This window comes from Paenibacillus sp. FSL L8-0435, assembly GCF_037965655.1.
Lineage (GTDB): Bacteria > Bacillota > Bacilli > Paenibacillales > Paenibacillaceae > Paenibacillus.
Window position 1 is genome coordinate 3,806,313 of the sequence record NZ_CP150185.1, and the last position, 57,671, is coordinate 3,863,983.

50 protein-coding genes (2 of these 50 cut by a window edge) are annotated in these 57,671 nt (G+C 46.0%); 16 read left to right on the top strand and 34 right to left on the bottom strand.

Annotated features, from left to right (window positions below; genetic code table 11):
- From ilvD to NST33_RS16465, 3 genes are all read left to right on the top strand, one after another.
- A protein-coding gene (gene ilvD / locus NST33_RS16455) for a dihydroxy-acid dehydratase (RefSeq protein ID WP_221821476.1) crosses the window boundary here: on the top strand, window positions 1–1,457 show its 3' portion. Its footprint begins 235 nt before the window's first position; the window shows 1,457 of its 1,692 coding nt (coding positions 236–1,692); the start codon falls outside the window, past its left edge; its stop codon occupies window positions 1,455–1,457.
- A gap of 501 nt (window positions 1,458–1,958) precedes the next feature.
- Window positions 1,959–2,549 (top strand): hypothetical protein, encoded by a 591-nt coding sequence (locus NST33_RS16460; protein ID WP_339308713.1) that lies wholly within the window; start codon window positions 1,959–1,961, stop codon window positions 2,547–2,549.
- A gap of 42 nt (window positions 2,550–2,591) precedes the next feature.
- Window positions 2,592–2,936: a hypothetical protein gene (locus tag NST33_RS16465; RefSeq protein ID WP_339304024.1), complete on the top strand. Its 345-nt coding sequence runs from the start codon at window positions 2,592–2,594 to the stop codon at window positions 2,934–2,936.
- A 147-nt stretch (window positions 2,937–3,083) separates the two neighbouring features.
- Here the strand turns inward: NST33_RS16465 and NST33_RS16470 are convergent, their stop codons facing one another.
- The 13 genes from NST33_RS16470 to NST33_RS16530 all read right to left on the bottom strand — a co-directional run bounded on the left by NST33_RS16470 (window position 3,084) and on the right by NST33_RS16530 (window position 24,046).
- Window positions 3,084–3,482 carry an RDD family protein gene (locus tag NST33_RS16470; protein WP_339176930.1) on the bottom strand — a complete coding sequence of 133 codons (399 nt, stop codon included), beginning with the start codon at window positions 3,480–3,482 and terminating at the stop codon, window positions 3,084–3,086.
- A gap of 299 nt (window positions 3,483–3,781) precedes the next feature.
- The gene (locus NST33_RS16475) at window positions 3,782–4,246 is read right to left on the bottom strand and encodes a hypothetical protein (protein WP_339304026.1); all 465 of its coding nucleotides are present in this window, start codon (window positions 4,244–4,246) and stop codon (window positions 3,782–3,784) included.
- Between the two features lie 147 nt (window positions 4,247–4,393).
- Window positions 4,394–5,356 (bottom strand): ABC transporter substrate-binding protein, encoded by a 963-nt coding sequence (locus NST33_RS16480; RefSeq protein ID WP_339304028.1) that lies wholly within the window; start codon window positions 5,354–5,356, stop codon window positions 4,394–4,396.
- A gap of 83 nt (window positions 5,357–5,439) precedes the next feature.
- Complete coding sequence (locus NST33_RS16485) at window positions 5,440–7,188, bottom strand: ABC transporter ATP-binding protein (protein WP_339304030.1); 1,749 nt, start codon at window positions 7,186–7,188, stop codon at window positions 5,440–5,442.
- Window positions 7,185–8,984 (bottom strand): ABC transporter ATP-binding protein, encoded by a 1,800-nt coding sequence (locus tag NST33_RS16490; protein WP_339304032.1) that lies wholly within the window; start codon window positions 8,982–8,984, stop codon window positions 7,185–7,187. The genes NST33_RS16485 and NST33_RS16490 overlap by 4 nt, the downstream gene beginning before the upstream one ends.
- 426 nt (window positions 8,985–9,410) lie before the next feature.
- A complete protein-coding gene (locus NST33_RS16495; RefSeq protein WP_339304034.1) occupies window positions 9,411–11,918 on the bottom strand; it encodes a WG repeat-containing protein in 2,508 nt (835 codons plus the stop codon).
- Window positions 11,919–12,203: 285 nt separating this feature from the next.
- Window positions 12,204–12,482: a hypothetical protein gene (locus tag NST33_RS16500; RefSeq protein ID WP_339304036.1), complete on the bottom strand. Its 279-nt coding sequence runs from the start codon at window positions 12,480–12,482 to the stop codon at window positions 12,204–12,206.
- On the bottom strand, window positions 12,469–14,301 hold the full coding sequence (locus NST33_RS16505; protein WP_221821487.1) for a hypothetical protein: 1,833 nt from the start codon (window positions 14,299–14,301) through the stop codon (window positions 12,469–12,471). The genes NST33_RS16500 and NST33_RS16505 overlap by 14 nt, the downstream gene beginning before the upstream one ends.
- Window positions 14,302–14,305: 4 nt before the next feature.
- Window positions 14,306–17,863, bottom strand: coding sequence for a DUF4132 domain-containing protein (locus NST33_RS16510; RefSeq protein ID WP_339304038.1), 3,558 nt, complete (start codon window positions 17,861–17,863; stop codon window positions 14,306–14,308).
- 19 nt (window positions 17,864–17,882) lie between these two features.
- Window positions 17,883–19,106 carry a VWA domain-containing protein gene (locus NST33_RS16515; RefSeq protein WP_339304040.1) on the bottom strand — a complete coding sequence of 408 codons (1,224 nt, stop codon included), beginning with the start codon at window positions 19,104–19,106 and terminating at the stop codon, window positions 17,883–17,885.
- Window positions 19,091–21,559, bottom strand: a complete 2,469-nt coding sequence (locus NST33_RS16520) for a DUF5682 family protein (protein WP_339304042.1) — start codon at window positions 21,557–21,559, stop codon at window positions 19,091–19,093. Before NST33_RS16520 ends, NST33_RS16515 begins: the two co-directional genes overlap by 16 nt.
- Window positions 21,547–22,647: an AAA family ATPase gene (locus tag NST33_RS16525; RefSeq protein WP_339304044.1), complete on the bottom strand. Its 1,101-nt coding sequence runs from the start codon at window positions 22,645–22,647 to the stop codon at window positions 21,547–21,549. The genes NST33_RS16520 and NST33_RS16525 overlap by 13 nt, the downstream gene beginning before the upstream one ends.
- Before the next feature lie 421 nt (window positions 22,648–23,068).
- On the bottom strand, window positions 23,069–24,046 hold the full coding sequence (locus tag NST33_RS16530) for an aldo/keto reductase (RefSeq protein ID WP_339304045.1): 978 nt from the start codon (window positions 24,044–24,046) through the stop codon (window positions 23,069–23,071).
- A 189-nt stretch (window positions 24,047–24,235) separates the two neighbouring features.
- Here NST33_RS16530 and NST33_RS16535 point away from each other — a divergent pair, with 189 nt between their 5' ends.
- The 4 genes from NST33_RS16535 to NST33_RS16550 all read left to right on the top strand — a co-directional run bounded on the left by NST33_RS16535 (window position 24,236) and on the right by NST33_RS16550 (window position 27,689).
- Window positions 24,236–25,435 carry a cytochrome P450 gene (locus NST33_RS16535; protein WP_339304047.1) on the top strand — a complete coding sequence of 400 codons (1,200 nt, stop codon included), beginning with the start codon at window positions 24,236–24,238 and terminating at the stop codon, window positions 25,433–25,435.
- Between the two features lie 46 nt (window positions 25,436–25,481).
- Window positions 25,482–25,817: a ribosomal protein L7/L12 gene (locus NST33_RS16540; RefSeq protein ID WP_339304049.1), complete on the top strand. Its 336-nt coding sequence runs from the start codon at window positions 25,482–25,484 to the stop codon at window positions 25,815–25,817.
- A gap of 170 nt (window positions 25,818–25,987) precedes the next feature.
- Window positions 25,988–26,272 (top strand): metalloregulator ArsR/SmtB family transcription factor, encoded by a 285-nt coding sequence (locus tag NST33_RS16545; RefSeq protein WP_036613842.1) that lies wholly within the window; start codon window positions 25,988–25,990, stop codon window positions 26,270–26,272.
- 232 nt (window positions 26,273–26,504) lie between these two features.
- Window positions 26,505–27,689, top strand: coding sequence for an MFS transporter (locus tag NST33_RS16550; protein WP_339304051.1), 1,185 nt, complete (start codon window positions 26,505–26,507; stop codon window positions 27,687–27,689).
- A gap of 108 nt (window positions 27,690–27,797) precedes the next feature.
- Here the strand turns inward: NST33_RS16550 and NST33_RS16555 are convergent, their stop codons facing one another.
- The 9 genes from NST33_RS16555 to NST33_RS16595 form a co-directional block, all read right to left on the bottom strand.
- Window positions 27,798–28,553 carry an SDR family NAD(P)-dependent oxidoreductase gene (locus NST33_RS16555; protein ID WP_221821494.1) on the bottom strand — a complete coding sequence of 252 codons (756 nt, stop codon included), beginning with the start codon at window positions 28,551–28,553 and terminating at the stop codon, window positions 27,798–27,800.
- 322 nt (window positions 28,554–28,875) lie between these two features.
- Entirely contained in the window at window positions 28,876–30,603 is a 1,728-nt protein-coding gene (poxB, locus tag NST33_RS16560; RefSeq protein ID WP_339304054.1) for a ubiquinone-dependent pyruvate dehydrogenase, read from the bottom strand.
- A 252-nt stretch (window positions 30,604–30,855) separates the two neighbouring features.
- Complete coding sequence (locus tag NST33_RS16565; RefSeq protein WP_339304056.1) at window positions 30,856–31,617, bottom strand: SDR family oxidoreductase; 762 nt, start codon at window positions 31,615–31,617, stop codon at window positions 30,856–30,858.
- Between the two features lie 149 nt (window positions 31,618–31,766).
- The gene (locus NST33_RS16570; protein ID WP_339304058.1) at window positions 31,767–32,072 is read right to left on the bottom strand and encodes a Dabb family protein; all 306 of its coding nucleotides are present in this window, start codon (window positions 32,070–32,072) and stop codon (window positions 31,767–31,769) included.
- Window positions 32,073–32,222: 150 nt separating this feature from the next.
- Window positions 32,223–32,474 carry a type B 50S ribosomal protein L31 gene (locus NST33_RS16575; protein WP_036613829.1) on the bottom strand — a complete coding sequence of 84 codons (252 nt, stop codon included), beginning with the start codon at window positions 32,472–32,474 and terminating at the stop codon, window positions 32,223–32,225.
- Window positions 32,475–32,618: 144 nt separating this feature from the next.
- Complete coding sequence (locus tag NST33_RS16580) at window positions 32,619–32,885, bottom strand: HPr family phosphocarrier protein (RefSeq protein ID WP_339304060.1); 267 nt, start codon at window positions 32,883–32,885, stop codon at window positions 32,619–32,621.
- A gap of 164 nt (window positions 32,886–33,049) precedes the next feature.
- On the bottom strand, window positions 33,050–34,117 hold the full coding sequence (locus NST33_RS16585) for an NAD(P)-dependent alcohol dehydrogenase (protein WP_339304062.1): 1,068 nt from the start codon (window positions 34,115–34,117) through the stop codon (window positions 33,050–33,052).
- An 81-nt stretch (window positions 34,118–34,198) separates the two neighbouring features.
- Window positions 34,199–36,346, bottom strand: a complete 2,148-nt coding sequence (locus NST33_RS16590) for an alpha-glucuronidase family glycosyl hydrolase (RefSeq protein WP_339304064.1) — start codon at window positions 36,344–36,346, stop codon at window positions 34,199–34,201.
- Entirely contained in the window at window positions 36,343–38,532 is a 2,190-nt protein-coding gene (locus tag NST33_RS16595) for a glycoside hydrolase family 52 protein (protein ID WP_221821500.1), read from the bottom strand. Before NST33_RS16595 ends, NST33_RS16590 begins: the two co-directional genes overlap by 4 nt.
- Window positions 38,533–38,751: 219 nt before the next feature.
- Here NST33_RS16595 and NST33_RS16600 point away from each other — a divergent pair, with 219 nt between their 5' ends.
- Complete coding sequence (locus NST33_RS16600) at window positions 38,752–39,663, top strand: AraC family transcriptional regulator (RefSeq protein WP_339304066.1); 912 nt, start codon at window positions 38,752–38,754, stop codon at window positions 39,661–39,663.
- 80 nt (window positions 39,664–39,743) lie between these two features.
- Here the strand turns inward: NST33_RS16600 and NST33_RS16605 are convergent, their stop codons facing one another.
- Both NST33_RS16605 and NST33_RS16610 read right to left on the bottom strand, forming a co-directional pair.
- A complete protein-coding gene (locus NST33_RS16605; protein WP_339304068.1) occupies window positions 39,744–41,147 on the bottom strand; it encodes an aldehyde dehydrogenase in 1,404 nt (467 codons plus the stop codon).
- A 90-nt stretch (window positions 41,148–41,237) separates the two neighbouring features.
- Complete coding sequence (locus NST33_RS16610) at window positions 41,238–41,540, bottom strand: metalloregulator ArsR/SmtB family transcription factor (RefSeq protein ID WP_017688208.1); 303 nt, start codon at window positions 41,538–41,540, stop codon at window positions 41,238–41,240.
- A gap of 274 nt (window positions 41,541–41,814) precedes the next feature.
- Here NST33_RS16610 and NST33_RS16615 point away from each other — a divergent pair, with 274 nt between their 5' ends.
- The 5 genes from NST33_RS16615 (at window position 41,815) to NST33_RS16635 (ending at window position 45,758) form a co-directional block, all read left to right on the top strand.
- Window positions 41,815–42,492, top strand: a complete 678-nt coding sequence (locus NST33_RS16615) for a GntR family transcriptional regulator (protein ID WP_339308715.1) — start codon at window positions 41,815–41,817, stop codon at window positions 42,490–42,492.
- Window positions 42,493–42,532: 40 nt separating this feature from the next.
- Complete coding sequence (gene uxuA, locus NST33_RS16620) at window positions 42,533–43,600, top strand: mannonate dehydratase (protein WP_339304070.1); 1,068 nt, start codon at window positions 42,533–42,535, stop codon at window positions 43,598–43,600.
- Window positions 43,597–44,460 carry an SDR family oxidoreductase gene (locus tag NST33_RS16625; protein ID WP_124115137.1) on the top strand — a complete coding sequence of 288 codons (864 nt, stop codon included), beginning with the start codon at window positions 43,597–43,599 and terminating at the stop codon, window positions 44,458–44,460. The genes uxuA and NST33_RS16625 overlap by 4 nt, the downstream gene beginning before the upstream one ends.
- A 171-nt stretch (window positions 44,461–44,631) precedes the next feature.
- On the top strand, window positions 44,632–45,360 hold the full coding sequence (locus tag NST33_RS16630) for a DUF421 domain-containing protein (protein WP_221821505.1): 729 nt from the start codon (window positions 44,632–44,634) through the stop codon (window positions 45,358–45,360).
- Between the two features lie 26 nt (window positions 45,361–45,386).
- On the top strand, window positions 45,387–45,758 hold the full coding sequence (locus tag NST33_RS16635) for a DUF4363 family protein (protein ID WP_221821506.1): 372 nt from the start codon (window positions 45,387–45,389) through the stop codon (window positions 45,756–45,758).
- Window positions 45,759–45,820: 62 nt separating this feature from the next.
- Here the strand turns inward: NST33_RS16635 and NST33_RS16640 are convergent, their stop codons facing one another.
- The 6 genes from NST33_RS16640 to rpmG all read right to left on the bottom strand — a co-directional run bounded on the left by NST33_RS16640 (window position 45,821) and on the right by rpmG (window position 50,072).
- Window positions 45,821–46,522, bottom strand: coding sequence for a M50 family metallopeptidase (locus NST33_RS16640; protein ID WP_221821507.1), 702 nt, complete (start codon window positions 46,520–46,522; stop codon window positions 45,821–45,823).
- Window positions 46,523–46,565: 43 nt separating this feature from the next.
- Window positions 46,566–47,048: a hypothetical protein gene (locus tag NST33_RS16645; RefSeq protein WP_339304073.1), complete on the bottom strand. Its 483-nt coding sequence runs from the start codon at window positions 47,046–47,048 to the stop codon at window positions 46,566–46,568.
- 164 nt (window positions 47,049–47,212) lie between these two features.
- Window positions 47,213–48,334 (bottom strand): metal ABC transporter substrate-binding protein, encoded by a 1,122-nt coding sequence (locus tag NST33_RS16650; RefSeq protein WP_339304075.1) that lies wholly within the window; start codon window positions 48,332–48,334, stop codon window positions 47,213–47,215.
- Complete coding sequence (locus NST33_RS16655; RefSeq protein WP_339304077.1) at window positions 48,321–49,220, bottom strand: metal ABC transporter permease; 900 nt, start codon at window positions 49,218–49,220, stop codon at window positions 48,321–48,323. Before NST33_RS16655 ends, NST33_RS16650 begins: the two co-directional genes overlap by 14 nt.
- A complete protein-coding gene (locus NST33_RS16660; protein ID WP_339304079.1) occupies window positions 49,166–49,873 on the bottom strand; it encodes a metal ABC transporter ATP-binding protein in 708 nt (235 codons plus the stop codon). Before NST33_RS16660 ends, NST33_RS16655 begins: the two co-directional genes overlap by 55 nt.
- A gap of 49 nt (window positions 49,874–49,922) precedes the next feature.
- On the bottom strand, window positions 49,923–50,072 hold the full coding sequence (rpmG, locus tag NST33_RS16665; RefSeq protein ID WP_036613813.1) for a 50S ribosomal protein L33: 150 nt from the start codon (window positions 50,070–50,072) through the stop codon (window positions 49,923–49,925).
- Between the two features lie 170 nt (window positions 50,073–50,242).
- On the opposite strand from rpmG, the gene NST33_RS16670 reads away from it, so the two are divergent.
- On the top strand, window positions 50,243–51,097 hold the full coding sequence (locus NST33_RS16670; protein ID WP_076250410.1) for a stalk domain-containing protein: 855 nt from the start codon (window positions 50,243–50,245) through the stop codon (window positions 51,095–51,097).
- A gap of 69 nt (window positions 51,098–51,166) precedes the next feature.
- Here NST33_RS16670 and NST33_RS16675 read toward each other — a convergent pair whose 3' ends face one another.
- Window positions 51,167–52,366, bottom strand: a complete 1,200-nt coding sequence (locus NST33_RS16675) for a GTP-binding protein (RefSeq protein ID WP_339304081.1) — start codon at window positions 52,364–52,366, stop codon at window positions 51,167–51,169.
- Window positions 52,367–52,639: 273 nt separating this feature from the next.
- Here NST33_RS16675 and NST33_RS16680 point away from each other — a divergent pair, with 273 nt between their 5' ends.
- Together NST33_RS16680 and NST33_RS16685 are read left to right on the top strand one after the other, a co-directional pair.
- Entirely contained in the window at window positions 52,640–53,674 is a 1,035-nt protein-coding gene (locus tag NST33_RS16680; RefSeq protein ID WP_339304082.1) for a permease, read from the top strand.
- Window positions 53,675–53,756: 82 nt separating this feature from the next.
- On the top strand, window positions 53,757–54,740 hold the full coding sequence (locus NST33_RS16685; protein WP_339304084.1) for a TIGR03943 family protein: 984 nt from the start codon (window positions 53,757–53,759) through the stop codon (window positions 54,738–54,740).
- 120 nt (window positions 54,741–54,860) lie between these two features.
- Here NST33_RS16685 and NST33_RS16690 read toward each other — a convergent pair whose 3' ends face one another.
- The 3 genes from NST33_RS16690 to deoB all read right to left on the bottom strand — a co-directional run.
- Complete coding sequence (locus NST33_RS16690; protein ID WP_036613808.1) at window positions 54,861–56,162, bottom strand: pyrimidine-nucleoside phosphorylase; 1,302 nt, start codon at window positions 56,160–56,162, stop codon at window positions 54,861–54,863.
- Window positions 56,163–56,406: 244 nt separating this feature from the next.
- Window positions 56,407–57,114, bottom strand: a complete 708-nt coding sequence (gene deoD / locus NST33_RS16695; RefSeq protein ID WP_221821516.1) for a purine-nucleoside phosphorylase — start codon at window positions 57,112–57,114, stop codon at window positions 56,407–56,409.
- Between the two features lie 97 nt (window positions 57,115–57,211).
- Window positions 57,212–57,671 carry the 3' portion of a phosphopentomutase gene (deoB, locus tag NST33_RS16700; protein ID WP_339304086.1) on the bottom strand. It continues 719 nt past the right edge of the window, so 460 of the gene's 1,179 nt are visible here — the last part of the coding sequence; its start codon lies beyond the right edge, outside the window — the gene reads right to left on this strand; its stop codon occupies window positions 57,212–57,214.

Sequence of the window (57,671 nt, forward strand, 5' to 3'; positions counted from 1 at the left end):
TTAATACGATTACCGTTTCTGATGGGATCTCGATGGGGCATGGCGGGATGTTGTTCTCGCTACCAAGTCGGGAAGCTATAGCTGATTCGATTGAAATTGTGACCGGAGCCGAGCGTTTTGACGGCGTTGTTGCAATCGGTGGGTGTGACAAGAATACGCCTGCATGTTTGATGGCTATTGGACGGATGAATATTCCTTCTGTTTATGTATATGGAGGAACCATTCAACCTGGTACTCTCGACGGTAAAAAAGTGGATATCGTTTCAGCTTTTGAAGCCGTTGGGCAATATCAAGATGGAAAAATAACAGACGAACAATTGCATAAGGTCGAATGCAGTGTTTGTCCAGGTCCAGGGGCTTGTGGGGGGATGTATACCGCTAATACGATGGCCGCAGCTGCAGAAGCAATGGGTATGTGTTTGCCTGGTTCTTCTTCAACATCAGCTATCTCAGCGGATAAAGCATTGGAATGCGAAGCAGCCGGTAAGCAGGTCATCTCACTTCTTGAACAGGAAATCTACCCAAGAGACATTATGACGAAGAAAGCATTTGAGAATGCGATCACCGTTGTTATGGCTCTAGGGGGATCAACCAACGCATTTCTCCATCTGCTAGCTATTGCGCACTCCGTAGAAGTGGATTTAACCTTGGATGATTTTGAACGAATTCGCTTGCGTGTTCCTCATTTGGCAGATCTGAAGCCAAGTGGTCAGTATGTCATGCAGGATTTGAATGATATTGGTGGTGTTTCCGGGGTAATGAAGCTATTGCTCGCTGAGGGATTACTTCATGGGGATTGCCTCACCGTAACTGGTAAAACGTTGGCGGAGAATTTAGCGGAAGCTGCTCCACTTCAGAATGATCAAGAGATTATACGTCCACTCAATAATCCGCTTAAACCAAATGGACCACTGGTTGTGCTTCGAGGAAACCTAGCTCCTGAAGGCGCTGTTGCCAAAATGTCAGGCATGAAGATACAACAGTTTTCCGGACCGACAAAGGTGTACGATAGCGAAGATGAAGCGACAGAAGCGATCATGAATGATGAAATTCAAGAAGGGGACGTATTGGTCATACGCTATTGTGGACCGAAGGGTGGACCAGGTATGCCTGAGATGCTTTCCGTTACAGCACTCATTGTAGGAAAAGGTCTCGGGGGAAAAGTTGCTCTCATAACAGATGGTAGGTTCTCGGGTGGCTCGCATGGATTTGTAGTCGGCCATGTATCCCCTGAGGCACAAGTAGGTGGACCGATCTCTTTGCTCCAAAATGGAGATATTATCACCATTGATAGCGACATTCAGGAAATTAAGGTTGAAGTGCCAGAAGAAGAGTTGGCCGCTCGAGCGCAAGCTTGGGTACAACCGCCACTGAAAGTGAAATCCGGTGTACTTGCCAAATATGCTAAATTAGTTTCCTCTGCTTCAAGAGGTGCAGTAACAGATTTGATGGAATAGACAATTAAACATTGTTGCTACATATAAAATGGGAGGGGAGAAGCTACTACAACGAATGCATGAAGCGCGCTAAACAACAAAACGCCAGCTTTAGAGATCAAGAATGTCGCAAGAAAAAGATGAAGAATTTAGTTTCATCATTTGAAAATGAAGTACACCCCCTAGAATAGACATTGGAAAAACCCCTGAGTTTAGCCAGATGAAATTCTAGGGGGTGTATTTTTGCTTGTACCGTTTCTCGACTTTCATTAATTGGGGGTTCGCTACGAATAGCAGGCAGGTTCCGGCTAGTGCAGGAATGTTTGTCGAGGGACAAGAACATGGTCCCATTAAAGTCGCTATTTTAGCGGCTTTTTTAATTTATCGGTACAAGTTCGTGTCCCAAGCCAAGGACAAGAACTTGTACTGATTACCGACAGGATAGTTTAGTGAAGGTGGAGAATAACCTCTGGGAGAAGTCGATAACAAAGCAAGGTAAAGGGGAGATCAAAGTTGAAACGAATGCCTTTTGAACGACCAACGGAGCATTATGACGAACGGATTTCTAAAATTGACGAGCAAATTTGTGAGATGTTGAAACTTCGGAAGCAGCTTTCACACAACAATCCTGGTTTCCCGCCATTTGAATATATCTCTGAATGGGCTGAAACTTTTGAACTTTACGAGGATTTTCTGAAAGTCGTTTTTGGAACATTGAGAAGTGAAGAGCATTATAAACCAATGGTTGATCCATCGGATTTCAGAAAACATATACCCGTATTAAAATCAGTCGAAAAAGGGAATTTCTTTTATACTTTAAATTCAATAAAGCAATATAATAATGCAAGTGTAGTGACTTTTAATATTGATTGGGATGAGACTGAGGTACCCTCATTTACTAATAATCACCACCATTTTGAATTGCAAATTGGAGATGAATATGATTGCCGAATGCTAAAAGGTGGTGGTCATTCAGGTCATGCTTTTACTAATTATGTAGTATCACCGCCATTTCCTGATAAAACTCCAGGACTTGAGTTAACGTTTATAGAATATTTTAAGCCATTCAGTGAAAAAGAGACGGGAACAAAGATTGTCTTTAGTCTTGAATAGCTTCAACAAGCACGGATTAAACTATCGGGAAACGATAGCGATATGAAACAAAGAGCAGCTGACCAATGTGATCGGTTGCTTTTAAATTTCAGCCAACGGGTTAAAGAACAACGTTCAGTAGTATTTAAAGTTAATAATCAAGATGAATTTTTCCGTGGTGTTTCTAAAGAATTAAATGAGGGCTGTCTATTTGTTGAAACAGAAGAAGGCATAAACATAAAAATTGAAATGGATGACATCATTGAGATTTATGCTATCAAGTCTTCATCTCCAGGACATATTTCTATACAATCCCCCTGTTTGATGAGAAGTAGCAAGGAGGACCTTGAAAACCTTGTACTCCTGTTATTCAAAGAAAAAGCAAGAAAGGGGATTAGGATACAATAGCGGCGGCTTTTTGTTTTAAGGAAAGGCCTATATACATATGTACAAAATACGAGTTTTGTGAAACAGTACTAATGTTTTTAAAGGCTGCACATGATTTTTAACTCTCTGTGCAGCCTTTTTTTTTACTTCTACCTGACTTTAATCCGATTAATCCCAAACTACTTCTGTTCCTGCTACGAAGTCATGAATCGCACGTCGATCCTCACGCATACCGACCATAAAAGCACTCACAATAACTCCGATACCCAAAGTTAATACGTACACAAGTCCAGCTACAACAACTCGCATCAGCATTGTACCAATTTTTGGCGGTTCGTGTGTGTCGTATTGGCGTATACGAATTCCACATATACGTTTCCCTATGGTTCGACCATACCAGTAAACTGGTAATAAGATTGAGTATAACGCACTAAGCAGTTTGGCAATCGGCTCATCCGCATCAAAGTTCCCCGTAAGCACACCTGCAATAATTACTAATGGAATTGAAATAATCAGACTATCCAACACACTTGCTGCTAATCTAATCCAAAAACCTGCTTTATACAAAATGCTTTCCTCCAAACTACAATTTTAAACTAAACGGCTAATTTCTTTCATGAACTCCCTTCATTAAAATATCTAACTTTATGTACACAACTCAAATAGTATAACAGAAAATTTTACCTATTTACGATAAAACTCCTATTCCATTTCACTCGCATCCCTTGTGAATTTTATAACAAACTATCGAATTAACTCAACCGCTGTTCATGTTCACTACTTACTCTTACATAATCCTTTCTAACTGATTCCCCAATGAAAACACCATAATAATTATGTAAACCGAGAAAGCTACTCAACATTTGTTAAGTAGCCTTCTGTTCGTTCTGCATCTGCCCTCTTCGCCAAATCTTATTCTCCACAATGGCGTAGACTAAACCGGCGATGGCAAATATCCATATCGATGTCATTTGGTTCAGATGGTATCCACTCACGAAATATGGATTGTACATGAGATCAAAAACCCATAGCCCGCCCCATCCAAACCCAATCATATATATGAAAGTTCTCACCATAGGAAAGCGTACATATTTCCGCAGCAGCCATGAGATCGGGCTAAAAATAACAACATAAAAAGCGAGTAAATATTGACCGAATCCCAGGATGAGCGACAATATATATATCAAGCCCCCTAGATTACGTAAGCCGTAATACTCTGTCGTTGTAATATGGTATCCTTCAAGCCTCTCAAGCACGATGAGTGCTGTAAAGAAGATCCCGATAAATATCAGTCCTAATACCATGTACCGTTGAACCGCGTTCACCAACATCAGATCACCCCAATGTCTAAACGCAGCCAGAACCGCTCAAGTTACATGATTTCGAACAAATTACACAATTACACAATTACACATAGGCGTTATTAAGTTTTGTTAAAAGTTAAAGTTAATCCATCATGAATTGCTATAATTCAACAACTACTTCTGGCCTTCCAGAATCATCGTACCCAAACGGTCCATAAGCTCCATTCTCCCCATCGCTGTGTATGAATAATTATAATTATCGACATTGGAGATTTTATAGATCTTGCCATTCTTCACTGCGTTCATGTTATTCCACACCTTGCTATCGACCATCTTGTTCTCACTATTCTCCATCAACAGCAGACGATCCGGATTAACGGTAACTAGAGCCTCTAGAGCGATCTCTTTGCCTCCCCAGCCCTCTGGATCAGGGATACCCTCTGTGCGCTTCAGGCCCCATTCACTGTATAACATCTCAGCTGCCCCTTTATTGGAATAAATGACCAGGTTGTTTGGATATGTCTCAATTACGGCAAAGGATTCACCATGTACAGCCGCCTCCAGCTTTTGTTTCCACTCTGCAGATTTCGCATCATACTTGGCCAGATATTCATCTTTCTTGCTTTCTTCTCCAAACGTATCTGCCAGGAATGTCAGGCGTTCTCTCCAATCATAGTAGGAGTATGGCAATGCAATTGTTGGTGCAATTTTAGATAAAGTTTCATATTGATCCGTGTTAAAATCCTTTCCCAGAATAATCAGGTCCGGATTGGCTCCTGCTATTGCTTCAATACTGAACGGTGAACCATACCAGCCCAGATTAACAGTATCTGCACTCAGCTGATCCTTAATGGTTGGTGTGATTTCCTCCGGATTACCATAATCAGCGCTCATCGTCGCTACAGGCGTTTTGCCAAGGATTAATAGCTCTTCTGTCGAGCCGGATAGATCGACAATGCGCTCCGGGCTCAAGGGAATTGTAATCTCTTCTCGATTTGGATTGGTAATCACTTTGGTCGTTGCTTTTACCGTTCCCTCGGAGGGGCTGTTCACTTCGCTGGTCGTCTGGGTTGTTCCACAGGCCGCCAAGGTGAGCATACAGCATAGTGCAATCCATACAGGAATTCGCTTAAACATCGTTGTCATTCTCCTTTTATGTCAGTTCATTAGCCACATGAGGCTTACTCGCTTCAGTTACTTTATCTATCTCATCGAACTCATTATCCGTTTACTTTTACCTGCCAGCCTTCAGCATCCTGTTGTAATTGCCACAGACGAGCGTAGATGCCCGAGTAACCTAGCAATTGCGCATGCGTTCCCTGTTCTACAAGCTGACCTTGGTCCAATACAATAATCTGATCGGCATTCTGAATGGTCTTTAATCGGTGTGCAATCAAAATGACCGTCTTGTCGGCCACAAGCTCATTAATCGCTTGCTGCACCGCGGCTTCGTTCTCCGGATCAAGTGAAGCGGTGGCTTCGTCAAGCAAGACGATCGATGCATTTTTCAACAAGGCACGTGCAATGGAAATCCGCTGTTTCTCCCCACCAGATAACGTCGATCCACCCTCACCAACGAGCGTATCGTATCCCTGAGGCAGACTGGAGATAAATGCATGACAACAAGCTCTCCGTGCCGCCTCCTCAATCTCGAATTGCGTAGCGCCTTTCTTTCCTACACGAATGTTGTTGCCGATTGTATCCTGGAACAGATACACGTCCTGGAAGACCACAGAGATATCCTGCAACAGCTTCTCGGGGTCCATCTGATCAACGGGTCTGCCGCCAATGCGAATCGTTCCTTGCTGTACATCCCAGAAGCGGGCAATGAGACGTGTGACTGTACTCTTACCACTACCGGATGGGCCAACCAGCGCAGCAATGGTATGCGGCTCAATCGTAAACGACAAGTCTTTCAACACCGGTTGCTGATCATCATATCCAAAGGTCACCTGGTCAAATGAAATCGCCTGATTGGGCTGTACATCTCCCTTTCCTGCCATCGGAGCTTCCTGCTGCACATCCATAATGCACCTTGCACTATATGCGGAGTACCGCATCTCCCCATAACTCATCAGTACAACCGTTAACGGTTCAAATACCTTCGTACCTACCAGCAAAAATAACAGAAATACCGGTAAGGACAACTCACCGCCTGCAAGCAAATAACTGCCCACCAGAATCATCCATGTCATTCCTGATCGTGCAAGCAACATCGCGCCCATGATCATCGGTCCCATGATGCCTTCCAACCGAATGGAAGCCGATTTCAATTCGTCAAAAGAACGACGTAGCCGCTCAAAACGTTTGCCCCCCATATTGTGGGCCTTAATCTCACGAATACCGCTCAGGTACTCCTGCAGCCGACTGGCGGCTTCGTTTTTGGCTCGAACATGGTTCTCACTCAGTCGTGCCTGAATCGAATCCGTAAGCCATAACAGCGCCACACCTAAGGGAACGGCAATAAACATAGCTACGGCCATTCTCCAATCCACCAACAGAAGTCCGCCAAAAGCAAGCACCGGAAGCACAATCGCGCTGATCAGCTGCGACAGATTGTGAGAGATCGTATGCTCGACCTGACCATAATCACTCAGGATTAGATTCGTCAGATCCCCAGGATCACGTTTTCCGAAAAAACCTAGCGACAGATGGCGAATATGTTCGGCCAACTTCAACCTTCCTGAGGCCGCAAGGCTGTATGCTGCCCGATAGGTCTTGTCATAGAGTGAGGCGTAAGCCGCATACTCCACCAGAATCCAGACAAACAAGATGCAGCATACAATCCACATTCGGTTGATATCCAGTCCTTTGTCCGGTTCAGCAAAAGACGTATAGATCGTATTAAATATGTCCACAAGCAGCGCCGCAGGAACAATCTTTGCAATCCCGTCCAGAATCGCTGCAATTACCGAAGGAAGCAGACTACGAGGGTTACCCCCAGATATATTGTATAAATAATTCCTCATTGCACTGCACCTCCAAGCTTCCAGGAAGCTGCACTGATATGGGTCTGCCACATGTGCTCATATACTCCGCCTAATGCACGCAATTGATCATGTGTCCCACGCTCGGCAATTGCCCCTTGTCGGATCACGAGAATTTGCTCTGCTGCACGAATCGTTGTTAGACGATGAGCAATAATCAATACCGTTTTGCCTTGAACCAATTGGGCCAGACCTTGCTGGATCTTGTGCTCATTCTCTGCATCCGCGTAGGCCGTCGCTTCATCCAGGACCAGAATGGGAGCATTTTTAAGCAGTGCTCGTGCAATTGCAATTCGCTGTGCTTCACCGCCAGATAGATACGTACCGCCTTCTCCGATTTTGGTGTCATATCCGGCATCCAGTTTCTCAATAAATTCATGACTGCAAGCAGTTTGAGCCGCAGCTATAACGTCCAGCCGTGAAGCTGATGTATTGCCCATCCGAATATTCTCTTCAATCGTATCGTAGAACAGATGTACATCCTGGAATACAAAGGACACGGTATCCATCAGTTTCTCCGTACCCATCTCCTGAATCGGAATCCCACCAATCGTAATCTCACCTTCCTGAACATCCCAGAAACGAAGTAATAGATTCGCAATGGTTGACTTCCCCCCACCAGAAGGTCCGACAAGTGCGGTCATTTCTCCTGCTTTGGCTACAAAATCAATCTGTTCAAGTACAGGTTTATATGCTTCGCTCTCCTTACGTTCATAAGCAAAAGATACCTGCCGAAAGGCAACCTCATATGTATCCGGAACTTTAGGCAACTCAGGTTCTTGTACAACCGGCTCGGCAAACACCGATTCTATCCGTTTCTGTCCTTCCACAATCTCTCGCATCCCACTACCCAGATACATTAACTTCAATAACGGAGCAGATAGACTCGGGGTAATGATCAGAAACAGAATAAACGTGATCGCAAACGACTGATTCCCCGCATTTCCACTCGACAGCAGAATACCCACCGGAACGATGAAGGTAAATAACGAGATCATGATTACAAAAAACAGCCCGTAGGATGTTTTACACAAATCTGTTATTCTCAACGAAATATCCCGGTACCGCGTCACCGCCTGTTTGAACGTCAGAAACGAATCGGCTGTAATGCCAAATACTTTCACCGCAGGCATACCTCTCACGTATTCAACACCCGTCGCATTCATATCTTCGATGGCAAGTTGAAAATCACGATAAGCCTGACGGCCTCGTTCACTGCGGAACAGACGACTTTGCAGCCAGAACCCGATTCCAATCGGAACCAAAAGCGTCAGCGCCATGCGATAATCGAGCCAGAACAGATATCCCAAGAGCATCAGTGGAATAACGATCGCACTCACCAGATCCGGCAACTGATGGGCGATAAACTTCTCAATTTTCTCCACACTGACTTCGATGATCTTCTTAAGCTCACCAGTTGCCGTCCGGGTGTGATAGCCCATCGGTACTTTGGCAACATGTTCAGCAAGTCTCACTCTGAGCTGGTACAAAATGTTGAACGCAGCGATGTGTGAGCACATCCCCCCGATATAGAGCGCAACAAGCCCTGCAATCAGGGCTACGAACGCGATGATCCCCCAATAGATCAACAGATCTTTGTCCATGGCAGAGGGTTGCCCCGCATGTGTAAGCAGTTCCTCAACGATCTTATACACTCCGACAAAAGGAACCATCTGCAACAGACTCGACAGGGTCGAGAAGATACTTGCTATAATCAGCAGACCTTTGCGTTCCTTCGTTACTTGTATTAGTTCGGACACTTCAGACGTGTTGTTCATCTCACCCCTCCTGATATTAATAATCATTCTCAATGTAACACAGTGTTATATACGCACATTAATATCTCATAGAGCCCTGAATGAACACTACCTCTTCGCGGAGCAATAATACCTCTTCACGGATTATTGTTGTCTCACAGCTTCTTATAAACCCTATTGGACATATGACCTCGTCGCTTAACTTGAGAATGACTGGTGAAGCATTTACATTCTCGCCAAGAAAAAGAAGTGTTGTTGGAGAATGTTTTCGTTTTTTACTTGTATAGATAAATGTGACTTATTTGATCTGTAACTCCCGTAATATTTTCCATTTAGTATGGATAAATATGTGAAGGAGTTACTTACATCATTAAACTGTCACCTATTGAATCCAAAAGGAAGCCATATTGGATATATGGCTTCCTCGCTTAACCTGTGAATGGGCACTCAACTATGAAAAGCTTTCCAGAACGAACCTTCTGTATTAATGATGTCCTTGATCTGGAGAAAGGGAATTTTAAACGTTGGAAACCCTGCCGCATAGGGTGCGATATCATATGGGTTGAAGTAGAGATGCAGAGCATCCGCTGTAACAAAAAACGGCTGATCCGCACTAATCCCCGTATAGGTGTCCGGAAACACATACGAGTATTGAGGATCGTTTTTGATCTGATCCCCCACAATCTGGCTTAACACTTTTACGTAGTCACTATTCGGTTTAAATAAATCCTTAAGCTCATATAACCGACCATTCGTCAGATTAATGATCGCATAGCTCATTGTAGGCATACCATGCGCTGCACCCGCCGGATAGTTATAGCCTGTGAGTTGCAGTTGCAGCAATTGCTGCTGATAAAACGTAATATCAAAATCACCTGTATACGTGTAATCCAGCTGCTGATCTGCAGGGATCGGTTTAACCTGGGAGAGCTGCTTCAACTTGGCATTCAGCGCAAGCTGCTCCGCTTGGTTCGTTAATCCCTCCACCTGCGGATAATATACGAGATAGTCCCTGTTTGGTTTGTACTTCTCTTCGCGTACACGGTACGGTGGATGAAGTGGAACGATTGTATTTTGCCGCCAGATGATCTGTCCGGCCCGATTCACATACGATAAGCGCTGATCTACATAGGCCTTAATCAGATCTGATGCCATGACTTCCAGCGTACCCGAACCTTCGACATGAGGATACCCAGCTGCAGGCCTACCACTCAGATCCAGCAGATAGGTCTGTCTTCCATCCGATGCGGAAGCAAGGCCGTTTTTGTAATTGCCTACTTCCCGATATAGGAACTCCGTAAGCTTTCTACCGTTAGTATCTGCAATCGCGTATACAGAGCCAATATAAGGCTGCTCCGGATGAATTGCTTGCCCCAGCGCATAACGATGCTCGCCTAGTTCGCGAATGTCATTAAACGCGGGTTGAATAATAAACGATCCTTCCGCATTAATGACACCATAGTTCGATTTGTAATCCTCCGCTGTATTAACAATCGCTTGGCCGCCGTTAAAAGGAAATGCCGATGAAAATTTGGGCTGAATACGAATATTCCCCCGTTCGTCGATGTAGCCATATTTGCCCGATACTTCTTTTTGAAAAGCCAACAGCCCATCCCCTAGTGGTCCCACATAGGCATATGGATATGTTGCTAGCCGATGTCCATTGCGATTAATGAGTGCATATTCATTGTCCTTAATCTGCACAACTGCTTTGCCATCTTGAAAATCATTCGCCGAAGCGAACTGTGCCGGAATCACCTCATTGCCCGACGCATCCAGATAACCGTACCGACTCATCGATCCATCTGCCTGACCAGGGTTTGAATCGTAAAACAACGCTCGGCCGTCGTTCATATTCGAGATATACGGGTACGCCCGTTTGGTCAGGACAGTACCTTGTTCATTAATCATCTTAAATCCTTGAGAATCAATTGTTATTGCGCGTTCTTCGGAAAAGGAATTGATGGAATCGTATACAGGTTGAACGACATATTGCCCCTGAAGATTAATAACGCCGGCACGACCATCCTTCACAACCACAGCCAATCCATTGGGCTGAAACTCTTGCGCGTCATCCAGTACAGGCTCAAGCCGAATGTGCCCTTGGGCATCCATATACCCCCAACGCGTCCCACTCGTGGTTCGAACGGAGACTGGATATAACCTTGTTGCTACCCTGGCATGGCTTATAGGGACCATCGCCTGCTCAATTTTCTTTTCCAGCTCTTGTAGTACTTCTCTGGAAGGATACGCTTCCGGGAAACTGAGTGCCTTCCGAACGGAAGCGAGTGCTGCAGGATACTGGCCCGCATGGTACTGAGCATCCGCAAGGTAATACCAGTAAAAGATATAATCAGGATATTGCTGGGTTAGTTGCTCGTAATATTGCACCACTTTTGGATAATAGGTTGCATATACGTCCGGTGCAGGAACCCATTTACCATTCTGCCATCGGATAATCTCCACACGATAGGCTTCCCCTGTATCATGAATCCAGAGTGCAATCTCCACCTTGCCATCTCGTCCATGTGTACCAGGCATATCTATAATCTCTGCATAGCTATAATATAGATCGTCAGGCGCCAGATCTTTGAGCCCTGATTCAGTCCACTCATATACGGCAAGCTTAGACCAAATAGAACCAATCCGCCAACCGATAATGAGATTGTTCCTTGCCGTTGAAGTTACAGGGGCAGCAGTCATTAAAGTCACCCCATACCCCAATCCCTTAATTAGTGCCATCTTGATCCAATGTCCTTGAACAAATTTCAGAATAAGCAAATACAGCTCACCATTCAACTGATAGACTGCAGCAATCTCCGGCATGCCGTCACCGGTAAGATCTGCCGCATAGATCGCTGGATGTTGAACAGGTTTATCAATAGTGACGACCGTTGCACCAGCCGGAATATGTTGATTCACAATCTGCGTTAACAGCGGTTCGCTCATGGACATCTCAGTTTCCTCCCTTATGACCGCATTCGCCTAATGGTATGCGTCATAAATCGGGATATGACATCAGAACGAATATAACTGAGAACATTTGAAATTCTCATCCTAATTCTAAACAAACATTAAATGAAGATATTTTTCAATCCGTAGTATACATCGAACTCCAGAATAGCAAAAAAGATTTGCAGTGACCTTGTGGCCTGCTGCAAATCTTCTTATATCCTATAATACATCTTATTTATTACATCATATCGCTTCATGGGCCATCGCTTGGAATACTAACCAATATTACGCCTCTTCTTGCACACTGAGCTGTACATATTGGGTGAGACGACAATATTGAAATAACAGCAACTCTTCATTACTTTGTCCAAGAGCCACGCTACGCCCTTCCTTGATGAGGTGATTCAACAACTCATGCAGGAAACTCATCTGCAACCGCGAGGATTCCGCTGTGAGCTGCTCAAGTACCTCAATATCTCGGATCGTAAACTGAGATAACCCGCGCAGCAGCAACTCTTCTGACCAGCCGTTAATTCTCTGCATGAACTGATTATATTCTTCCAAGTCTGCCCATCCTCCCATTTCCGATATCCAGTTTCAGACTGAGCACCATTTGGCCCTTCAGGAAACTAATTGGGCTAATCCGTTTTGGTTCCACACGCACAAAGGCATAGAAATGTTCAAGCGATTGGGAGCCATATCCTGACTCCAGTCTTTGGATCATCACCTGCCAGTCAGATGAATACGGGAGAGTGAGTGCCAGTCTTTCCCCTTCGGTATTCTCAACCGTCATGACAAGCTCCTGCGTTTGTTTGACAAAGTTATGGTCCACGATTCGAGCAACTTTGATCACAGCCAATCGTTCTTTGGGAGCAGCAAACAAGTCGAACGATCGCGATTCCTCTTGAAGTACAGACGTTACGTCTTGCATGGTTTTGCCCAGATTCAACGTTTCCACACCCGTTCGTGGCAAAATCGCAAGCTTGGCACCTTCCCCGGAAGAGATCCGGCGTTCTTCATTCACTTTAACTGAATGGAATTGAACTTCTTCACCGACGAACTGGCGAAAGGTCAGATTAGGCAGCCATGGTGTGAATGCACCATAATGCTCTGTATACGAGAACTGCTGATCATCATAATATACAGCACGTACATCGCTATAGGTGTAGATTTCCTCATCATCAAAACAATAGAAATAATAGGTGATTCCACGGAAACCGGATCGTGTCTCCCACGCGTCAGCTCCCAGTCCATACAGGTGAAGTGAAGGTACCGTATAGTATTTACTTCGAAAACTGCCAATGAGCTGACTCTGCTGAATGACAGACATCTGTTCTTCTTCAAGAACCTGTAGTGCAAGATACAGCTTGCTTACCCGATCCAACATGGATTGCATGGAGAAACGTATATGTCTGTTGAAAAACAACTGTAGTTCTCCTTGAATCCCTCGTAAACTGCGTTCTATGTCAGGCAGATTGCCACTATGAGCTGCAATTGCCAAAGTCTCCAGTTGTGCCATATAGGACTGAGGAAGGCGGGCCAGTCCCGTCATCAACAATCCTGCCAGCATAACCCGACATTCCTGCACTGTCCGAAGAGAGAACTTGGCCTCGTACACCCGTCCACTTAATGCATCCGTATCATCCAGGCCTTTTAGGTTCCGGTACCGTAGCAAAGCTTCAAGCTTGGCCATTTTCCCGGCTGTCTGCTGCACCTTACATAGTGCTTTGGCAAGGTTCGATTCCTCAGTAAAAGACACCTCGATATTCTGGATGGTCAGATGAACGGTAAGAAGTGAATCTTCAATGATTTTAATTTCCTCTGGGTATCTCATTCGGAACACAACTTCCTCAATCATGGAAGAACTGTACGATTTAATCAGTGTTGTAAGGTCAGACTCCGTCATCCAGCGGAAGCGAGACTCGATCTCACGTGATACCGTATGCGGAATTTCGCTTGGATCGTCCACATTTGATACTAAATTTGATTCTGTTTCTGTTTCTGATACGTCTTTTGGTACGTCCAACGGATCATTATCCGATATCTCTGAGTCCTTATCCAGCGCATGCTCCTTGTCTGCATTCATTGAATCCTCTGCTGTATATTCCCGTTGATCATACAGAATTGCAATCAGCACATGCTTGCAGATATGATCGGCCGGGCAGGAGCATTCCCAATGATCCAGTGTATTCTCAAGCGTACATTGTGTCCCGTCACTGAGCTGACAACTCACCGATGATTCATTCCATGTGTACGTTACACTTACACCGTTGTCCAACTCTTTCAAAGACCTTTTGTACAACCCCTTGTTGGCATACCGAATCAAATAATCCTCCGTACACAGCTTCGAAAAAATCCGGAATTTTTCCTTGAATCCACTCACGTCATCAACGCCCCGTTGCTCTCAGAATATCGTAGATCGTTTCACTGAACACACGACCAGAAACATTGCCTAGAGCAATGGGTTTATTGTCACCATAGTAATAATATTGCTTGTTATTCGGTTTGAAGAAATGTAGGGATTCCAGGGTAATGTCATCCAATCCCTCGTAATACGTGATGCTCGTACCACTGAATTGCAATTCTGCAACAAGATCTCCGTACTCTTTATAAAATTCATGATACCAGCCGCCGTCCTGTGCCGGTCCTTTGATCCAACCGTATTTCTCCAGTGCTTTGGGGAAAGCCGTTGGTGAAAAATCAGACTCGGGCAGATGATCGTATTCATTCTTCGGTTTATCCTCATCTTCCGGCTGGTGAATCTCACGATTTAATTGCTCGAATGGCTGCTTAATCTCGTAATCCTCCAACTGCGTTGTCCAACCTTCAAGTGTCGCCTGATCCAGTTCCAGTGGGTGTATAAGTCCCACCTGCGCACCCGAAGGCAGATCAACCTCATCTTCATCCACAGAATTGAAAGTGCCATCCTCCATATAACGGAACGTGCTGATCAGAGCGCCATCCTCATACGTTCCCCAGATCAGACCAACAGCAAATTTTTGCATGATTACATTTTGTACGAACAGTGCTTTCCACTCATCGGCAGACCACAGACGTTGCTTGGACAATGACTCTTCCAGACGCTGCGCCTGAATGTTAACCATGGATTTGAGATCTTTTTTCAGCTGTGTGAAACGTGCCTTGGACTGCGCTGCCAATTCAGGATCATCTTTCTGTGCAGGAGCAGGAAGACTCTTCACGGATTTTCCTGTTTCTTCATTTAAGACAACGACCTGTAAGTCTCCATTGACCTTAACCAGGAAGGAGCGCTCTCCGTAACTCAGCTGCATGGTTCCTTTTTCATCAAAACCAAGTGTAGTGACCAGCCGATCTTCGAGTTGTTCCGAGGTAAGTCCCATATTATCCGCTGCAAGCTGCAACGCTTCCTCGGCTGCACCTTTCACCTGACGGTTCTTCACCCCACGTTTGATCTTGTCAATCGCCATAAGAGCGGATGGATCTTTCAGATAAGCGAGCACTTTTACAGCATCTGCTGCAATCGCGCCACGACTGTTTTCTGTCCATTCCTTAATTTGCGGAGCCAAAATATTCACAATCTGAATATCACCAAAGAGTGCTGAAACATACATCACCCACTTTTCTTTCGCAGGGGCACCTTCTTGAATCCAGACCTGAAGCAATTCACTTGCAAAACGAGCGAGCGATGCCTCACTTACATAATCTCGTAATTCATTCAACCGTTCATTAGGACCGGATGTATGATCCAATGATTGGACCAAAGCATACTGTTTAATCCGGTCATCTAAAGGTTGATTGTCTTCAATACGTATCAGTGAAGGGAGATCTTTCAAGGACAACCAGCTCAGTCTCGACAACTTTTTGGCATCCGCCTGATCAGCGAGTGCAGCATGGGCATACTCTGGACTTAGATCTGCGGTATCCAGCAGAATTTGGATCAAGCTCTTCCACTCATCGGACTTCTCTTTTTTCAAAAGCTCACCATACAGCTCCTTGCTGTTTTCCAAACTGCGGATTGCGGTCAGAGCCATTTCTTTGATCGCCACTTTTTTCTCCGAGAGGTATACGAGCGTATACAAGTCCTGATCAGGAATTCGGTTGAATTCCGCTAACGCCACGCCGTTGGCCTTTTTGGAAGAATCCTGCAATCCGGCACGAATCGCTTCGGCCAATATTTTCTTCGATAACTCATCACGCTGTTCAAAGGTAATCTCCAGAATTAAAATGCGTGTATCTGTTGGCAGTTTCTTGTACTGTGTCAGTGCATAGTCCAGATTCTGCTGAATGATTCGGCGGTATTCGTCATGCGGCATCGATTTGTATCTGTAGTCGGTCATGCCATTAAGTGAGATCAGGCTGGTTAGCAATTTCTCACGTTGCACCTCAGGGTCTTGCCCGTAACGTTGAAGCAGCTGCTCTCCACTAAACGCGTATGAATTGTACATGTCCGAGATAATATCCAGCGTCCAATCCGGATGAGTGGTCAGGATTGCGAACCTGCGCATCGCCTCCGAGTCCAAGGGCAGAAAACTAATACTAATGAGGTTGTGAACACGCTTCTTATCCCGATTCAGTTGATTAAACAACCCTCGACTATTCGGGTCCTCCCAATATTCCTCAAGGGTGTTTTCCCCACTTAAGTATCTTGCAATCGCAAGTCCTTGACGTCCCCCGTCCAAAGGATGCCGAAGAGCGTGGAATACCGCTTGCTCCAGTGACCCCTCCGCATTAGGCAATGTCAATCCTTGATCCTCCATGAATTTCTGAATGCAAAGTTTAAGGAATGGCGGTTTCATAATCTCGTATGCTCGAATCGCTTGTTCAGGACGATTCGCGATCACGGATTGTAACATGTTCCAGGATACCGTGTACGAATTAAGTTCGTCCCGCAACATTTCAACCAACTGATAAGGCTCATCCAGAGGCACAAGTCCAGCAAGCAGATCATTTGGGCTCTTGGCTCTAGGGTCCATACTTAGCAAGTAACGGCGAACTTCAAGTGGATAAATCTCATGTAATTGATGTATTGTGTGAAGCAAAACATGCCCAATCTCACTATTTGTATCAAGGAACCGTTGTTTACCTCCACTAATGTTAATCAGGTACAACAAGGCACCACTCACAAGCACCATAGTTTGATGGAATACAGTGTGTGAACATTGCTCTTTTGGAGAGAACGATGTATTGGGATACAGCTCAGCTATGAGCTGACTACGCTTCTCCTTGAGGAATTCATCCTTCAATTCTTGGGAAGATCCGTTATGTTTTCCTTGAATATTACTGACCACTACAGGTTCAATCAACGTATGTAGCTCGCTCCGCAACTTATCTGCATCATTAGCCATCACATGTTGAAACAACACTGGTAACGATTGAACAGAAGATTGAACCTCTGCAAGATGAGAAGCCGTGTCACTGAGTCTTGAATATAATTGCAGCAGCATTAATGCATTTATTACATCCCGGTAATCCCCTTGACTGTCCGCTTTTTTGGAATCAAAAAGCCACTGGGCACGCTTTAATTTACTCTTTAATTCAGTCAGAATTTCGTTCTCGCCTGCAAACTGTTTGATCTTCTCCAACCGGGACAACAATCCATCCATGCGATCAGCGCTTTTGCTCTTCCCGCTTAATCCGTAGGCTTCGGAGTCATTTCCCATACAGACAGTAAAAGCATCCGTTCTCCATGAATTTCTTTTGGAATAATTGGATTCCAGATATATCACAATAGCCCCGGCACGGTAAAAGATATCTCCGTCGTCTTTTTTGGCCAGCTTCATGAGCAAATCAATCGTTTGATATACATAATGACTCGAATTTCCCATCATATCCGGGAACTTGTCTGTCATTCCCAAGACGTAATTGATAATTTCGGAACTGCGATCTGTTTTTAATGAATACTCGTTTGAACAAGTTACTGCGAATTTCTCCACCAAAGTTTCAACTGCGCGGTCTGCGGTAAGCATTACACATTCCTCCTTGAATTTAAGTGATGATCTCGCCAATCCAATCCGCGAGTTCGTTAGGCGTAATTGCGGCTACATGTGCCCCCATATTGGTTAATGTCTGTGCGGCATGTTTGTTATAGACTGAATCCCCGTTATAATCGAGAGCGGTGAGAACCAGCAATTTGCATCCTGCATCGATGATATCTTTACAGGCTTTGTACATTTGCGCGATCGGGTACCCTTCCTCCAGATCACTGACCAGAATAAAAATGGTTTTGCCTGGATTATCGATTAACGTCTCGCCATAACGCAACGCTTTCGTAATATGTGTCCCCCCACCGAGCTGTACATTCATGAGCACATCTACGGGGTCTTCCAGTCTGTCGCTCAGATCAACAACCTGCGTATCAAATATGAATAATTGGGTGCGCAACGCATTCAAGCGATAGAAGATGCTAGCCATCACCGAACTGTAGATGACTGAATCCAGCATACTGCCACTCTCGTCCACACCAATGATAATGTTCCACTTGTTATGGGGCTGGATATTTCCGTCGAAATACAGACGATCAATCACAAATCTGCGCTTGTTTTTATCGTAATTCTTCAAATTCTTGGTGATAGTTCGCTTGAAATTCAGATTGCGCAAAGATCGTACTGAACTCGAGGTATAGCGACTGCGTTTGCCCATGATACTGGCTCGAGTCTGAGATTCCAGCTTACTGCGTAGCTCCTCAACCACGGTTCGCACGATCTCCTTGGCGCTCTTTAACACCTCACCTTTCATCCGTCCTTTGAACTGCATAATATTCTTAAGCAGATTCATGTTGGGTTCAAGGGATTCAAGCAGCTTTTTGTCCGTTAACAATTCTGTCAGCCCATAACGATCAAGCGCTTGTTTTTCCAATATTTCTACTGTTGGTTTGGGGAATAGATCCCTTACTTTGTGCAGCCATCTAGGTACAGTCAGGTTAGACGCACCGCGTCCTCCCTCTTTTCGGTAACCTTGTTCTTCACCGTATTCACGGTTATACAGATAACCCAGAATCTCATCGATTTCCGTATATTGAAATTCAGCAGAAGTATATTGGTCTGATTTACACAACCCTTCTTCCGCCGATTCACCGAGAATCAGACGCCATCGATTTAAGGTTTCAGCAGAATGTTGATCCCCTCGGTTGCTTCCATCCGGATTGGAACTTTCATTGATTTCTCCGGTTTCGTCCGTTCTCCGATTCGTTTCATTCATATTAGCTTCCATGCGGCAAACTCCTTTCGAAGCGCTTCGTCCCATGCTTTGGACTGGATCAGCATCTGCTCATCAACCGCAGGCCTCAACATTTCCTCTGGCTCAACCTGGTGCAGACTCGCCACCCGCTCGGCAATCAAGCCTGTCTCCATGGGTGTAAAGTAGGTGAATGCCAACCGCAATTCCGGTACCATACTGATGAAATCCTCGTATGACAGCTGTTCAATCAGATAATTCAACTCGGACAACAGCTGATCTTCATACAAAAAAGCGTCACGTGCTACAGTGAATACTCCCTGTAAAAAAAGTGACGTTTGACGGGTCTGATCCGGTGTACCATGGATATACCCGCGCGCACGATCAACAATCTCATCCCTGGGCCTGTCACCGAGCCCTGAGGAAATAGCCACACACACACCCTCCAGCTGAGCCGGAAGCTGGTGATCAGACAGAAGCTCATTCAGATATATTCGGAATGTCTCATCCTGAAAATGCTCCTCCGATGACTCCGCGAGCATAGCTAGCAGCTTCAATCCCTGAATAATGGCTTCATGTTCATCCGGATTGGCTCTAGAGAGCTGTAACAACTTGTCCACGGCGTTCCTATAAGCTTCGGATACCAGATCAGGGAGATGTTGCTCGTCAGATAATCCCAGCAACCTGCGGTGTTGATGAATTCGGTTCAAGACATGCAAACTATTACATAGGGATAGAAAATTCCCGTCCGTTCTCAGCGCTGAGCGGACCTGTTCATAGAGTTTCATCGCTGTGTCCTGAAGCCCCATAAGTAGCGCTTGAAGCATGAGTCGGGCAAGTTCACCGCTATGATGATCCGGTATTTCTTGCATTTGTTCTTCCATTTTGCGCGTAGCCGCTCCAGCAAGTGTTCCGCCATAGAGAGAGTTTTCTATCAATCTGGCTTCAATACGGGAGGAGTACATATAAACCCAGGTTTCGCGAACAAGATTCATATCACGCTCTGCGATCCAGTCCGGCCCCGATTGCCGTTTCGCGAATTCCGGAACCAGATAGGTGATGCACTGAATCAATTGACTTATCTGACGGTGCTCCGGTTTCGCATACAGATCCAGCACTTTCTTGTGCTGTCCTGTTGTGCGGATCTGCAGTTTGTACTCTGTACAACGCGCCTTGAAGTCCTCCACGATGGGAATACTGAATGAATTGGGAGCCACACTTCCAATGACGTCTCCTGTCAATAACTGCTGCAGCTCTTGCAGCGGTTTATCGGTCGCCAAGGTAAGCTCCCCCTTCACAAAGGAAGAGAGTGCTGCATCCATCAACTCATAGACGCCGCCTTCCCTTTTACCCCGAAGCCCGGCAAGACCTTGAATCATACTGTATGCCTCAATTGCATCACTGGTTGATACATGCTCGTGTCCGTCCCGTAATTGGCGCATCAGCCGGGATAACAAGTCCAGAGCCGTTAGATTATACGGTGTACTCTTTTTGCGAAGCAGCTGGTTCCAGATCTGATCGTAATAATTTACATAAGGCATGCCGCTAGAATATCCATTGAGCCGATCCGCTTCAGCAAAGGTATAGACCATCGGGTACATTTGTTGGTGAACCGTATCTGGATCAACCGCACTTTGTTGAGACGTACCTGGTTTACCTTGTCCATCCAAACGTTGTTCTGCATGCTGTTTATCCATTTCTGGCTGTTCCAATTGGGATTCATGTTTCTCTGACATCAACAGTCCATACGTATGAAATCCACCGGTAATGACAAGCACACGGTCATGTTCCTGCACCGCTTGATTAATATGTTGTTTCATATGTGATTCTCTTGCCAGATCACCTGAAGACTGTAAACGTTCCGTGGAATAACACATTCGGGATAAAGTACAATACGTGAATACATCCTGCACGAATTCCTCAGTAGATTTCTCCAGGCCACCGATCTCAAACACCTTTTCCCACAATTCATCAAAACTGCGACAGTTTGTTTTTTGACATAACCGGTTAATGAAGTCAGACCCCGCAAGCAAGGTTTCGTCCTGGATGGAGATCTCCTTTTGTTCTGTCTGGCCGGATTTGGATGCACGAGTGGAGAAGTGTTGATAGTCCAAGTCAATAAACTTCGCCGGAATATCCAGCCGTTTTGCTTCTTTCAAAGCTACATATTCAGGCGAATACCGAAGCATCGGATAATAGCAGGCTTCTCTCTCCAATTCACTCTCGTAGGTATAGTACAGACTGACAGGAGGTAAGGTTGCCTCATCACTCAGCACCGGAATTAACGGATTGCCACTCTCTGGTCCTTCGATCAGAATGATATCCGGCTTGTACTCTCCGATTAATCGTAACAAGTGATATGAACATGCAGGGCTATGGTGTCGTATTGGATAATAGACCGTATGATTACTCAGGTTATACACCTGGGATTCGAACAAGGATTGTAACTGCTCAACATCAGGGTCCAGAACTGCTGTTAACCGATCCATTTTCTCTCCTCATAATAGTCCTTCCACATTCCCTCTTCTCTGGAACGCTCTTTTACGACCTTGGAGAAGTAGGTTTTGAGAATGGACAGATCCTTGTCGTTTTCCTTTGCAATGGTGCCCAGCATGTTCTGCACCAACCGATCCAGTGCAATAGCTTTATCTTCGTAATAATAGGAAGTCATCGCACTCTGGACATAGACAGACACTGCTTCCGCCGTACTCATGGATGCTTGAGGGCTGTCAAGCTTGTAGCCTTCCCGTGTAATGCCGGTGCGCAATTCCATGAATGTTGTAGCCAGCAATTCAACTACATCCGAGTTAATGTCAATATCAATTCCACTATGTAATAACAGGCTTCGTGCCTGGCACTCAATGATTTTGGCTTCCATCTTCACGTTATGAATGGGCTTGATCGTTTCAAAATTGAATCGACGTTTCAATGCACCGCTCATTTCATTTACACCTTTATCCCGAATATTGGCTGTAGCAATGACGTTAAATCCTGGTTGGGCAAACAGTACACCACCGTCCAGTTCAGGAATGCTCATGACCTTGTCACTGAGAATACTGATCAGACTATCCTGCGCTTCCGCCGGACAACGTGTAATCTCTTCAAAACGGGTAAGAATGCCTTTCTTCATTCCGTTATATAACGGCGATGGTACAAGTGCGGCTTCCGAAGGGCCTTTATCAAGTAGCATGGCGTAATTCCAAGAATACTTAATCATATCTTCCGTCGTGCCTGCTGTACCTTGAATCGTGTTCAGACTGGTACCGGAGATTGCTGCGGTCAGCAGTTCGCTCAGCATAGTTTTGGCTGTCCCGGGTTCTCCCACGAGCATTAATCCTCGATTGCCTGCCAGAGTAACCACTGCACGTTCAATTAACACGTCATTGCCATAGAATTTGCGGGTAATCGGGATCTCTTCTCCATTCAATAATGCAGGTTTATCCCTGCCAATAATAAAATCGCGCACATATGCAGGAGATAACAGCCAGTTCGGGGGACGTTTCCCCTGATCTTCCTCTCGCAGCGCGCGTAATTCAACCTCGTATAATGTCTCGGCGGGTGGTTTGAGCATCTCCATCGTCAAGGTGTCTCCTCTCAATTAAACAGATCGTATGTTCTTATTCCTATCATTTTATCACAGCCCTCGAACAACTACCCGGTAAAACGATAAAAATGGTTGAAACGTCCTTCTTATCAGCACTCTTCCTAAGTCCATGGACATAGCCTCTAGCGCAAGTATGAAGGTGAACCATCCTTACAGCCGTGCCAACACATTGGTTTCGGATCCGATTCAGCATGCTTATTACCCATGTATACGCATTGTAGGCCATATGAGCTCAGGATTCATTACACTTTCGATCATGTGTTTCAACCAAATGAAGCCGAATATCACAAAGAAAACACAGGCCATTAGCTGCCTGTGTCTTCTTATATGTTCAAATTTCGCCCAACATCTATGAATTTTAATCGAAACTAACCAATCTCTCAGAAGTCTCTACTTACATTCTACGCCCACACGAAGCCGAATACAGCTCGTACCAATCATATCGGGTTAGCTCAACCTTTGTCGCGTCACGGCAGGCCAGAATCCGCTCTGGTCGAATTGAACCAATCACGGGCTGAATACCTGCTGGATGCTTCATTAACCAAGCCAATACGATGGATTCAGGTGTAACTCCACGCTCCTTAGCCATTCGATCAACCAATTGAGCCGTATGCTCAATCTCTGCGCGCTGTCCCTCAACCACCCTGCCAGTAAATCGCCCCTGAGCTAGTGGACCCCAAGCCTGCAGTTGAATATGCTCTGCCTGACAATATTCCATCGTGCCATAGGGAAACATATTGTCTCTGGCTTGCGGCCGATTTACCGTCACACCAGCTTCTACGAATCCGATTTTGTCCAGACTCATCTCCAGCTGGTTCACAATCAGAGGTACTTTACTATGAAGCTGAAGAAGGCGAATCTGTTCAGAACCCATGTTGGACACACCAAAATGTCGTACTTTACCGGAATGATGCAGCTCAGCCAGTGCTTCTCCAATCTCTTGCGGATGCGCAAGTGGATCAGGACGGTGTAACAGCAAAATATCCAGATAATCGATCCCGAGCCGTTCCAGGATACCGTCCACACTCGCCAGGATATGTGCACCTGAGGTGTCATAACGCTGCGGTCCTTCATCATCACCTACAAGACGTATACCACACTTCGACTGTATAATGATCTGTTCACGCAAGCCGGGAGTTTCGGATAAAACTCGCCCCAAGACATGTTCTGCCTTACCACGTGTGTAAATATCCGCCAGATCAAAGTGATTAATGCCTATTTCGATAGCTGCTTCTACCGCTCGATGACCTTCTACCACAAGATCTGAAGTAATGGGGAGCCCATCCCATTCACCCCCAAACCGCATACACCCAAGAACAATTCGACTTGCCGGAATCTGGTGGTGATGCAAAGGAAGTTGTGCGTAAGACATTTCAGCGTTCACCTCATTTTCATTTTTACCAAGCATAATAACCGATTCTCTCTACCATGTCTTCTTCCATCTTCCTCTATTTTCCTGCTCTATCATCCGTATGAAGAAAAAACAAGGTTTCAAAAGCTTGTGTATTGAATATATAGAGGGTGCAGGTATTATGCAGGAATATGAGAGGAGATTTTGCATTTGAACCCGAATGAAGCCAACGAGTTCTCAAAGCCAGCTTTTTTCACGAAAGAATTCACGCATAACCCTTACCCTGTCTATGAAAAGTTAAGAAAAGATGAGCCCGTTTTCAGAATCATGTTTCCTCATGGCGAATTCGGCTGGATTATTACCCGATACGAGGACGCAGTCCAGATTCTGAAAGATCCTCGCTTCAGCAAAGACATGGTCCGACGTTACGGCGCTCAGAATCAAAGCATCTTCTCCAATAATATGTTGTTCTCCGATCCGCCGGATCATAAACGTCTTCGGGGACTTGTGCAGAAAGCATTCACACCCAAGCTGGTCGCAGACATGCGGAGCCATATTCAGGACATTGCTGATGAACTGCTGGACAACCTCCCGTCACAGGAAAAAATGAATCTGATCGATGACTTTGCCTTCCCGCTGCCCATCATTGTCATTAGTGAAATTCTGGGAGTCCCTCTTGAGGATCGTGACAAATTCCGCATCTGGTCCAATACGATAATTGATGCTTCCATAGCCGAGAGCGCCGAGCTGTTTGAGCAGCATGCCAGGGAGTTTACGGATTACCTGACGGCCTGGTTTGCGAAAGTTCGCCGAGATCCCGGCACTGATCTGATCAGCCAGCTCGTCATTGCGGAAGAATCCGGGCAGCAGTTAACTGAACAAGAACTGCTTGGCGTTGTCTCCTTATTAATTATTGCCGGTCATGAAACAACCGTGAATCTGATTGGAAATGGGATTCTCGCCCTGCTGGAGCATCCGGAGCAACGCGAACTGCTCATCAACCAGCCCGAGCTTATTCACAACGCCATTGAAGAGATGCTTCGCTACAACGGACCGGTGGAGTTCAGCACATCCCGCTGGGCTCTGGAAGATATTGAATTCCGTGGACAACGTATCGCTAAAGGTGATCTTGTCATTGTTGCGCTTGATTCCGCGAACCGGGACGAACAGCAGTTTAAGGATGCTGATATTTTTGATATCACACGCGAGAAGAGTTCGCATCTGGCTTTTGGCAAAGGCATTCATCTCTGCCTGGGTGCACCGCTTGCTCGTCTGGAAGGTGAGATTGCAGTCAGCACACTTCTGAATCGTTTTCCAAATATACAGCTTCAGGCAGATGTGAATGAACTGGAATGGAGACCTGGTATGAATGTTCGTGGTGTCAAGGAAATTCCGGTTCAACTAAAATAATGGCTAAATATGAATAAATGAAAGTGAGGCACCTGACATCATGGAAATGAACACCTTGGTATGGATCGTTTTGCTGCTTCTGATCCTTGTGTTACTGGTCAGAGTCACCAGCCTGCAACGCCAATTGAATGAATTGAAAAGAGATGTGGAGCGTCTGGAGAACGGTTCAACCGCAGGCGCACGCTCAGACTTCAATTACACCTTGTCGCCGAAGGAAGCATCTCCTTCCCACACAAGCCAACCAGCCCAAACGGATCTGGATCAGGAACTGCTTACACTTATACAACAAGGGAAAAAAATTATGGCGATCAAACGACTGCGTGAAGCCAGAGGTCTTTCGTTGAAGGAAGCCAAAGACTATGTTGATTCTCTGGATCAGTAATATACAACTCACATAACTCTCGGGGGAAGTCACTCCAGACTTTCTGCTGTTAACACAGACGCAGTAGAAAGTCTGGAACCTTCGTCCGAGAGTTTACTTTTCAAACGACATATGCTACTGTATTTCTATATTACTAGAAATAAGAAATAAAGACGAAAGGACCGATCATTATGCAATCAAACTCAAATGAGATTGAACAAGTCGTCAAAATTCATAAAGCGCTGGGCGAACAAACACGCTACAAAATCATTCAGATTTTATCGGGCGAAAGCAACCTGTGTCCCGCCGATCTGGAGAGCCGCCTTGTTACGGTTGCCCTATCGACTCTGTCTCATCACCTGAAACAGCTGTCCGATTGTGGTCTGCTTACATCGCAGAAGAAAGGTACGTATATCTACTACAGCCTAAACACGGAGACTGCACAAAAGTTTGTTCCCTATCTGCTAAATAAATAAAAAAATTTGAGTTATATTTCTATATAATTAGAAACATTGAAACAAGGCACAATATTTATTAGTAAAACTAGGTCACCTACGTTTACGCTTATAACAATATTCATTATCTAGGTTGTAGCATTACCATTCGCGCAGATGGGTTGCATTCAGAGCATTCATGTCTTGTTCTATCGTCTTTATTTCTATATTTCTAAAAATATAATAATTATAATCAGAAAGAGGTTATGTTTCCATGTCTTCTACGCTCAAAATCTATGTTCTTGCCTTGGTCAGTTTCCTTGTGGGAACGTCCGAATATGTCATTGCCGGTATTTTGGATCGTATTGCACATACGATGAATATCTCTTTAATCGCTGCCGGACAGCTCATTACGATTTTTTCACTCGTATATGCGCTCGGTACACCTGTCATTATTGCACTGACTTCGCGCTGGGACCGTCGCAAGCTGTTGCTGTACTTCCTTGGTCTATTCGTTGTGGCTAATGTTCTTGCCTACCTGTTGCCGGGTTATGGACTGTTCGTCGCAGCACGAGTATTGATGGCTTTGGGCGCGGGCGTTGTTGTTGTCACGGCATTAACGGTTGCTTCCCAAATAGCGGCAGAGGGCAAACAAGCTAGTGCAATCGCCACAGTAATCACTGGATTTACGGCTTCTTTGATCGTTGGCGTTCCGCTCGGAAGGCTTGTGGCAGCATCTTGGGATTGGAAGCTTGTTTTCGCAGGTATCGCCGTTCTTGGCATTCTCGCCATGCTGGTGATCGCGGCCGCCATTCCGCCTTCCAAAGCAGAAGCGCCTGTTCCACTGAAGAAACAACTGTCTTTGCTCAAACAGCCACGAATTGTATTGGCACTGCTGGTGACCTTTTTCTGGTTAGGTGGGTATTCCATTGCTTACACGTATATTTCACCTTACCTTGTATCCGTTTCAGGAATGAGCGAAGCACTACTCAGTTCAGCTTTACTCGCATTTGGCATAGCAAGCCTGATCGGTTCAAAAGTTGGAGGATTCGGTGCTGACCGATTGGGTGTCAAACGAACGCTGATCACAGGCATGACTTTGCATATCGTGAGTCTGGTCCTATTGAATATAACGGCAAGCTCTCATCTCGCTATCTTCCTTGTTCTGATTTTGTGGTCTTTTGCCGCCTGGTCTTCGGGTCCAACTCAGCAATATAACCTAGTCACCATGGCTCCGGAATCCTCAGGCATTATGCTAAGCCTTAACAGTTCGGTGATGCAACTGGCGATGGCTGCCGGCGCAGGTATTGGCGGAATCGTGGTCAGCAGCGTTTCATTGTCATCCATTACCTGGATTGGCGCTGTCGGGGTCGCTGTTGCCGTCATCATCGTTATAGGCTCGTATCGTTCAGCATCTGCGAAAAGCACACAAACTCATACATCACATAACGTTGCATAATATGAATTCCTAGTATAAAAGACAAATTAAAAAGAGAGGCACTGTATGTATACAGCAGCCTCTCTTTAACCATTTTAACGGCTATTCTATTACCGATAAGCAGAACTCTTATTGGGCAGTAACTGCACCATCGATCGGATATACTGCACCATTGATATACGGGGCTTCATCTCCAAGCAGGAAGGAAACCAAATTCGCAATCTCTTCCGGTCTGCCCAGACGTCCTGATGGAATGCTGTCAACGGTTGCCTTGAACACTTCAGGGTTGTCTTTACCGAACTGAACAACCATCGGTGTCTCAATAGTACCTGGAGCAATCGCATTTACACGAATGTTGTCCTTGCCATATTCAATTGCAGCTGTGCGGGTCAAGCCCACCACGCCATGTTTGGTTGCTGCATAAGGTGCAACCGTGGGTACACCAACAATACCGGCTGTGGAGGCCGTGTTCAGAATAGAACCCCCACCTGTTTTGAGCATTTCAGTAATTACATACTTCAACCCGTAGAATACACTTCTCAGGTTAATATCGATGATCTGGTCAAACTGCTCAATCGTATGTTCAATCAGCTTGATCCCAGGACCTGCAATACCTGCATTATTAAAGAACATGTCGATTCGTCCGAACTCTTCGACTGCTTTTTTTACGTAATTCTCCACTTCAGGTGCTTTACTCACGTCTGCTTGTACAAAAATAGCTTTACTTCCCAGCTTCTCAATCTGCTTAACCGTTTCAAGACCTGTCTCTTCGACAAGATCCACAACGACAATGGATGCACCCTTCTCAGCCAGCTTCAGTGCTGCTGCTTGGCCCAATCCACTTCCTGCTCCAGTAATAATGGCTACTTTTCCTGCGTGACTCATGTTGATCTCCTCCATGTGTGTGTGTCATCTTGTGATTGGATCGATGAATACGATATGAAACGTACTTACATGTAATGATGCAATATGTAGGTCAAAAATGGCATAAAACCTTCCTGACTTTACCTATTCTAATAGACTTTCGACATAAAAACAAATGATATAATATGTATTCATACTATATCACCTGTCACATTTTCAGCATTTTTATTGAAGGAGCACACAACTATAACGTCTTGTTGCATGCTCCTCTTTTACGTATACAATATTTTTCAAGTCGGTATCTCTTCACTTCAAATGGTGCATATCTGCTTATCAAAACACTTCAACGCAGCAAATTAGTTTTTGCCAATTCAATAATTTCGTCCCCGCGTCCATTGAGCACGGCTTTCATCATCCATAAGGTGAATCCTTCCGCCTGTTTGATATCAATCTTCGGAGGTAAGGACAATTCCTGACGATTCACCACCACGTCAATCAACACAGGACCATCATGCTGAAGCGCACGCTGTACAGCTCCTTCCAGTTCATCCGGATCCTCAACCCGAATACCTTCCATGCCCATGGCTTGAGCAACCATCGCAAAGTTGGGATTTACAAGCTCTGTTCCAGATTCCAGGAATCCGGCAGCTTTCATCTCCAACTCAACAAAACCGAGCGCTCCATTATTAAACACCACAACTTTGATCGGCAGATTATGCTGTTTCAATGTCAACAGATCACCCATCAGCATCGTAATACCACCATCACCCGACAAAGAGATGACTTGTCTGCCCGGATCAGCGACCTGAGCGCCAATGGCCTGAGGCAAAGCGTTTGCCATCGTACCATGACTGAATGAACCAAGCAACCTGCGATTACGAGACATCTCGATATAACGGGCCGCCCATACTGTCGGAGTTCCGACATCACAGGTGAAGATGGCATTTTCAGCTGCGACATCACTAATGACCTTGGTCAGGTACTGCGGATGGATGGGCTTTTTACCCGGTTTTCCAACGGCCAGCTCGTCCAGATCTTTGCGTACTTTCACATAACGATCCACACTTTTACGCAGATGTTTGTCACTATGTTCTTCTGTCAGATAAGGAAGCAAAGTTTCAATGGTCGCTTTCACATCCCCACATACGCCGTAATCCAGCTTCGTACGCCGACCCAAATGGGAAGATTGAATGTCGACCTGAAGGACTTTCGCATCTTCGGGATAGAATTGACGATATGGGAAATCCGTTCCCAGCATTAATAATACATCACAGTCCATCATGGCATGATAACCGGATGAATACCCAATTAGACCCGTAAGACCCACGGAATAGGGGTTGTCATACTCCAAATATTCCTTGCCTCGTAGCGCAATAACCATCGGGGATTTCAAGCGATCACAGAGCTGCATAAGGGGTTCCCGAGCGCCCGCGCAGCCTGCACCGCACAATAACGTAATTTTCTTGCCTTGATTCAGATACTCCGCCAGTTTCACGAGTTCAGGCTCAGAAGGATGTACCACGGGATTGGTCGCATGATACACATGCTCAGGCACAGGCAAATCGGCTGCTTCAAGTCCTGCTACATCCCCCGGCAATACAACGACGGACACACCTGAACGTGCAACTGCTGTCTGAATGGCCATCGTCAGAGAACGCGGCATCTGTTTTGCTGTTGTAATGACTTCACAATAATCGCTACATTCCTGGAACAGATACTCCGGATGAGTCGCCTGAAAATATTCACTGCCAATCTCGTCACTTGGGATATGTGCAGCGATAGCGAGTACAGGAACACGATTGCGGTGACAGTCGTACAGACCATTAATCAGATGCATATTACCAGGACCACTGCTACCTGCGCAGACAGCGATACTTCCACTGACCTGAGCGTCCGCCCCAGCAGCAAATGCAGCTACTTCTTCATGACGTACATGAATCCATTCGATCTTGCCCGAACGACGAATGGAGTCGAGTACCGCATTCAAGGAGTCTCCAACAATGCCATATATGCGTTTGATGCCAGCGTTCAATAAGGATTCAACCAGAACGTCCGCGACTGTTTTTTTCATAAGTGATGGGTCTCCTTTAATTGCTCATTTTGATTATGTTTCCACTCGGATAATATACCTATTCTTATACCCCAATCTTCCGAAAACCGAACCAACTCATATGTATATCTGGATATATGAAACAAAAACCGCCCCTTGAACCGTTATTTCATCGTTAGCAAAATGCAAAAAATCCGCTTGTCGAATGACAAACGGATTACGGTTACACTCAGTTTATTCATTTTCATGTGAACTCCTAATCCAAATCAGACACTAGATAGCAGGCATCACATTGCCACCACTTACCGGGATATAGGCACCAGTGATAAATGAAGACAAATCCGAAGCGAGAAAAGCTACTGCATTGGCGATTTCCTGATCTTCACCCCTGCGCTTCAGCGGCACAGTACGCGTATATGCCTCATCATGTCCAGGCTCACTGGAACGATCACGTTCACTAATTGTCCATCCAGGTGCAACCTGGTTTACGGTAATCTGATACTCGCCAACCTCCTTGGCAAGTACGCGATATACACCGTCCATTCCACGCTTACCAGCGGTGTAGGCCGATTGGTGAGCGAAATTTTGCATTGCACATTCCGTATTAATACCAATGAACCGACCAGCTCTGATATCTTGCATATGTGGAATGAAAGCTTTGGCAAGATAGACACTCTGCATGACACAGGATTCGAACTGGCTCAAGTAATCTTCAGGAGACTGTTCCAACACCGTTGTCCATTCATATTGAATGACCGCATTGGCAACAACAATATCCACTCCGCCGAGGACAGGCTGAATTTCATCACACATCCGCAATGCCGTATCCTGCTTTGTAATATCCCCCTGTACAATTACAGCCTTACGACCGAGTGCTTCAATCTCACCTTGAAGCTCCCGAGCCTTGGTATCATTATTTATGTAATGTAGAGCCAGATTGGCGCCACAGGCTGCCAACGTGCGGGCGATGACTCTCCCCAATTGTCCGGTTGCTCCTGTAACCAGAGCCGTTTTTCCTGAGAGATCCAATTGCATAACAGCGAAAACCTCCTTGAATTAATTTTCCGAAAACGATTTCGTAAATATGTTTATTATCTCTCACAATTACGCATCATTCAGAGAGATATACAGCATTGTTCAATGCTGTATATGGTAGTTCAACTTTTTCCTATATGAGGAGACTATTAATTATGATGTTGAATAAGATCAATTTCCTGGAAGCGGCTGACTTCCTTTTCCCAACGCTCTTCTACATATTGACGGTGAACCGGGTGATTGTTATAGGCATCATACGCAGCCTGATCTGCAAAGACCATCGAGAAGCTGTAGTCAAACTCATTCTTCTCACTTACCTGTCTCAGAACCTGAAACTGCTCTACGCCAGGAAGGACAGCCAGTGCATCCGAACTTTCCTTCAAAAAGGCTTCGGCCTCCGGTGTATCTTTACCCGCGTAAAGTGTAAACGTTACCATATGTGTGATGCTGCTCATCTCTATTTCCTCCTCCAATATGTTCGTGCTCTGTTTCCTAGTGTACATCCGAATGTGTTGTAAGCGCAATAATTGGTTGAATTAATTTTTAATGTACACAAAAAAACCTCAGGACAAATCCCGAGGTTTTTTTGTAATGTATGGACAAACTTATTTGGTGATGTTGTATTTACGGTTAAATTTATCAACACGGCCACCGATATCCACGTTTCTTTGTTTACCAGTGAAGAACGGGTGGGATGCGGAACTAGTGTCCACACGGATTACTGGGTAAGAGTTACCGTCTTCCCATTCCATAGTTTCGTTAGAGAACTTCGTGGAAGAACTCAGGAATTTGAAATCAGCACTTGCATCGTAAAAAATTACGAGTTGTGTCTTTGGATGGATGTCAACTTTTGGCATAATCTATTTACACTCCTTTAATATGGGTACTTCTTTAGAATCAAACTACATTTTATTATACTCTTTTTTTGGACAAAGTACCAGCAGGTTTTGAGGAATAGCTAAAAAAAATATGATATCTGTGATTTTGCACCTAATCAGGTGTCACGCCGTCCCTTTCTCCAGTACATTCAACATGTACTCCAAAGCCTCAAGTTCATCCCTGCCCCTTGTCTGTAATCTGACAACACTACCATATCGAATGGGTAGTAACGCCATTCCAAGCAGGCTTTTGACATCTACACGATGCTCATGCTCAGACTCCATATACGACAAAATAATATCCGAGGAAAAACACGACGCTTGAGAAGATACCGACATCAGATCATCCCGATGAAAATCAGCGTGTATCATAAATTCATGTACTCTCACAACCTTCAGTTCCTTTCGCTAAGTACTTATTCACCAATATGGTGTGTATCCATTTATATATTAAAATCTTCATGAATTATACCATGTTATGGGAGCTTGACCCATATTTTTTGCAAAAAAAACAAAAAAAGAGCCCTATACCACAGGGCTCTTCCAGGTTGTTCTTACATACCGTTCGGATATACCATGACCTTCAGACTGCCGCTTTTATTGTGTAATGCGCGCTCCATCGCTTGCTGTGTCTCTTCCAGTGAATAACGATCTGTAATCAGGGACATCACGTCATGCTGGCCGGAGCTCAGAAATTCAATTCCTGCCGGATACGTATTGGCATAACGGAATATGCCATAGATATCAACTTCATTGTCCGCAATAAAGGGAACATTGAGTGCGATCTCGTCCTGTGCAGGCAGGCCCACAATCGCAAGTTTGCCTCCACGTCGAAGTGAATACAGAGCAGATTGTAGCGCCTTTGGATTCCCCGCTGTTTCCCATGCGGTATCAACACCCACGCCACCTGTTAACTCGCGAATCACAGCCAGCGCATCTTCATTCCGCACATTAATGGTATGTGTAGCACCCATGCGGCGAGCTGCTTCCAGCCTAACTTCCTCCAGATCCGTTACTATGATCTTCTCTACACCGAAAGATTTGGCAGCAGCCACGGCCATGAGTCCAACGGGACCCATGCCCATAATCGCCAGGGTTGTACCCGGAGCCAGTTTGCTGCGGCTTGCAGCGTGAATACCAACAGAGAATGGCTCGTTCATAGCTGCTTCCTCATAAGACAGATGATCCGGGATCGGGAATACCATATCCTCACGAATCACCATGTATTGTACAAATGCCCCATCCACCGGAGGGGTCGCCAGAAATTGTACATCCGGACACAGGTTATAGCGACCTTCCTTACATGCCGTGCAACGTCCGCAAGTCACTCCAGGCTCAATAGCAACTCGATCCCCTGTTTTTAGACGTGATACGTTCGAGCCAACAGCAGCAATGAACCCCGCACACTCATGACCCAGAATGATCGGTTTCTCCACCACAAATCTGCCAATGCGTCCATGTTCAAAATAATGCACATCCGAGCCACATACCCCGACAGCCATCACCTGGATTAACACCTCATCCGCTGCCGGTTGCGGGACGGGTTGTTCCTCAATAATAATGTGTCCTGGCTCTGTCATGACAGCGGCCTTCATGTTCTCGGGCAGTTGATGTTGTCCCATACGGTTCTCCTCCTCATGTATGTCCATGCTGTCTATTGTACATCAAAGAAAACAAGGTATCTTCTTTCTTCATATCACCAATCAATAGATAGTTCGACCCTGTTCATCCGCCATGCCGCTCTTGCGATAGAAGTACGTATTGATCATGTCCCGCCATTCCTTGGCATGTTCGGCCTGGTTGTCCTGTAATGAAGCAACTTTACTGAAAATAACCGGGTCGATTTTGCCCTCTAACCCTCTCCATGTCTCGGCTAACGCCTCCGCCTGCGCAACACCTTCAAAGTGTGTATCATAAATATGCTGAATGACCGTTTTACCCGAATGCAGAACATGGGTGTACGGCACATGATGGAAAAATAAGATCAGCTCATCCGGACAGGTCTCTACGGACTCATAACGATCAGCATTCTCAGGGTGATACTGTGAAGTGTATCCTGTACCGCTCTTCACGGTTCGATCTACACCAATGCCATGACAATCGGCAAAGTGATACGTTCCCCATTTGGAATACTCGTATCCATCTACATTCGGTCCGTAATGATGTTCCGGATTAACCATCCAACCCACGCCGAGAGGCGCCGTATAATTCTCATAGATATCTAGTGAAGTCAAAAGCATGCCGGTAACCTGCCGCACAACTTCTTCTTCATGTCCAAATGTGAGTCTCACCCACTCATCAGCAATTTCTTCCGCGGACAGCTCCGGGTTCCACGCAAGTCTTCCATATCCATATAGATTCGCCTGCGCGAGTGGATGTCCTGTCCAACAGGCACCTGCACCAATATTGGATACTGCAGCGAAGCCACTGTATGGTCGTTTATACAGAGAACCGTCCGCAATTCGCTTGATCTCTGAACCTTCACCTTTGGCATATGTGTCAAAGTCCAATACTTCTTTCCACTGGGGAACCAGATAACAGAGATGACGTTGTTGCCCGGTATACTCCTGTGTAATCTGAAATTCAATCACCTGATTTGTATTTTCCATGGCGCCGAACAACGGGGATACCGCCTCTCTCACCTGAAAGTCCATCGGCCCGTTTTTGATCTGCAAAATGACATTTTCGGCAAAACGCCCGTCCAGCGGCGTAAAGTGGTCATAGGCTGCCCGCGCACGGTCTGTGGAACGATCCCGCCAGTCCTGCTTGCAGTTATAGACAAAGCAACGCCAGATGACCAATCCACCGAATGGCCGAAGGGCTTCAGCCAACATGTTCGCACCATCGGCATGATCACGGTTATACGTGAACGGTCCCGGACGATTCTCGGAGTCTGCCTTGATCAGGTAACCACCAAAATCCGGAATCGCTGCGTACACCTTGGCCGTTTGAATGTTCCACCATTCCCGTACCTGCGCATCCAGCGGATCAGCCGTACGCAATCCACCAATCTCAATTGGACTCGCGTAGTTGGCGCTTAGGAACAATCGAATGCCATACGCTCTGAATTCAGCGGCAACCTTCGCCACATCACTAAGATAACGTTCCGTCAGAAACAGACTCTCACGGCGGTGTACATTGACGTTGTTGATCGATATGGCATTGATTCCCGTGGAAGCGAGCAAACGTGCGTAATCCCGGATGCGTCCCAAGTCCAGCGTGAATTCCCCGTTATCATAGAAAATGGATTCTCCTGCGTAACCACGCTCAATGCTGCCGTCCACGTTATCCCACTGATTAATCATCCGTAGCGCATTGGTTGGCTGCTCTCTAATGAAGCTCCACTTATTCACAGCGCCATCCGCCTCATGGGCTCTTCCTTGATCCATTGTCAGCTCACGAAGCAGATGGAATGCACCATACAGTACGCCTTGGGGGGTCTCTGATCCAATGACCAGCACACCTTCTGTCTCGTTCTCACGAATGATGTACCCTTCCCCTTGAACAGTTGAACGCTCTGTCTCACTGAACGACCCAGCCACGGAATCGCTCCCTGTCCAAGTGCCGATTTGTATTGCGGGAGCGGAGGCATGATTGTCCCGTTCACTTTCCTGAGCATCCGACAGATGGCTGACCGACGGTTTCACGCCATATAACCTCTCCAGTCCCCGTGAAAGTTCGGTCAGAGCTGTTGTGATCACTCCATGGTTCTCTTCCGCCAGTATCAGTTTGCTCCATGCAGGAGCCGTCTTTTGGTTAAACTCATTCGCTCTTGGCAATTCAGAGTGATACCCCAGCCACGCATCGTACTGTGGACCCGACAAAGCAGATTGAATGACGGATTGGCTCATTGTACCGCCTCCTTGCTGGCATAGATCTGCCCAAGGTGATTCCCTTTTCCTTCGAGTAGCCATAGAATCGACGTTACACCACGCGGATAGTACTTGCTGCCAACCGCCACACCAGACAGGATCTGGTCACTCCAGCACCAGTAGGATTCCTCCGGATGCAGCAGCCAGTTGACATGAGCCGCGTCTGCTGCCTTGCCTGTCTCATTCCATTCCACACCCAGCAGCTCTCTAGCGATAAACTGGGACAAATAGATTTTGCTCAGCCACGAGTTATTGCTTGTTGAGGACAGTTTCCAGCCTCCATCTTCGAACAGACATGTTCCCGGTACAAGAACCGTCTCCAGATGAGTTTGGAGTGCTTTCAGATAAGGTCCAAAACGACCATTGACATCCAGTGCTGCTTCACAGCCTGTAAAGTATGGGAACACCAGACCTTCAATCGCCGGAATGATTCGAGAATCATTATTTTCTGCAATAACAGCAGGAATGAAGCCGCCATCTGTCAACTGTGCAGCAATACTGGCAGCGCAGCGATCCGCTTGAAGCCCTGCTTGATGGGACAGATCAGCCAACTTCTCAGTTGCGAACAGCTTCTCCAATGCGACATAGACCGCCCAACATTTACCCGCCAGATAGATATTATTGCGAGACTGTCCAAGTGACACATCCAGGCTGTCGTAGGTTGTAATCTCCGCTCCACCTTGGGTACGGCTGCTATCGAGACCCATCAAACCGTTACGCTGCTCAGCGTCGGGATGGTCACGATTAAGCATGCTTTCGAAGCAATTCTGGATAACAGGCAACATGTTTTTCACAAAAGCTTGATCCTGTGTCTGTTCAATGTATACTGTCGCGCAGCAGAGCCAGTTCACCAGTTCCTCGTGGCTCATCTGTGAGAAGCAGTCGTCAATGCCAACCAGCTCATATGCCGAGTGTCCAGGGCGTGAGAACACATTGGCAACACCAATATCATGGGTAAAGGTGATTCCGCCCGGATATAACTTCTCTTCCCCCGGGAAACGAACCTGATCGGTATAACTGTAACGTTTCACAAACCACTCCAGCTCATTACGCACCGTCCATGGATTCAAGGCAAGCTCGAAGTACAACTGATCAGCCGTCAGATCAAGTGTGTTCATCATCCGATACTCCCCTTCGTTCACCACCCAGAGTGGCTCACCATCGGCATCCAGCAATTGAGTACTGGCATAATAGCTGTGAATGGAATGAGAAAGCATGAATGATTGATCTTCGCTCAAAGCAGCCGACCCAAGGCGCTGTTTAACCTCTCCACAGGATGCGGTCAACTCACTGAAACGTTGTAGTGCATACTCTCCTGCTGCCTGAATATCGGAGAAGTACCGCGTATACCAATACGTTGTGTCCATTCCAGTCGTCACAATACCCCCGCGATAGAAACATACTGCGAATTGAAACGTACGTTTCTCTCCATCCGGCACCTCCATCAGTAGTGCAGCGGTTGAGCCAAGTCCAAATGCCAGATTCTCCCGATGTTTCTCCTGCAACAGTTTCTCCAGCGTAAATCCGCGTGCGGGCCAAAGTCCGTCATCTGCTGACATAATCGCTGTAAGTCGACCTTGTCCCACACCTGTGATGGAGCCACCTTCAGGTCCACCAATCAGACGCATCGCAGAGTACGGATCATTGCCCTGATAGCCAAAGTAGGCTTTGCGGGGTTGTTGACCTGCCGTATTGTCAATCGTCATCTCAACCAATACGGCAGGTACGAGCGCATCCATTAATTCTTCACGATCCCCATTCGTTGGATCAGGCACCGGACGTACAGGCGAGTAGATACGGAACGTCAGATCTCCAGCAGTCCACGTATCCGTACCTGAGGTAAATTCACGGGTAATCTCTTCATCGCGAAAAGCCGTAATAAGAGGTTGTGGAACTTGGGTCGTGTTTGTCGACGCCGGGTCCCCATTCTCCAACTTCTCTACATCATAGCGGCTGCTCTCATCCTCGGAAGCTTCATAAAAAGGAAGTGCCTGATAATGGTCGCCATCGCGAGATTGTAATCCAATATATACATTCTGGTCTGCCGGCTTGCCGAGTTCAAGACCCAGCCCGCCTTTGGCTCCTTTGTAACCCAGTGTAAAACTCGCAAAAGCACCAATCGGCGCGTGATGTGCATTATAAAAGATGGATTTGGATGTATTCATGAATCATAACCCCTCTCAGAATGGTTTGCATGCGTTTTCATTAGCCCCATCCTAACACGTGGTTCCACCTCAGACCATGATCAAATCAATCGGATATTTACCCAAATCAAGCTGATAGACTATAATGGATTAAAGCGGTTACACAAAACCATTCCATTTGATATAAGTGCATGTTCAAAATCGCATTTTTTGAACAACCTCTATAAAGGGGGATCTTCCATGTCTTCAACGTATTTGCCTCCTACTTTGGGAGAAAGTGTCCATGAAGTTTTTTATCCAGATGTGCAAACAACGGTCAATCTGTTCGCCATTCATTTACGAAGTGTGGGTATGGACTGGGATTACCCGGCGCATGAGCACCCTCAATATGAATTGAATTATGTCACGGAAGGCGAGCAACGCATGATGGTGAATGGCACCCTATACATTCAAAAGGCGGGCGAACTGCTCCTGATTCCTCCGGGAAGCATTCATTCCAGCCAGAGCCATAACGGCAAGGGATTCACGTATTTTTGCATGCATTTTGACATTGATGATCAGTTGTTCCTATCGTTGCTGGCGCGCATCAAACAAGTACGATTCAGTGCAGATAGTCCGGTTACGCAGCAGATCGAGCCTGTTTTGCGCAAATTGATGTCATCTGCGGATGATGAAACTGCAAATACGATGGTACAGCGTATGCAGCTGCAATCTGCGGTATTTGAACTATTTGGCCATCTGTGGGAGGCGGTCTCGCAAGAGGCAGCGCAATGGTTTACCGACGGACACGAGAAGATCGAACTCGCCCACCAGATTCGTAATCGATTGCAAGGCCTGATGAGTCAGCAATTCAAACAGGGACACGAGTCAAACGGTCACTATGGCATTGATGATGTCGCAGCAGAGCTGGGTATCAGTTCTTCTCACTGTAATCGTGTGTTCAAGCAGGTGTTCGGTCAGTCTCCACGTGCTGTATTGTCCCAGTTGGTTTTGCATGAAGCAAAGCTTCTACTGGGCAATCCGAAGCTGTCCGTTCAGAATATTGCCGTCATGCTTGGTTATAAGGATATCGCCCATTTCAGTCGTCAATTCAAGCGCTGGTCCGGCATGTCACCATCCCGTTACCGACAGGAAAAGCCTGCTCTGGAATAAGGTCCAGTAGCAGGCTGTTGGGCTTGATTCAACTCTTTGCATGATTCGATTCAAGATGTTCTCTATATTTATATGAAGTGTTATTTCAACAGACGCTTAATCAGCTTCAGCTTGTTATCATACGGTGGATACAGAATCGGCAGATTCAATTTGGTGCTTTTTTTCAGTACACTTTTGAGATGAGAGAAGGTTTCGAAGCTGTACTGCCCGTGATACGAGCCAACACCAGAATGACCAACACCGCCAAATGGCAGACGCGGATTCGCTACGTGCGTGATGGTATCGTTAATGCAGCCGCCCCCAAAAGAAACTTCGCGCAGCACTTTGTCCTGAACCCGGGTGTCGGAAGTAAACAGATACAAGGCGAGTGGTTTCGGCCGCTTTATGATTTCTACAATGGCTTCATCCAGGTTACGATAGCTAATGATCGGCAGAATCGGTCCAAAAATCTCATCTTCCATCGTCGCTGCATCCCAGGATTCCGCATCAATCAGCGTAGGTTCAATAAAGCGATCTTCCTCATCCGAAGCTCCTCCATATATCACTTTGGCCTGATCTCTTTCGATCAGAGTCGTCAGACGTTTAAAATGTCCCTTGTTCACGATTCGCCCATAGTCCTTGTTGTGCTGGATATCCGAGTCAAAGAAAGACAAGATCGCTGCTTTCATCTCTGTAATTAACGGTTCCTTCACACGCTCATGCACAAGTAAATAATCGGGTGCGATACAGGTCTGTCCCGTATTGAGCAGTTTGCCCCAAATAATGCGCTCAGCTGCTACTTTGATATCCGCCTGTTCATCAACGATAACAGGACTTTTGCCTCCCAGTTCTAACGTAACGGGAACGAGATTTTTGGCAGCTGCCTCCATCACAATTTTGCCTACCGGCACACTGCCTGTAAAAAAGATATAGTCGAATGGCGCGTTAATCAGTGCTGTCGTTGTATCTTTTGCACCATCGAGCACTTGTACGTATGCCGGTTCGAACACGCTCGCAATCATTTCACGTACAACAGCGGACACCGCAGGTGTATTCTCTGACGCTTTGAGCACCGCTGTGTTACCTGCTGCAATAGCACCTACCAATGGTTCGATTAAGAGTTGAAAAGGATAATTAAACGGTCCGATTATCAGAACCGCCCCGTAGGGTTCTGGTATGATATAACTTTTCGAACCCAGGAGCGCCATTTGCGTTTTCACTTTAACGGGTTTCACCCATTTATTCACTTTACGAATGGTGTGTGTGATGCTATCCATCATGAATCCGATCTCGGTTGTGTAGGATTCGAACTCACTTTTGCCCAAATCCTGATAGAGAGCTCCTGTCAGTCTGGATTCGTACTTTTGGATGGCCTGCTTGAGTTGGGTCAGACGTGCAATTCGAGCTTCTGCAGATCGTGTGGCCCCGGAACGAAAGAACTGTCGTTGCTGCTCCAAGATCTGTTCAACTTCCTGACTGGTTACTTCCTGTATAGTCGTTGTCATATATACACACCCCTCTATTTATTATTGATCAAGCGTTTAAACTTACGAACCTATAAGGCACATGCAAAAGCATGTTTTATTACTATTAATCTACAGACACTCTTCTTCCAGAGCAGCTACCAGTTCCTTCAACAGTTCCACCGATGCATTCAATGAAGCCGAATAATAGCGCTGTGTGCCTTTCTGTTCCACAGATATAAGTCCCTTCTCTAACAACAGCTTGAGATGATGAGATATGGCTGGCCGGGATAGGCTGGATTGTTCAGTAATTTCATTCACCGTCATTCTGCCCTTCTCGGTAAGTGTCAGCAAAATGGATTGACGATGGTTGTCACTTAACACCTGAAATAACGGAATACAGGTTTGAAAAACGCTAATTGCTTTTTGTCCCATGGTTGCACCTCTATACTATTTCTTCTTCATTATTTCTTCTACGTATATTTCTCAGTTTGATGTTTGTTAGTTTAAACATTCGAACCTAACGACTGAATTGTACTCTTTATTCACTTGAACTGCAAGTGAACCATCAGCTAAATTTAATATAATGTTGTTAAAGCGCTTCCATACTACCATACAAGTATGGTAGTATGGCATTGAAGGAGTTGAAGTTGTGGAATATACCCCAAAGTTATCATCCAAAGCCGGTTTGTTGCCTGTTGCGAGCAATATGTCTTCCATGAATAATAAGCAATCTTACTCAACGCGAGATGTCGTTTACTTCACGCTGAAACAACTCATTTTGAGTTTGAAAATGCCTCCGGGAACAGCTATTTCTGAGAAGGAAATTTCGCTGGAGTTCCAGGTAAGCCGGACACCTGTTCGAGAAAGTTTTGTAAGGCTTGCTCAGGAAGGTCTGCTGGAAGTGTACCCACAGCGTGGCACATACGTCTCTCTGATTCAGGTCGACCTCGTTGAGGAAGCTCGGTTCATGCGTGAACAGCTCGAACGAGCCGTAATCAGGCTCGCCTGCGAGAACTTTCCGAACGAACAGATGGTAGCTCTTGAACAGAACCTTGCGTGGCAACAGGAATGCAGGGTCAAACCGGATGATGAACGAATGTTTCAATTGGATGAGGAATTCCATAGCACTCTTTTTGCAGGCTGCAACAAAAGAAACACCTGGACTGTTATCCAGCAGATGAATGTACATTTGAATCGAAGTCGCATGTTACGCCTGTCCTCGGACCACCAGTGGGATCACCTGATTGAACAGCACCGGTCTATGGTCAAGGCCATTCAGCAGCATGATGCCGACACAGCAGAGCGACTGATGCAGGAACATTTGCATTTAACTGTCACCGATTTGGCTGTCCTGCAGGATACATATCCGTCCTATTTTCAATGACTGAATTTTTCTTCCTACTATTCATGATGAGGTGAACGTGATGAGAATGGTTTTTCGCTGGTTCGGCGAAGGCAATGATACGGTAACGCTGGATCATATCCGGCAGATTCCGGGTGTTGAAGGTATTGTGTGGGCACTGCACGATGTCCCTGCTGGCGAGGAATGGCCGATGGACAAAATACTCGCTGTCAAGACAGCAGCGGACAAGGCCGGGTTACATCTGGATGTCGTTGAGAGTGTGAACATCCATGAGGATATCAAGTTAGGCCTGCCATCAAGGGATAAATATATCGCAAATTATATTAAAACGATGGAGAAACTGGCTCAAGTTGATGTGAAGGTCATCTGTTACAACTTTATGCCGATCTTCGACTGGCTTCGCACGGATATGCACAAGGAAATGGAGGATGGCTCAACGGCCCTCTTCTATGAGCACAGTAAACTCGCAGATATAGAACCTCTAGAACTCGTTCGACGCATTACGGAAAACTCCGCACTCACCATGCCAGGTTGGGAACCGGAACGATTGCAGTATTTAACAGGTCTGTTCGAAGCCTACAAGGATGTAACCGAGGATCATATGTGGGAGCACGCACGTTATTTCCTGCAAAAGATTATGCCTACAGCCGAACGACTGGGGATTCGAATGGCCATCCATCCGGATGACCCACCATGGCCAATCTTTGGATTACCAAAGATTATTACAAGTCAGGAGAATGTTCGGAAATATTTGAATCTTTATGATAGCCCTTACAACAGCGTGACACTATGCAGTGGCTCTTTGGGAGCAAATGCTGATAATGACATTATCGGGATGATACACGAGTTCAAGGATCGGATTCCATTTGCCCACATTCGTAATGTCAAAATCTACGAAAACGGCGACTTTATCGAGACCTCACATCGCAGTCAGGATGGCAGCGTTGATATTGCAGGGGTAGTTGAGGCTTATCACGATATCGGTTATGAAGGGTATGCAAGACCCGACCACGGTCGTCATCTCTGGGGAGAACAGTGCCGACCTGGTTATGGACTCTATGACCGAGCTTTGGGGATCATGTATCTCTGGGGCGTCTGGGATTCCCTGCAAAGGAGGGCAAAAGCATGAGTGAACACCAATATGAACGCTCATCTCGTCTCAATGGCAGAACAGCTGTAATCACCGGAGGTGCTGGAGTACTGTGCCGCTCCATGGCGGAAGAACTCGCTCGGCACGGCGCAAGTGTAGCCATCCTGAATCGTACCGTGTCCAAGGGGCAGGAAGTTGTAGCTGCGATTGAAGCTGCAGGTGGCAGAGCGATTGCTATTGCCTGTGACGTAACCCAGGCTGATAGTGTGCAAGCAGCGGCAGATGCGGTGCTGGAACAGCTCGGACCATGTGATATTCTGATCAATGGCGCAGGTGGCAATAACGCCAGTGCCAACACCACAAATGAAATTTTCAGATTGGAAGATCTGGAAAAGAGCGATGTCACTACATTTTTCGATGTAAGTGTAGAGGGATTTCGTCAAGTGATGGATCTGAATTTTGTCGGTTCCCTCATTCCTACTCAGATCTTTGCAAAACATATGATTGAACGTGATGTTCCGGCGACTGTCATCAATATTTCTTCCATGAGCGCCCCATCGCCCATGACCAAAGTTCCAGCGTACAGCGCTGCGAAGGCAGCCATTAACAACTTCACGCAGTGGCTCGCGGTGCATCTGGCTGAATCCGGTATTCGTGTCAATGCCATTGCACCCGGGTTCTTCCTGACTGAGCAAAACCGTAACTTATTACTGCAACCAGACGGCTCACCTACGGAGCGTTCAAGTAAAATTATTGCTCATACACCCATGCGCCGCTTTGGCAAACCGGAAGACCTGCTTGGCACATTGATGTGGCTTGCGGATGAAAGACAATCCGGCTTTGTCACTGGCACAGTCATTCCGGTAGATGGCGGATTTATGGCCTATTCTGGTGTATAACGATTAACGTGTAAATGAATCAGTTCAACTAATATAGAGAATTTATATAGACCGAAGCCTGGGATACTTACCCAGGTTTCGGTTTTTTGCGTTCAAGCATAAGAACATCCAGCGTAGGAAAAGCTTGTTATAGTAACTATGCAAAGTGAAATAAAGGAAGGTGAACCATAAATGATGGAAGAAACATGGGTTGTCACCGTTCGGTCGATTATCGCCTTTATAACCTTGATCATCTATACAAGGGTACTGGGCAAACAACAGATGGGTAACTTGACGTATTTTGATTACATTAACGGGATCACCATCGGTTCCATCGCAGGAACATTTGCGACGGAGTTATCCTCTAAAGCATGGATTCATTTTGTCGCCTTGACCATTTTCACAGTCATTACAATCATCTTTCAGTTCATGACGATGAAAAATCGAACCCTCTCCAAACTGATGGATTCCGATCCTACTCTGGTCATTCAGAACGGCAAAATTTTGGAACAGAATCTGCATAAAATGCGTGTGAAATTCGACGAACTGACCGTAATGTTACGGCAAAAGGATGTATTTGATATCACTACACTTGACTATGCAATCATGGAACCCGATGGCAGTCTCTCCGTAGTGTTAAAACCTGAGAATCAACCTCTTACGGCTAAAGATATGCATATGCATCCCCCGAAAAGCAAGCTGATGACCGAACTGATCATTGATGGTGTTCTGATCAAACAGAACCTGTCTGAGAGAAATAAAGATATCCAGTGGCTTACCGAACAACTAAAGAAGCAGAAAGTGACGATTCAGGATATTGCATTTGCTGCCATTCTACCCAATGACAAATTGTACATTGATCTATTCGATGATCATTTTAAAGAAAAAACAGATATGGGTGACTATGAAGGACCATTCTAAATGTTCACATAGCGGGAGGTGGTTGAATGAAAACACGTTTCTGGTTGCTATATGTACTTCCGATCTTTTTGATCTTGTTATTCGTAGCGATCATGGCCAGCGGATCGTTTCTCAAAAAGCCCTTTGGTACGGAAGATCGCTTGCTCGAATCGGTGCAAACGCTGGAAAAGCACGTGGAGGGCAAACAGTGGACGGCAGCCAAGTCACAGATTGATTATGCGATGCAGGCTTGGGAACGAATCGTAGACCGAATTCAATTCAGTGTCGAACGTGAGACGATATACGATATTTTGGGTACTCTCGCCCGAATTAAGGGCGGCGTTGCGGCAGAGGATGACAAGGCGATTATGGAGGAAATCTATTACTTCTACGTGTTATGGGACAACTTGGGGGATTGATTGGCCGCATCAAAAAGCACCTCCTTTGTCGAAAAAGGAAGTGCCTTTTAGCGTTCTAGCTGTTACGCTCTTCTTACTCGGCGAGCTCTTGGTGCACGCGAAGTGCCTTCTTTGCGGAAAAAGAGAGTGAGTGCTCTGTTCGCACACCACAGTGCAAACAAAGCAAACAGCGTGCCCCAGAACAGCGCGGGAAGGAATGTCTGCTGAGCGAGATTCGCTGCATCCCCTGCCCGTGAAGGCTGGGTCCAGGACATCAATCCAACGTATACAGCACTAACAACAGATTCTTCTAACGTAAGAAACGCCAGTAACAGATAATAGAACTTCACGATCTTGGCGCCAAAAATCATAATGACAACGTTCAGAACGATGAACCCGGTCAGCCATAACATGCCGAACTCCCCTCTTACATATAACAGGAGTGACACCAGAGCTACAGCTGTCATGATCCCCAGTCCCCACATATGCAAGCCTTTGCGGTATAAGTAGAACAACAGCCAGGCAAACAGTGATGCACTGATATATCCCGCCAGAGAAACCAGAATTGATCTGCCTGGCGTCAGCATGGACGAATACGTTACACCGCTGTGATCAGCGTACAATTCAATTCGCAGCACTTTACCGGACAATAACAGCGTCATCAATGCATGACCGAATTCGTGAATCATCGTATCCAGATTACGGAACAAGGACGAGAATGGGATGAATCGTGTAAGAAAGACGGAGCCTAGTAGAAAAAGTATCGTTTTGACCCACTTATTCAATCGTGTCATACCTCCTTTTCCTTTAAGTAAACAAGTCTATCTTTTATACTACGCTTTTTTCACTCGATTCGTTTCGGCTTCCGAACTGTAAGGCGCAGTGCTCCATCCACCAGCAGAAGCTCCGATTGTGTCCAATGAAAAAAGAAGACAGATCATAGCGGCCCTTTTCGGCCTCTAGTGTAACGAGCAGTCGATTCCGCATCCGACGGAGCGCGTAGTTCACGAATTGATCCGCAACTTCACTTTGCACAAAGGTAACATACGCATAGAGGGAATGATCGACAGGTTCATCAAGCGGACTCACCCCTGCACATGAAAATTCAGTCTTCACGCCCGCATTCTGAAGTATGGACAATGCGTTCACAAGCTCTGCATCAACTTCAACGCCATTCCAAATCTCCGTTTTCTTCGCGGATACCGTATGTTTATCACGTTCCGTCCACTGCATCAGCTCGAGCTTACGCCGTCTCCACAGATGGGCAGGCTGTTCACTTAACAGCACTTCATGTTCCTCATTTAAATTCATCTAATGCGTCCTCCTGTTCTCCTCGATCCGGTCCCTTATTCAACAAAGAGAGAGCACATCCCTGTGCTCTCTGCTTCGCAAAAAGGCAAAGGAATGGTACTCCATTCCTCAGCATGTTGTATTATTGTACCTTTTTCGGTGAAAGGCATCAAACTGATCTTTAATTATTCGTTCAGTGCCAGTTCTAGAGCCTCCAGATTCTTTCTCATCACACTGATGTAGTCCATTCCCGCCGCAATTTCTTCCTCGGTAAGTCCCTCAATCGGGTTCAATACAGCTGTCTTGGCCCCCACTTCACCTGCAATCGTCTCAGACACTTTGGATGAAACCAGTGTTTCGAAGAAAATCGTCTTCACCTGATGCTCTTTTGCAAAATCAATGACAGATGCCATCTGTGCTGCCGAAGGTTCCTGCTCAGGAGACAATCCTGCGATAGGCACCTGTTGCAATCCGTATTCCTGTGCCAGATAACCAAATGCAGCGTGTTGTGTGATGAAATCCTTGCGTTTACTATCCGTCACAGCCGCCTTGAAGTCCTGATCCAGTGACTCCAGTTGAGCAACATAGGCATCTGCATTCTGCTTGAACTGTTCAGCGTGTTCTGGAGAAGCCTGCGCCAAACCTGCTTCAATATTGCGCACTTCTTTTACAGCCAATGCAGGTGACAGCCATACGTGGGGATCCAGTCCCCCGTGATCGTGATCATGTCCTGCTTCTGCCTCGGCGTCATGATCGTGGACGTGTTCTTCTGTAGTCGCTTCATCTGCATGATCGTGGTCGTGATCATGTTCTTCTGTAGTCGCTTCAATCCCATGGTCATGATCGTGGTCATGTTCTGTTGCCTCTGAATCTTCATGATGGTGATCATGCTCTCCACCTTCAAGCAGGTTGATGCCCTTGCTTGCTTCCACCTGAATGAGTGAAGTGTTACTCAGACTTCCGGTGACCTGATCAATCCATGATTCCATACCCGCACCGTTGTATACAAGCACATCCGCTTTCTCAATACTGGCAATGTCCTGTGGTGTTGGCTCCCAATCATGAGGCTCCATACCCGCTGGAACAAGCGTATGTACATCCGCTAGGTCGCCTGCTACATTTTTAGTGAATTCATACATGGGATAGAAGCTAACCTGCACGTTTAATTTTGCGGTTTCCGTCTCGGCTGGAACGAGAGCGCCCGTCGGAGCTGCGCTGGTATCGGAAGCGGATTTTTGTCCGCAACCTGCGACGATAAGTGTCAGACTGAATAACAGTCCAAGCGCTGTTTTTTTACTGAATTTCATGTGATGTATTCCTCCTTGAATGGATAACTAACGTTGCTCGTTGTTCTTGTTGATTTCTCTCTTTACGGTGACGCTTGCGGTTGTATCGTGCAATCAGCTTTTGCGCCGATATTCCAGTCAATAGGAAGACCAACAGGATGAGAGCAATCGTTCCTCCCGGTGGTGTATTTAGATGATAAGATGTTGTCAGTCCGCTAAAAATACCGATTACCCCCGTGATTACAGCGACGATCATGGCTGCTGTAAAACTGCGAGATACTCGGAGTGCCAAGGCAGCGGGCAATACGATGAGAGCAGACACCAGTAGCACACCGACGATCGGCATGGCTGAAGCTACAGTCATTCCTGTCAGAATGGCAAATGCAAACGATAATCCTTTCACTTGAACGCCTCCAATGGAAGCTGTCTCTTCATCAAACGTAAAGCTATAGAGCGGTCTTCGGAGAATGATGAAAAAAAGCAATCCCGTGACACATACACCTGCCATCATCCACAACTGCATATCGCTAACCGCGACAATTGATCCAAATAAGTATGAGCTGAATGTTTTGGACAGATTCGTCTTCAGACTCATCAATACCACCGCAAGGGCTAGCCCCGAGGTCATGATGATTGCCACAGGTACCTCGCTGTAGGTTCGGTAACTTCGCCGCAGTTGTTCAACCAGTAATGCACCGATCATGGCAATGGCGAACCCGCAGATGACCGGATTAAGATTCATAACCGAACCTAGCGCTACCCCTGCGAGTGAGACATGGGATAACGTGTCTGCCATAAGAACCTGTCTTCTGAGCATCAGATAGACACCCAGGATCGGAGCTATGACCCCAATCAGTCCACCTGCCCAGAAGGCGCGTTGCATGAACTCGTACTCAAACACTGCCATTCCTCACTTTCTTGCCGCTCCAGGGTAATGGTACGGTCCAATCGATCTCCCATTTCTTCCAGCCCGTGAGTAACCATAATAATCGTTATCCCATGAGAATCAACATAGTGGCGCATCAGATTGTAAAATCCTTCACGGCTGTGGCGGTCCATTCCCGTTGTTGGCTCATCCAGTACCAGAACCTGCGGTTGCCCAGCCATAGCTCTGGCAATACAGATCCGCTGTTTCTGTCCACCGGACAACTCACCGACGCGTGTATTCCGATATTCCCACATACCAACCTCACGCAAACTGCGTTCAACGATGGCATCCTGTTCCGATGTAAATCTGCGAAAAAGTCCCAGTCTGGTATAACATCCGGATCGGACCAGTTCGTTCACCGTGCTGGGAAATCCACTATTAAACGATGCCACCTGTTGGGGCACATAACCGATATTGGATGTGTTCCCACGTTTCAACTGCGGATTCGTATGTATCGTGCCGCTCCAGGGCTTCAATAGCCCCAGCAGCAGCTTTAACAGGGTTGTTTTGGCAGAACCATTGGGGCCAGTAATGCCTATGAACTCTCCCACATGGATATCCAGCGACAGTTGATCAATGACCGGCTCTTTGCCATATCCGAATACAACATCACGCATGGAAGATAGTATCATGCCACCCCCTCTTTTCGTAATTATTACGATTTAAAATGAACAAAAAAATTTAGCGTGTTTCCCGGTGAATCGTCATCTTCTTCAAACGAGGGGAGTACTTCTTCATCTCCAGACGCTCTGGATGGTTACGCTTGTTCTTGGTTGTTGTGTAGTTGCGGTCCCCGCACTCGGTGCAGGCTAAGGTTACAATGACTCTCATGGTTGTTGCCTCCTCTTGTTTAATCGTAATGATTACTATTTAATGATATTAGTCTATAGCTTTTCTTTTGTCAACTCCATATCTGTTACAGTAAAATTTTGTATGCACAATATAATTTCATATGATATACTGCTTTGGTATCATTATACTTTTACCTACGGAGGAACTAGATGAAGATCAAAAAATCAACTTTTATTGGGTCATTGGTAGCATGCAGTTTGGCTTTCGGTGCCCTGGGTGTAGCAGCTTCAAACGGAATTCAAGATATTGAAGCAGCACTCGACAGCAATATTAGCTTTAAAGTAAACGGTCTGTCTTGGACACCCAAGAATGAAGCTGGAGACAAACTGAATGCACTGGTATATGACGGTGATGTATACTTGCCTGTAAATACCACAGCAGAAGCACTCGGAGCCAACGTATCTCTGAATGTTAGCAACAAAGTTGTAAGTATCACTAATTCAGGTAACAGTAAGTCTAGTAGTTCAAGTAATAACAGCAGTACAGGTACCAAAGGTTCTGAAGATTCAAGTAAACCAAGTAGTTCAAGTAACTCAAGCACTTCTGGCTCAATCAAGATGACTGGAACTGACGCTCAGATGATAGTCAAATTGCAGAAAGAATCTTTAACATTGATCAAAATGTATGGTAAAGCACTTAAAACAGGCAGCACTAGTGAATTTGATAAATACATAGATGCTAAAGTTATTGAAAATCCCGAGATCGACATTTTTGATCTGGGTAAGCAATCCCAGAAAGATAAATTTAAGACTACAGTCAAAGGTATCATTGCAGCAAATGATAAAAAAACGCTGACTAAATATGCAGATCAGTTAATTAATGTGAAATCAGCTGATTTTAAAGTGATTGCAATGGATGATAAAACCAAAACAAGACACAGTTACAAAGCCATTTATTATCCACAAGGATGGACGGGTTCCTATGGAGTGTACCTTACCTTTGTGTTTAGTCCGCAAAAAAGTGGCAACGGTGATTTTTATCTTGGCGATTTGTACTTTAGCTAAAGTCATTAATACAATATAATCATTGATCTTCAGGGGCACTATTGCACTTGAAGATCTTTTCTTTTCACTTCAACTCCACGCTGGAAAAGGATCTTTCAGTTCACGCCAGTTCATCAACATCTCCTCCTCCGTAAGAAGGGTCTCATCCAATGTACGTTCAATCTCCGCCCGGTCCATGTCAATGCCGATGAATACTAATTTGGTTACCCGGTCACCCCACTCATCATCCCAGTCCGTTATGCTTGGCAGCGTGTCGCCAAAATGAAGTTGCCTTTCCTCCTCACTCATCGCACCTACCCATATTCCTGCTGGCGCAAGCTGCTTCGATGTGCCTGCATGACTGAAAGAAATCGCCATATGGTTTCTTGTCGCCAGCCACATCAGACCTTTGGATCGCACGATGTTATCTGGCCATTTCGCAATCCAACGCAGTAAGCGTTCTGGGTGGAATGGACGTTTACGATAATAGACAAATGAATGAATTCCATATTCTTCAGTCTCCGGGGTATGTTCCTCTTTCATTAATTCGCGGATCCAACCCGCGGACTGGCTTGCTTTTTCAAAATCAAAACGTCCCGTATTCAATATCTCTCTCGGATCAATCTGCCCATGTGTCGTGCGAATCAACTTGGCTTCCGGTTGCATGGCATGTAGTGCCTTCTCAAGCTTCGAAAGTTCTTCCTCCGACACCAAATCACATTTGTTCAGAATCAGCACATCACAGAATTCCACCTGATCCGTCAACAGATGAACGATTCCACGAACATCATCCTCCCCGGCTTCCTGTCCACGATCCTTCAATGTTTCTTTGGAATAAAAATCACGCCAGAACTGGGCAGCATCGACTACCGTAACCATCGTGTCGAGTCGAGTGAATTTCGTCAAATCAATGCCGAGTTCCTCGTCGATATACGTAAACGTCTGCGCAACAGGTACCGGCTCACCAATACCCGTCGATTCAATCAATATGTAGTCAAAAGAACCATCCAGCGCCAGCCGCTCGACTTCTTTCAACAGATCCTCCCGTAACGTGCAGCAGATGCAACCATTAGACATCTCTACCAACTTCTCATCAATGCGCGATAATCCTCCACCATCTCGTATTAAACCTGCATCGATATTAACCTCACTGAGATCATTGACGATGACAGCAACCCGCATCCCCTCGCGGTTATGAAGCACATGATTGAGCAGTGTCGTTTTGCCTGCACCCAAATATCCACTCAGTACGGTTACTGGAACCCGTTGTTGAACCTGTTGATCTAACATTTCTGCTTCCTCCACTCTGCTTAAGTTGGATTGACTAATCTTCTTTATGAGCCTATGAGAGAGAAAAAATAGGCTCCCTTTCCTTAATTGTAATAATTACTATTAAGGACGATCAATCCGAACTATACCGCAGTTTTCTTTGGGTTGTCAACTCTAATATGATGAAGAATCTTGATTAATCGTAAAAATGTTGATTAGAACATAGGAATGATGTATGTTGCTGCACGTACAAGCATATATTTTAGCAAAGTCCTAGTTGTGGAGGTCTGTTTCATGAAAATGGCAGCCAATTTGAAGCTCCTGTCCTTCCTGATCCCTTGTGCATTTCTTGTTCCCGTGTTGATCACAATGGCTCCAGACCTGAAGGAAGCATGGAACAGTGAAGCTTTGCAAAATATGAAAACCGTATTCATAGGTATTTTCCTTGAAGCCGCACCTTTTCTGCTCATGGGTGTACTATTGTCCTCACTCATGCAGTGGTTCGTATCCGAAGAAATGGTCCGCAAACTCACACCCAAGAATCCGATCGGCGGTGTGCTGGTTGCAGGACTACTCGGTATTATTTTTCCCATCTGCGAATGTGGCATGATCCCGGTAGTGAGAAGGTTGATGCACAAAGGCATGCCTTCCTATATCGCAGTGACATTCATCTTGAGTGGTCCCGTAGTCAATCCCATCGTATTTACCGCAACCTTGCTCGCCTTTCCCTCCCATCCTGAGATTACCATTGCCCGAATGGGACTGGCCTTTGCTGTAGCAGCTTCCATAGGCATGCTTGTGTATGTGTTCGTTCGTCGAAATCCCCTTCGGATGCCAAAAGTCGCAGTGACAGAGGTTAAGACGCATCCTGGTTTTAAAATGGCGCAACCTCACGCCCACGCAAATGCACATGATCATAACCATGTAAAAAACTGGCGTAGCTTCTTCATTCATGCCGGAGACGAATTCGTCGATATGAGCAAATATCTGGTGATCGGTGCCCTGATTACAGCCTGCATCCAGACATTCATTAGCCGCAGCGATCTGATCTCACTTGGCAATGGTCCTGTCGCCTCCTATGTATTCATGATGGGATTTGCTTATGTGCTGTCTCTCTGCTCCACTTCTGATGCTTTTGTGGCTTCTGCGTTCTCACACACGTTTGCACTGGGGCCGCTGGTATCCTTCCTTGTGCTTGGTCCAATGCTGGATTTCAAAAGCACCCTGATGCTGCTCTCGACCTTCCGTACCCGGTTTGTTATTGGTCTGAGTCTAGCCATTATCACGCTTGTCTTCGCCGGCTCGTGGTTGATTAATCTGCTGGTATAAAGGTTGAGCAACATACTTCATGACCTGAATAATTAATCACATGAACTTTCATCCTGACCATGAATAGAGATGAGGTGATGGTATGAACCACACTAGCTATACGATGACAAAATCTCCTGTTCCAAGATCATATGTCATCCAATGGCATAACTTAATCCGTGCGGTCTGGATCGGCGGACTCGCGGTGTACATTATTCACTTGAATTCAAGTGACTCGCTTCATTATTATTTGGCGCCTACCATGCAAAAACTGCTGTTATGCTGCCCTGTTCCCTTATTGTTTATTGCAGTTATCATGGCGTGGCATGGACTGTTCGGCAGAAACGAGGTTCATTGCGACTGTGAACATCCACCTCCTTCCGGTTTCCTACGCAGCTCGTTGGTATATGGTCTTATTGCTATCCCCTTGTTGCTGGGGTTTCTGTTACCTGATCGGGCGCTCGGCAGCTCCATGGCTAGCCAGAAAGGCATGTCTCTCACTTATGCCCCTCCCGAGATTCGTCGCAAAGAGCCTTTACCTGATCCGGCAACGCAATTGAATGTACAAGATCTCACGCAAAAACCAACGACCGTTCAGCCTACATCGGCTACCAAAGTACAATTCATTCCCCCAGACGAGTATAGCCGCGAATTCGCTGAACTGGCGGAGAAGTTGTATGCAGAACAGGTCATCCGAGTCTATCCCGAGATCTTCTCTGAAACCCTCGGCACGATCGATATGTTCCAGCGACAATTTGCAGGCAAAGATATCTCCTTAACCGGGTTCGTTTATCGGGACAAAAGCATGGATCATGAATCACATTTTGCACTGGGACGATTTCTGGTCATGTGCTGCCCTGCTGATGCGGCTCCCTTTGGCGTGATGATTCACATCCCCGAAGCGGATAGCTTCCCTACAGACAGTTGGGTACAAATCGATGGCAGCATCGGGTCTGCACAGGTGAACGGTAAGGATACGATTGAAATTCGCGCCACAAAGGTGACACCTGTAGCCGAGCCATCCACGCCTTATATTTACACCAATGCAGATTCAGTGATGGCGTATGAGCAAATAAAGAGCCCGTAGTTGCTCGTAATAACAACAGCGTACTTTTACGACAAAAAGCCCCAAAGCTATGGATTACATCGCTTTGGGGCTTTCATGTTCAGTCAGATACGAGATTACATCTCGTCTTCTCTGATTGTATTATTCCGTTACGATATCATGAACCAATACAGGCGCATCGGCATGATCCGCAATTGTAATGTTTTCTTTGATCTTCGCGATGACGTCTGCTACGTCTTCACGATTGGCATGGATCGTTACAAGGGACTCACCAGCTTTGACTGGGTCACCCACTTTTTTGTTCAGCATCAGACCAACCGCGAGATCGATCTCAGACTCTTTTGTTGCACGGCCTGCGCCGAGCAGCATTGCTGCAGTTCCGATTTCGTCAGCGACGATTCCGGCAACATAGCCGTCTTTATCTGCTGGGACTTCAACCAGATATTGTGCTTGTGGCAAACGATCTGGATGATCGACAACCGAAGCGTCTCCGCCTTGGTTTGCCAGGAAATCTTTGAATTTCTCCAGTGCTTTACCGTTCTGGATCACTTCTTTCAATTTCTCCTCAGCGTGCTCCAAGGAATCTGCCTTGCCAGCAAGGAATACCATTTGACGTCCAAGTGCCAGACACAGTTCTTCCAGATCTTTTGGACCTTTACCTTGCAGTGTGAGGATGGCTTCTTTCACTTCAAGTGCGTTACCAATCGCCAGACCCAGTGGTTGGGACATATCGGAGATAACAGCCATCGTTTTACGGCCAACATTGTTACCGATGCTTACCATGGCATGTGCCAATTCTTTAGCATCTTCCGTTGTTTTCATGAATGCACCAGCACCTGTTTTAACATCCAATACGATTGCATCTGCACCTGCTGCAATTTTCTTACTCATGATGGAGCTGGCGATCAGTGGGATGGAGTTAACGGTAGCTGTTACGTCACGCAGTGCATAGAGCTTTTTGTCTGCAGGCGTAAGGTTACCACTTTGTCCAATAACTGCAACCTTGTGTTCGTTTACGAGACGAATGAACTCTTCTTTTTCAAGCTCTACGTGGAAACCAGCAACGGATTCCAGCTTGTCTGTTGTACCACCCGTGTGACCAAGTCCACGTCCGGACATTTTGGCAACAGGAACATCCAGCGCAGCAACAAGCGGAGCGAGTACCAGTGTTGTTGTATCGCCCACTCCTCCTGTGGAGTGCTTGTCTACTTTGATGCCTTCGATAGCGGACAGGTCGATCGTTTCACCCGAATTCACCATCGACATTGTCAGATCGGCGCGTTCCTTGTCTGTCATATCTTTGAAGAATACCGCCATCGCCCATGCGCTGACTTGATAGTCCGGGATTTCTCCTTGTGTGTATCCTTGAACAACAAAATCAATCTCAGCCGTTGTCAGTTCTTTTCCGTCGCGTTTCTTAGCAATAATGTCTACCATTCTCATGATGATCTCTCCTTGTGTGTGTATTGATTGTATTGAACACTTTGTTGTTAGTCCGTTACGGCTCCGGATCGTTTCCTCCGATCGTTGTTGTCTCCAAGTTTTTTTTATTCCATTTTGCAATGGAGAAAACTCGGAGACAAAGGCGAACGCTTTGCTTCTTCAGTATCGGTTCCGGTTCCTTCACTACGTGCCAAAACAAAAGTTTCGATTAAAATCAAATGATTATGAATATAAAATGCAACAATTACAGTGTGATTGCTGTGTCCAGGGCAACTACCATCATGTCGTTGAACGTTTTTTGACGCTCTTCGGCAGATGTTTCTTCGCCTGTCAGCAAGTGGTCACTTACCGTCAGGATGGTCAGTGCGTTAACACCAAACTTGGCAGCGATAGTGTACAATGCTGTTGTTTCCATCTCTACGCCGAGTACGCCGTGTTTCATCAACTTCTCGGTTACGGAACGGTCATCGCGGTAGAAAGAATCGGAGCTGAATACGTTACCAACGTGAATCTTCATACCTTTAGCTGTTGCACGGTCATAGGCTTCTTTCAGCAGGGAGAACGTAGCAATTGGTGAGAAGTCATAACCACCGAATACGTGTTTGTTCATGCTGGAATCTGTACATGCTGCTTGTGCAAGGATGACGTCACGTACACGTACATGCTCCTGCATACCGCCACAAGTACCCACACGAATCAGGTTTTTTACGCCATATTCGCTGATCAATTCGTTAGCATAGATTGCAAAGGACGGAATACCCATCCCTGAACCTTGCACCGAAATCCGGTGTCCTTGATATGTACCTGTGTAACCGAGCATTCCACGAACTTCGTTGTAACATACAACATCGTCGAGGTACGTATCTGCGATATATTTCGCGCGCAAAGGGTCTCCTGGCAATAGAATCGTTTCTGCGATATCCCCGGGCTTTGCTCCAATATGTGTACTCATGAATGAATCTCCTCCAGTTATACATTTAGTCTATTATACTGGCAGGACCGGAGCAGCCCAAGCTACTCCGACCTCCCCTATCCAGTTTTTGAAAAACTTATTTTAAATCCTTCAGGAAGCTGGTGCCGTGTTCCGGCATTTTCACTCCAAAGTTCTCAGCTACGGTTGCGCCAAGGTCAGCAAATGTGCTGCGCAGATCAAGCTTTTTACCCTCGCTGAAGCGCGGAGAGTAGGCAAGGAGTGGTACATATTCACGTGTATGGTCTGTACCACGGTATGTTGGATCGTTACCATGGTCAGCTGTGATCAGCAGCAGATCATCATTGGTCATTTTGGCAAAAATCTCTGGCAGCCGTGCATCATAGTCTTCAAGTGCCTGAGCATAACCTTGCGGATCACGACGATGACCGTACAGGGCATCAAAATCAACCAGGTTCAGGAAGCTGAGTCCAGTGAACTCTTCATCCATCGTTTCGGACAACTTGTCCATACCATCCATGTTAGAGACGGTACGAACGGCCTTGGTTACACCTTCGCCATCATAGATATCTGCGATT

Bases quoted from the DNA above. Each gene is read 5' to 3' on its own strand.
- NST33_RS16460 (WP_339308713.1), top strand. From the start codon at position 1,959: ATGCCTTTTGAACGACCAACGGAGCATTATGACGAACGGATTTCTAAA.
- NST33_RS16465 (WP_339304024.1), top strand. From the start codon at position 2,592: ATGAAACAAAGAGCAGCTGACCAATGTGATCGGTTGCTTTTAAATTTC.
- NST33_RS16475 (WP_339304026.1), bottom strand. From the start codon at position 4,246: ATGTTGGTGAACGCGGTTCAACGGTACATGGTATTAGGACTGATATTT.
- NST33_RS16480 (WP_339304028.1), bottom strand. From the start codon at position 5,356: ATGTTTAAGCGAATTCCTGTATGGATTGCACTATGCTGTATGCTCACC.
- NST33_RS16485 (WP_339304030.1), bottom strand. From the start codon at position 7,188: ATGAGGAATTATTTATACAATATATCTGGGGGTAACCCTCGTAGTCTG.
- NST33_RS16490 (WP_339304032.1), bottom strand. From the start codon at position 8,984: ATGAACAACACGTCTGAAGTGTCCGAACTAATACAAGTAACGAAGGAA.
- NST33_RS16495 (WP_339304034.1), bottom strand. From the start codon at position 11,918: ATGTCCATGAGCGAACCGCTGTTAACGCAGATTGTGAATCAACATATT.
- NST33_RS16510 (WP_339304038.1), bottom strand. From the start codon at position 17,863: ATGCTTACCGCAGACCGCGCAGTTGAAACTTTGGTGGAGAAATTCGCA.
- NST33_RS16515 (WP_339304040.1), bottom strand. From the start codon at position 19,106: ATGGAAGCTAATATGAATGAAACGAATCGGAGAACGGACGAAACCGGA.
- NST33_RS16520 (WP_339304042.1), bottom strand. From the start codon at position 21,559: ATGGATCGGTTAACAGCAGTTCTGGACCCTGATGTTGAGCAGTTACAA.
- NST33_RS16525 (WP_339304044.1), bottom strand. From the start codon at position 22,647: ATGGAGATGCTCAAACCACCCGCCGAGACATTATACGAGGTTGAATTA.
- NST33_RS16530 (WP_339304045.1), bottom strand. From the start codon at position 24,046: ATGTCTTACGCACAACTTCCTTTGCATCACCACCAGATTCCGGCAAGT.
- NST33_RS16540 (WP_339304049.1), top strand. From the start codon at position 25,482: ATGAACACCTTGGTATGGATCGTTTTGCTGCTTCTGATCCTTGTGTTA.
- NST33_RS16545 (WP_036613842.1), top strand. From the start codon at position 25,988: ATGCAATCAAACTCAAATGAGATTGAACAAGTCGTCAAAATTCATAAA.
- NST33_RS16550 (WP_339304051.1), top strand. From the start codon at position 26,505: ATGTCTTCTACGCTCAAAATCTATGTTCTTGCCTTGGTCAGTTTCCTT.
- NST33_RS16555 (WP_221821494.1), bottom strand. From the start codon at position 28,553: ATGAGTCACGCAGGAAAAGTAGCCATTATTACTGGAGCAGGAAGTGGA.
- poxB (WP_339304054.1), bottom strand. From the start codon at position 30,603: ATGAAAAAAACAGTCGCGGACGTTCTGGTTGAATCCTTATTGAACGCT.
- NST33_RS16565 (WP_339304056.1), bottom strand. From the start codon at position 31,617: ATGCAATTGGATCTCTCAGGAAAAACGGCTCTGGTTACAGGAGCAACC.
- NST33_RS16570 (WP_339304058.1), bottom strand. From the start codon at position 32,072: ATGAGCAGCATCACACATATGGTAACGTTTACACTTTACGCGGGTAAA.
- NST33_RS16575 (WP_036613829.1), bottom strand. From the start codon at position 32,474: ATGCCAAAAGTTGACATCCATCCAAAGACACAACTCGTAATTTTTTAC.
- NST33_RS16585 (WP_339304062.1), bottom strand. From the start codon at position 34,117: ATGGGACAACATCAACTGCCCGAGAACATGAAGGCCGCTGTCATGACA.
- NST33_RS16590 (WP_339304064.1), bottom strand. From the start codon at position 36,346: ATGAGCCAATCCGTCATTCAATCTGCTTTGTCGGGTCCACAGTACGAT.
- NST33_RS16595 (WP_221821500.1), bottom strand. From the start codon at position 38,532: ATGAATACATCCAAATCCATCTTTTATAATGCACATCACGCGCCGATT.
- NST33_RS16600 (WP_339304066.1), top strand. From the start codon at position 38,752: ATGTCTTCAACGTATTTGCCTCCTACTTTGGGAGAAAGTGTCCATGAA.
- NST33_RS16605 (WP_339304068.1), bottom strand. From the start codon at position 41,147: ATGACAACGACTATACAGGAAGTAACCAGTCAGGAAGTTGAACAGATC.
- NST33_RS16610 (WP_017688208.1), bottom strand. From the start codon at position 41,540: ATGGGACAAAAAGCAATTAGCGTTTTTCAAACCTGTATTCCGTTATTT.
- NST33_RS16615 (WP_339308715.1), top strand. From the start codon at position 41,815: ATGTCTTCCATGAATAATAAGCAATCTTACTCAACGCGAGATGTCGTT.
- uxuA (WP_339304070.1), top strand. From the start codon at position 42,533: ATGAGAATGGTTTTTCGCTGGTTCGGCGAAGGCAATGATACGGTAACG.
- NST33_RS16625 (WP_124115137.1), top strand. From the start codon at position 43,597: ATGAGTGAACACCAATATGAACGCTCATCTCGTCTCAATGGCAGAACA.
- NST33_RS16630 (WP_221821505.1), top strand. From the start codon at position 44,632: ATGATGGAAGAAACATGGGTTGTCACCGTTCGGTCGATTATCGCCTTT.
- NST33_RS16635 (WP_221821506.1), top strand. From the start codon at position 45,387: ATGAAAACACGTTTCTGGTTGCTATATGTACTTCCGATCTTTTTGATC.
- NST33_RS16645 (WP_339304073.1), bottom strand. From the start codon at position 47,048: ATGAATTTAAATGAGGAACATGAAGTGCTGTTAAGTGAACAGCCTGCC.
- NST33_RS16650 (WP_339304075.1), bottom strand. From the start codon at position 48,334: ATGAAATTCAGTAAAAAAACAGCGCTTGGACTGTTATTCAGTCTGACA.
- NST33_RS16655 (WP_339304077.1), bottom strand. From the start codon at position 49,220: ATGGCAGTGTTTGAGTACGAGTTCATGCAACGCGCCTTCTGGGCAGGT.
- NST33_RS16660 (WP_339304079.1), bottom strand. From the start codon at position 49,873: ATGATACTATCTTCCATGCGTGATGTTGTATTCGGATATGGCAAAGAG.
- rpmG (WP_036613813.1), bottom strand. From the start codon at position 50,072: ATGAGAGTCATTGTAACCTTAGCCTGCACCGAGTGCGGGGACCGCAAC.
- NST33_RS16670 (WP_076250410.1), top strand. From the start codon at position 50,243: ATGAAGATCAAAAAATCAACTTTTATTGGGTCATTGGTAGCATGCAGT.
- NST33_RS16675 (WP_339304081.1), bottom strand. From the start codon at position 52,366: ATGTTAGATCAACAGGTTCAACAACGGGTTCCAGTAACCGTACTGAGT.
- NST33_RS16680 (WP_339304082.1), top strand. From the start codon at position 52,640: ATGAAAATGGCAGCCAATTTGAAGCTCCTGTCCTTCCTGATCCCTTGT.
- NST33_RS16685 (WP_339304084.1), top strand. From the start codon at position 53,757: ATGAACCACACTAGCTATACGATGACAAAATCTCCTGTTCCAAGATCA.
- NST33_RS16690 (WP_036613808.1), bottom strand. From the start codon at position 56,162: ATGAGAATGGTAGACATTATTGCTAAGAAACGCGACGGAAAAGAACTG.
- deoD (WP_221821516.1), bottom strand. From the start codon at position 57,114: ATGAGTACACATATTGGAGCAAAGCCCGGGGATATCGCAGAAACGATT.